Source organism: Nonomuraea recticatena (genome assembly GCF_039533245.1).
Lineage (GTDB): Bacteria > Actinomycetota > Actinomycetes > Streptosporangiales > Streptosporangiaceae > Nonomuraea > Nonomuraea roseola.
In genome coordinates, this window is the sequence record NZ_BAAATE010000023.1 from 1 (window position 1) to 57,671 (window position 57,671).

Annotated in this window: 48 protein-coding genes, 2 tRNA genes and 1 riboswitch (1 of these 51 running past the window's edge); of the genes, 30 read left to right on the plus strand and 20 right to left on the minus strand. The window is 70.0% G+C overall.

The genetic code is table 11. The features are described 5' to 3' along the window. Positions 1-456: 456 nt before the first annotated feature. From ABFX50_RS33845 to ABFX50_RS33870, 6 genes are all read right to left on the minus strand, one after another. A complete protein-coding gene (locus tag ABFX50_RS33845; protein ID WP_346152210.1) occupies positions 457-3,021 on the minus strand; it encodes a valine--tRNA ligase in 2,565 nt (854 codons plus the stop codon). Positions 3,022-3,129: 108 nt separating this feature from the next. After that, positions 3,130-4,413: an ATP-dependent Clp protease ATP-binding subunit ClpX gene (gene clpX / locus ABFX50_RS33850; protein ID WP_183647477.1), complete on the minus strand. Its 1,284-nt coding sequence runs from the start codon at positions 4,411-4,413 to the stop codon at positions 3,130-3,132. A gap of 174 nt (positions 4,414-4,587) precedes the next feature. Beyond that, a complete protein-coding gene (locus ABFX50_RS33855; protein ID WP_183647480.1) occupies positions 4,588-5,211 on the minus strand; it encodes an ATP-dependent Clp protease proteolytic subunit in 624 nt (207 codons plus the stop codon). A gap of 12 nt (positions 5,212-5,223) precedes the next feature. Continuing rightward, complete coding sequence (locus ABFX50_RS33860; protein ID WP_183647483.1) at positions 5,224-5,856, minus strand: ClpP family protease; 633 nt, start codon at positions 5,854-5,856, stop codon at positions 5,224-5,226. A 382-nt stretch (positions 5,857-6,238) separates the two neighbouring features. Next, complete coding sequence (gene tig / locus ABFX50_RS33865) at positions 6,239-7,603, minus strand: trigger factor (RefSeq protein WP_346152212.1); 1,365 nt, start codon at positions 7,601-7,603, stop codon at positions 6,239-6,241. Positions 7,604-7,770: 167 nt separating this feature from the next. After that, positions 7,771-8,637, minus strand: a complete 867-nt coding sequence (locus ABFX50_RS33870) for a Scr1 family TA system antitoxin-like transcriptional regulator (protein ID WP_183647488.1) — start codon at positions 8,635-8,637, stop codon at positions 7,771-7,773. A gap of 202 nt (positions 8,638-8,839) precedes the next feature. On the opposite strand from ABFX50_RS33870, the gene ABFX50_RS33875 reads away from it, so the two are divergent. Both ABFX50_RS33875 and ABFX50_RS33880 read left to right on the plus strand, forming a co-directional pair. Next, positions 8,840-9,331: an ATP-binding protein gene (locus ABFX50_RS33875; RefSeq protein WP_246451866.1), complete on the plus strand. Its 492-nt coding sequence runs from the start codon at positions 8,840-8,842 to the stop codon at positions 9,329-9,331. Between the two features lie 215 nt (positions 9,332-9,546). Next, a complete protein-coding gene (locus ABFX50_RS33880) occupies positions 9,547-10,341 on the plus strand; it encodes a nucleotidyltransferase domain-containing protein (RefSeq protein ID WP_346152215.1) in 795 nt (264 codons plus the stop codon). 120 nt (positions 10,342-10,461) lie between these two features. Here ABFX50_RS33880 and ABFX50_RS33885 read toward each other — a convergent pair. Further along, positions 10,462-10,535, minus strand: a tRNA-Pro gene (locus tag ABFX50_RS33885). An 89-nt stretch (positions 10,536-10,624) separates the two neighbouring features. Between ABFX50_RS33885 and ABFX50_RS33890 the strand changes: the two genes are divergently transcribed. Then, positions 10,625-10,695: transfer RNA gene (locus ABFX50_RS33890), tRNA-Gly, on the plus strand. Positions 10,696-10,997: 302 nt separating this feature from the next. On the opposite strand, the gene ABFX50_RS33895 is transcribed toward ABFX50_RS33890, so the two are convergent. Next, positions 10,998-11,309 (minus strand): hypothetical protein, encoded by a 312-nt coding sequence (locus tag ABFX50_RS33895; protein WP_346152217.1) that lies wholly within the window; start codon positions 11,307-11,309, stop codon positions 10,998-11,000. A 208-nt stretch (positions 11,310-11,517) separates the two neighbouring features. On the opposite strand from ABFX50_RS33895, the gene ABFX50_RS33900 reads away from it, so the two are divergent. From ABFX50_RS33900 to ABFX50_RS33910, 3 genes are all read left to right on the plus strand, one after another. Continuing rightward, positions 11,518-12,150: a nucleoside/nucleotide kinase family protein gene (locus ABFX50_RS33900; protein ID WP_346152219.1), complete on the plus strand. Its 633-nt coding sequence runs from the start codon at positions 11,518-11,520 to the stop codon at positions 12,148-12,150. Positions 12,151-12,317: 167 nt separating this feature from the next. Next, entirely contained in the window at positions 12,318-13,187 is an 870-nt protein-coding gene (locus ABFX50_RS33905) for an LLM class flavin-dependent oxidoreductase (protein WP_346152221.1), read from the plus strand. A gap of 18 nt (positions 13,188-13,205) precedes the next feature. Beyond that, positions 13,206-14,534: a TrpB-like pyridoxal phosphate-dependent enzyme gene (locus ABFX50_RS33910; protein ID WP_346152222.1), complete on the plus strand. Its 1,329-nt coding sequence runs from the start codon at positions 13,206-13,208 to the stop codon at positions 14,532-14,534. On the opposite strand, the gene ABFX50_RS33915 is transcribed toward ABFX50_RS33910, so the two are convergent. Then, the gene (locus ABFX50_RS33915) at positions 14,512-15,732 is read right to left on the minus strand and encodes an FAD-dependent oxidoreductase (RefSeq protein WP_346152224.1); all 1,221 of its coding nucleotides are present in this window, start codon (positions 15,730-15,732) and stop codon (positions 14,512-14,514) included. The genes ABFX50_RS33910 and ABFX50_RS33915 overlap by 23 nt on opposite strands. A gap of 63 nt (positions 15,733-15,795) precedes the next feature. Between ABFX50_RS33915 and ABFX50_RS33920 the strand changes: the two genes are divergently transcribed. Next, entirely contained in the window at positions 15,796-16,386 is a 591-nt protein-coding gene (locus ABFX50_RS33920) for a TetR/AcrR family transcriptional regulator (RefSeq protein WP_346152226.1), read from the plus strand. A gap of 38 nt (positions 16,387-16,424) precedes the next feature. After that, positions 16,425-17,723 (plus strand): dihydrolipoyl dehydrogenase family protein, encoded by a 1,299-nt coding sequence (locus tag ABFX50_RS33925; RefSeq protein ID WP_346152228.1) that lies wholly within the window; start codon positions 16,425-16,427, stop codon positions 17,721-17,723. Here ABFX50_RS33925 and ABFX50_RS33930 read toward each other — a convergent pair. Both ABFX50_RS33930 and ABFX50_RS51485 read right to left on the minus strand, forming a co-directional pair. Then, positions 17,650-18,726, minus strand: coding sequence for an AI-2E family transporter (locus tag ABFX50_RS33930; protein ID WP_346152229.1), 1,077 nt, complete (start codon positions 18,724-18,726; stop codon positions 17,650-17,652). The genes ABFX50_RS33925 and ABFX50_RS33930 overlap by 74 nt on opposite strands. Positions 18,727-18,882: 156 nt before the next feature. Then, positions 18,883-18,960, minus strand: a complete 78-nt coding sequence (locus tag ABFX50_RS51485; protein ID WP_376773285.1) for a 50S ribosomal protein bL37 — start codon at positions 18,958-18,960, stop codon at positions 18,883-18,885. A gap of 135 nt (positions 18,961-19,095) precedes the next feature. On the opposite strand from ABFX50_RS51485, the gene ABFX50_RS33935 reads away from it, so the two are divergent. From ABFX50_RS33935 to ABFX50_RS33945, 3 genes are all read left to right on the plus strand, one after another. Then, complete coding sequence (locus ABFX50_RS33935) at positions 19,096-19,875, plus strand: DeoR/GlpR family DNA-binding transcription regulator (protein ID WP_183647508.1); 780 nt, start codon at positions 19,096-19,098, stop codon at positions 19,873-19,875. Continuing rightward, positions 19,872-20,933 (plus strand): galactose-1-phosphate uridylyltransferase, encoded by a 1,062-nt coding sequence (galT, locus tag ABFX50_RS33940; RefSeq protein ID WP_346152231.1) that lies wholly within the window; start codon positions 19,872-19,874, stop codon positions 20,931-20,933. The genes ABFX50_RS33935 and galT overlap by 4 nt, the downstream gene beginning before the upstream one ends. Positions 20,934-21,000: 67 nt before the next feature. Further along, positions 21,001-21,139: riboswitch (cyclic di-AMP (ydaO/yuaA leader) on the plus strand. A gap of 75 nt (positions 21,140-21,214) precedes the next feature. Then, a complete protein-coding gene (locus ABFX50_RS33945) occupies positions 21,215-22,096 on the plus strand; it encodes a VldE C-terminal domain-containing protein (protein WP_346152233.1) in 882 nt (293 codons plus the stop codon). Positions 22,097-22,251: 155 nt separating this feature from the next. On the opposite strand, the gene ABFX50_RS33950 is transcribed toward ABFX50_RS33945, so the two are convergent. After that, entirely contained in the window at positions 22,252-23,061 is an 810-nt protein-coding gene (locus ABFX50_RS33950; RefSeq protein ID WP_346152235.1) for an alpha/beta fold hydrolase, read from the minus strand. Between the two features lie 355 nt (positions 23,062-23,416). Between ABFX50_RS33950 and ABFX50_RS33955 the strand changes: the two genes are divergently transcribed. Next, on the plus strand, positions 23,417-24,631 hold the full coding sequence (locus ABFX50_RS33955) for a cytochrome P450 family protein (protein WP_346152237.1): 1,215 nt from the start codon (positions 23,417-23,419) through the stop codon (positions 24,629-24,631). Between the two features lie 27 nt (positions 24,632-24,658). Here the strand turns inward: ABFX50_RS33955 and ABFX50_RS33960 are convergent, their stop codons facing one another. Next, positions 24,659-24,994 carry an MmcQ/YjbR family DNA-binding protein gene (locus ABFX50_RS33960; protein ID WP_346152239.1) on the minus strand — a complete coding sequence of 112 codons (336 nt, stop codon included), beginning with the start codon at positions 24,992-24,994 and terminating at the stop codon, positions 24,659-24,661. Positions 24,995-25,005: 11 nt separating this feature from the next. On the opposite strand from ABFX50_RS33960, the gene ABFX50_RS33965 reads away from it, so the two are divergent. After that, positions 25,006-25,512, plus strand: coding sequence for a DinB family protein (locus ABFX50_RS33965; protein ID WP_346152241.1), 507 nt, complete (start codon positions 25,006-25,008; stop codon positions 25,510-25,512). Between the two features lie 3 nt (positions 25,513-25,515). Here ABFX50_RS33965 and ABFX50_RS33970 read toward each other — a convergent pair whose 3' ends face one another. Continuing rightward, positions 25,516-26,823 carry a M50 family metallopeptidase gene (locus ABFX50_RS33970; RefSeq protein ID WP_346152243.1) on the minus strand — a complete coding sequence of 436 codons (1,308 nt, stop codon included), beginning with the start codon at positions 26,821-26,823 and terminating at the stop codon, positions 25,516-25,518. Positions 26,824-26,963: 140 nt separating this feature from the next. Between ABFX50_RS33970 and ABFX50_RS33975 the strand changes: the two genes are divergently transcribed. Then, positions 26,964-27,572 carry a response regulator transcription factor gene (locus ABFX50_RS33975; RefSeq protein WP_312895545.1) on the plus strand — a complete coding sequence of 203 codons (609 nt, stop codon included), beginning with the start codon at positions 26,964-26,966 and terminating at the stop codon, positions 27,570-27,572. A gap of 108 nt (positions 27,573-27,680) precedes the next feature. Here ABFX50_RS33975 and lanKC read toward each other — a convergent pair whose 3' ends face one another. Next, complete coding sequence (gene lanKC / locus ABFX50_RS33980; RefSeq protein ID WP_346152245.1) at positions 27,681-30,209, minus strand: class III lanthionine synthetase LanKC; 2,529 nt, start codon at positions 30,207-30,209, stop codon at positions 27,681-27,683. Positions 30,210-30,278: 69 nt separating this feature from the next. Further along, positions 30,279-31,394: a PP2C family protein-serine/threonine phosphatase gene (locus ABFX50_RS33985; RefSeq protein WP_183647527.1), complete on the minus strand. Its 1,116-nt coding sequence runs from the start codon at positions 31,392-31,394 to the stop codon at positions 30,279-30,281. Positions 31,395-31,512: 118 nt separating this feature from the next. Here ABFX50_RS33985 and ABFX50_RS33990 point away from each other — a divergent pair, with 118 nt between their 5' ends. Continuing rightward, positions 31,513-32,739 (plus strand): GNAT family N-acetyltransferase, encoded by a 1,227-nt coding sequence (locus ABFX50_RS33990; protein WP_346152247.1) that lies wholly within the window; start codon positions 31,513-31,515, stop codon positions 32,737-32,739. Between the two features lie 111 nt (positions 32,740-32,850). Then, positions 32,851-33,063, plus strand: coding sequence for a hypothetical protein (locus ABFX50_RS33995; protein WP_346152249.1), 213 nt, complete (start codon positions 32,851-32,853; stop codon positions 33,061-33,063). A gap of 82 nt (positions 33,064-33,145) precedes the next feature. Here ABFX50_RS33995 and ABFX50_RS34000 read toward each other — a convergent pair whose 3' ends face one another. Beyond that, entirely contained in the window at positions 33,146-33,613 is a 468-nt protein-coding gene (locus ABFX50_RS34000) for a ribose-5-phosphate isomerase (RefSeq protein WP_346152250.1), read from the minus strand. Between the two features lie 100 nt (positions 33,614-33,713). Here ABFX50_RS34000 and def point away from each other — a divergent pair, with 100 nt between their 5' ends. Continuing rightward, positions 33,714-34,202: a peptide deformylase gene (gene def, locus ABFX50_RS34005; RefSeq protein WP_346152252.1), complete on the plus strand. Its 489-nt coding sequence runs from the start codon at positions 33,714-33,716 to the stop codon at positions 34,200-34,202. Positions 34,203-34,262: 60 nt separating this feature from the next. On the opposite strand, the gene ABFX50_RS34010 is transcribed toward def, so the two are convergent. Next, positions 34,263-35,666, minus strand: a complete 1,404-nt coding sequence (locus ABFX50_RS34010; protein ID WP_346152254.1) for an aldehyde dehydrogenase family protein — start codon at positions 35,664-35,666, stop codon at positions 34,263-34,265. Between the two features lie 201 nt (positions 35,667-35,867). Then, a complete protein-coding gene (locus ABFX50_RS34015; RefSeq protein WP_183647543.1) occupies positions 35,868-36,488 on the minus strand; it encodes a mycothiol-dependent nitroreductase Rv2466c family protein in 621 nt (206 codons plus the stop codon). A gap of 140 nt (positions 36,489-36,628) precedes the next feature. Between ABFX50_RS34015 and pepN the strand changes: the two genes are divergently transcribed. The 13 genes from pepN (at position 36,629) to ABFX50_RS34080 (ending at position 56,795) form a co-directional block, all read left to right on the plus strand. After that, a complete protein-coding gene (gene pepN / locus ABFX50_RS34020; protein WP_346152257.1) occupies positions 36,629-39,190 on the plus strand; it encodes an aminopeptidase N in 2,562 nt (853 codons plus the stop codon). A 143-nt stretch (positions 39,191-39,333) separates the two neighbouring features. Continuing rightward, positions 39,334-40,590, plus strand: a complete 1,257-nt coding sequence (locus ABFX50_RS34025) for an ROK family protein (RefSeq protein WP_346152259.1) — start codon at positions 39,334-39,336, stop codon at positions 40,588-40,590. Further along, positions 40,587-41,516, plus strand: coding sequence for a carbohydrate ABC transporter permease (locus ABFX50_RS34030; protein WP_346152261.1), 930 nt, complete (start codon positions 40,587-40,589; stop codon positions 41,514-41,516). The genes ABFX50_RS34025 and ABFX50_RS34030 overlap by 4 nt, the downstream gene beginning before the upstream one ends. Before the next feature lie 85 nt (positions 41,517-41,601). Further along, the gene (locus tag ABFX50_RS34035) at positions 41,602-42,408 is read left to right on the plus strand and encodes a carbohydrate ABC transporter permease (RefSeq protein WP_346152263.1); all 807 of its coding nucleotides are present in this window, start codon (positions 41,602-41,604) and stop codon (positions 42,406-42,408) included. 12 nt (positions 42,409-42,420) lie between these two features. Beyond that, entirely contained in the window at positions 42,421-43,683 is a 1,263-nt protein-coding gene (locus ABFX50_RS34040; RefSeq protein WP_346152265.1) for an ABC transporter substrate-binding protein, read from the plus strand. Positions 43,684-43,737: 54 nt separating this feature from the next. After that, complete coding sequence (locus tag ABFX50_RS34045; protein WP_346152267.1) at positions 43,738-44,850, plus strand: glycoside hydrolase family 15 protein; 1,113 nt, start codon at positions 43,738-43,740, stop codon at positions 44,848-44,850. Continuing rightward, on the plus strand, positions 44,847-47,018 hold the full coding sequence (locus ABFX50_RS34050) for a glycoside hydrolase family 31 protein (RefSeq protein ID WP_346152269.1): 2,172 nt from the start codon (positions 44,847-44,849) through the stop codon (positions 47,016-47,018). Before ABFX50_RS34045 ends, ABFX50_RS34050 begins: the two co-directional genes overlap by 4 nt. Before the next feature lie 13 nt (positions 47,019-47,031). Continuing rightward, positions 47,032-50,280: a TIM-barrel domain-containing protein gene (locus tag ABFX50_RS34055; RefSeq protein WP_346152271.1), complete on the plus strand. Its 3,249-nt coding sequence runs from the start codon at positions 47,032-47,034 to the stop codon at positions 50,278-50,280. Continuing rightward, the gene (locus ABFX50_RS34060) at positions 50,277-53,105 is read left to right on the plus strand and encodes a TIM-barrel domain-containing protein (protein WP_346152273.1); all 2,829 of its coding nucleotides are present in this window, start codon (positions 50,277-50,279) and stop codon (positions 53,103-53,105) included. The genes ABFX50_RS34055 and ABFX50_RS34060 overlap by 4 nt, the downstream gene beginning before the upstream one ends. A gap of 110 nt (positions 53,106-53,215) precedes the next feature. Next, complete coding sequence (locus ABFX50_RS34065) at positions 53,216-54,700, plus strand: serine/threonine-protein kinase (protein WP_346152275.1); 1,485 nt, start codon at positions 53,216-53,218, stop codon at positions 54,698-54,700. Between the two features lie 73 nt (positions 54,701-54,773). Beyond that, complete coding sequence (locus tag ABFX50_RS34070) at positions 54,774-55,721, plus strand: hypothetical protein (protein ID WP_183647573.1); 948 nt, start codon at positions 54,774-54,776, stop codon at positions 55,719-55,721. A 41-nt stretch (positions 55,722-55,762) separates the two neighbouring features. Beyond that, positions 55,763-56,587 (plus strand): GNAT family N-acetyltransferase, encoded by an 825-nt coding sequence (locus ABFX50_RS34075; RefSeq protein WP_346152277.1) that lies wholly within the window; start codon positions 55,763-55,765, stop codon positions 56,585-56,587. A gap of 4 nt (positions 56,588-56,591) precedes the next feature. Beyond that, a complete protein-coding gene (locus ABFX50_RS34080) occupies positions 56,592-56,795 on the plus strand; it encodes an FmdB family zinc ribbon protein (protein ID WP_346152279.1) in 204 nt (67 codons plus the stop codon). Positions 56,796-56,818: 23 nt separating this feature from the next. Here the strand turns inward: ABFX50_RS34080 and ABFX50_RS34085 are convergent, their stop codons facing one another. Further along, positions 56,819-57,671: the 3' portion of a serine hydrolase gene (locus tag ABFX50_RS34085; protein WP_346152281.1), read on the minus strand. The gene runs 242 nt beyond the window's last position; the window shows 853 of its 1,095 coding nt (coding positions 243-1,095); the start codon falls outside the window, past its right edge; it ends in the stop codon at positions 56,819-56,821.

Consider the following 57,671-nt stretch of genomic DNA (forward strand, 5'->3'; position numbering starts at 1 on the left):
TTGTGCATCATGCACTGGCTTTTAACACACTGTTGAGTTCTCAAGAAACGGACGCATTCACCGTCACCCACCCGGTGGCACTCGCTTCGTTATGTCTCAATCTTAGCAGATCACCTGATTTGGTGTCAAATCGGTCAAATCTGTCTAAAATTTCGACGCCCCCGTCTCCGGGGCAACCCTCATAACTTACTCGAGCATTCGGTCCTTGTCCAATCGCGTGGACGCGGCTCGAAGATCGGGAGTGAGTCAGAGGATGTTCAGAGCCTAGCAGCCCCTCCGCGGGCTTCGTCCCGAAGCCGCTGTGGATCGCTGCCCTGCGTTGAAAACTGTAGCAGCAGCCCGCGCCCGCGAGACCCAACTTCGGTAACGAATGGGTCTTCCCCCGGTGCGCGTTCCTCAAACACACCGAAGGCCCGAAGTCGTGAGACGACTCCGGGCCTTCGAGGGTCCTGCAGGTCAGCCCGCCGGCAGCGCCGCCAGCTGCCCCTCCAGCCGGGCGATGTCGGCGGCGGAGGACTCGGCCCTGGCCCTGACCTTCGCCACCACGTCGTCAGGCGCCTTGGCCATGAACTGCTCGTTGCCGAGCTTCGCCGCCACCTGGGCGGCGTCCTTGCGCGCCACGGCCAGGTCCTTCTCCAGCCGCTTGCGCTCGGCGGCCACGTCGATGGTGCCCGCCGTGTCGAGCTGCACGGTCACCCCCGCGACCACCAGCGAAGCCGTCGCCGCGAAAGTCTCCGACGGCTCCTGCAGCCGCAGCAGCGACCTGATCGCCGCCTCGTGCTCCGCCAGAGCCGTACCCGACAAGGAGAGCCTGGCCGCCACCTTCTGACCCGGCTTGAGCCCCTGGTCGGAGCGGAAGCGACGGATCTCGGTCACCAGCTCCTGCACCGCGAGGATCTCCGCCTCCGCTGCGGGGTCGGCATAGCGGGCGTCAGCCACCGGCCAGGTGGACACGACGACGGACTCGCCGCCCGTCACCGCGCGCCAGAGCTCCTCGGTGACGAAGGGCACCAGCGGATGCAGCAGCCGCAGCAGGGCGTCGAACACGTGGCCGAGCACCAAGCGGGTGTCCTCGAGCCCCTGCGAGAGCTGGACCTTGGCCAGCTCCAAGTACCAGTCGCAGACCTCGTCCCACGCGAAGTGGTAGAGCAGGTCGGAGGCCTTGGCGAACTCGAACTCCTCGAACGCCGCGTCGGCCTCGCCGATGACGGTCTGGAGCCGCGAGAGGATCCAGCGGTCGGCCGCCGTCAGCGAGTCGGGCAGGTCTCCGACCGCCGCGCCGTTCATCAGCGCGAAGCGGGTGGCGTTCCAGATCTTGTTGCAGAAGTTGCGCGAGCCGGCCGCCCAGTCCTCGCTGACCGCGACGTCGGAGCCGGGGTTGGCGCCGCGCAGCAGCGTGAAGCGAGTGGCGTCGGCCCCGTAGCGCTCGATCCAGTCGAGCGGGTCGACCACGTTGCCGAACGACTTCGACATCTTCTTGCCGAACTGGTCGCGGACCATGCCGTGCAGAGCGACCGTGCGGAACGGCGGCTGGCCATCCATGGCGTACAGACCGAACATCATCATCCTGGCGACCCAGAAGAAGAGGATGTCGTAACCGGTCACCAGCACGGAGGTCGGGTAGAAGCGCGCCAGCTCCGGCGTCTTCTCCGGCCAGCCCAGGGTCGAGAACGGCCACAGCCCCGAGGAGAACCAGGTGTCGAGCACGTCGGGGTCCTGGACGTAGCCTTCGGGCGCCGACTCGTCGGGGCCGAGGCACACGACCTCGCCCGCCGGGCCGTACCAGACGGGGATCCTGTGTCCCCACCACAGCTGGCGCGAGATGCACCAGTCGTGCATGTCGTCGACCCAGTCGAAGTAGCGCTTGGCCAGCTCCGGCGGGTGGATGCGGGTGCGGCCGTCGCGGACGGCGTCGCCCGCGGCCTTGGCCAGCGGCGAGACGTTGACGAACCACTGCAGCGAGAGCCTCGGCTCGACGACGGTCTTGCAGCGCGAGCAGTGGCCGACGGCGTGCAGGTAGGGACGCTTCTCCGCGACGATCAGCCCCTGCTGGCGCAGCGCTGCGACCACGGCGGGCCTGGCCTCGAACCTGTCGAGCCCCTGGAAGGGGCCGTGCGCGGTGATGACGCCGCGCTCGTCCATGACGGTCAGCGACGGCAGCGAGTGTCGTCGGCCGATCTCGAAGTCGTTGGGGTCGTGCGCGGGGGTGACCTTCACGCACCCGGTGCCGAAGGCGGGGTCGACGTGCTCGTCGGCGACGATCGGGATCCTGCGCCCGGTCAGCGGCAGCTCGACCGTGGTGCCGATCAGGTGGGCGTAGCGCTCGTCGCTCGGGTGGACGGCCACGGCGGTGTCGCCGAGCATCGTCTCGGGGCGCGTGGTGGCGACCACGATCTCGTCGGAGTAGCGGATCGAGACGAGCTCGCCCTCGTCCTCGCTGTGCTCGACCTCGATGTCGGACAGCGCGGTGAGACAGCGGGGGCACCAGTTGATGATGCGCTCGGCCCGGTAGATCAGCCCGTCGTCGAAGAGCCGCTTGAAGATCGTCTGGACGGCGCGCGAGAGCCCCTCGTCCATGGTGAAGCGCTCGCGCGACCAGTCGACGCCGTCGCCCAGCCGCCTCATCTGACCGAGGATCCTGCCGCCCGACTCGTCCTTCCACTGCCAGACGCGTTCGATGAACGCCTCACGGCCGAGGTCGTGGCGGGACAGGCCCTCCTTGCCGAGCTCGCGCTCCACGACGTTCTGCGTGGCGATGCCCGCATGGTCCATGCCCGGCAGCCAGAGCGTCTCCATGCCCCTCATGCGGGCCCTGCGGCTGAGCGCGTCCTGGATGGAGTGGTCGAGCGCGTGGCCGATGTGGAGCACGCCCGTCACGTTGGGCGGGGGCAGCACGATGGAGTACGGCTCACGCCCGCTGCCCGGGTCCGCGCCGAAGTATCCGCCTGATACCCATCGCTCGTAGCTCTGGGTCTCGACGTCGGCGGGTGTGTACTGGGTAGGCAGCTCTGGCGTTGTCACGCGGTCAAGTTTAGGGACCTCGGGCGACTTCCGTGGAATCGTCGCCCGCAAGTCAGACGGCGAGGCCCCCGGAGGGGACTCCGGGGGCCTCGCCGTGTGAAGCGTGGTTCAGGCAGACTTCTCGCGCGGTGTGCGCTGCTGCTTGGCCGCCAGCTGGTCGCGCGGGACCAGCGTGGGGATCGCGTGCTCCAGCACGGAGTCGCGCGTGATGACCACGCGGGCGACATCCTCCCTGGAGGGCACCTCGTACATCACCGACAGGAGCACCTCCTCCAGGATGGCCCGCAGGCCTCTGGCGCCCGTGCCACGCAGGATCGCCTGGTCGGCGATGGCCTCGAGCGCGTCGTCGGTGAACTCCAGCTCCACCCCGTCGAGCTCGAACAGCTTGCGGTACTGCTTGACCAGGGCGTTGCGGGGCTCGGTGAGGATCTGGATGAGCGCCTCGCGGTTGAGGTTGTGCACCGAGGTGATGATCGGCAGACGCCCGACGAACTCGGGGATCATGCCGAACTTGAGCAGGTCTTCGGGCATCACGTCGCCGAAGATGTCGGAGGAGTCGATCTCCTCCTTCGAGCGGATGATGGCGTTGAAGCCGATGCCCTTCTTGCCGATGCGCGACTCGATGATCTTCTCGAGGCCGGCGAACGCGCCACCGCAGATGAACAGCACGTTGGTGGTGTCGATCTGGATGAACTCCTGGTGCGGGTGCTTGCGCCCGCCCTGCGGCGGCACCGAGGCCGTCGTGCCTTCCAGGATCTTCAGCAGCGCCTGCTGGACGCCTTCGCCCGAGACGTCGCGGGTGATCGACGGGTTCTCGCTCTTGCGAGCGATCTTGTCGACCTCGTCGATGTAGATGATGCCGGTCTCGGCCTTCTTGACGTCGTAGTCAGCGGCCTGGATCAGCTTGAGAAGAATGTTCTCGACGTCCTCGCCGACGTAGCCGGCCTCGGTGAGCGCCGTCGCGTCGGCGATGGCGAAAGGAACGTTGAGCATTTTGGCCAGCGTCTGCGCCAGCAGCGTCTTGCCGGATCCCGTGGGACCGAGCAGCAGGATGTTGGACTTGCCCAGTTCGAGGCCGTCATCCCTGCCACGGTCGCCCGACTGCACCCGCTTGTAGTGGTTGTAGACCGCCACCGAGAGTGCCTTCTTGGCCGCGTCCTGGCCGATCACGTAGGCGTCGAGGAACTCGTAGATCTCCCTCGGCTTCGGCAGGTTGTCCCACTTGAGCTCGGAGGACTCCGAGAGCTCCTCTTCGATGATCTCGTTGCAGAGATCGATGCACTCATCGCAGATGTAGACGCCGGGACCGGCGATGAGCTTCTTGACTTGCTTCTGGCTCTTCCCGCAGAAAGAGCACTTCAGCAGGTCTCCCCCGTCGCCGATGCGTGCCACCCCAGATACTCCTTTGCGTGGGACCGCCCTGCTCCCGCGATCCGTATCCTCCGGACCCGGTCCGAACCGCTCAGGTTTCGACGTTACCGTCTTCTGGGCCCTCAGTGAGCCCCCTGGCGGCGAGTCGCACCGGAACGTGCCCAATTGGGCAGCGCTCCGGTGCGTCACGTTCGATCAGGAAGCAACGGCCTGAGCTCGCTTCTTCCTGATCGGGATGATGTCGTCGATCAGACCATACGCCTTGGCCTCATCGGCGTTGAGAATTTTGTCGCGTTCGATGTCCTTGCGAACTTCTGCCGCGGGCTTGCCAGAGTGCTTCGCGATGATCTCCTCAAGGAGGGATCGCATACGAAGGATCTCCCTGGCCTGGATCTCGATGTCACTTCCCTGACCGCCGCCCTCGGTGGAGGGCTGGTGGATCAGGACCCTGGCGTTGGGCAGAGCGAACCGCTTGCCCGGCGTGCCGCCCGACAGCAGCACGGCCGCGGCCGAGGCGGCCTGACCGAGGCAGACCGTCTGGATCTCAGGCCTGACGAACTGCATCGTGTCGTAGATCGCCGTCATGGCCGTGAACGACCCGCCGGGCGAGTTGATGTAGATGCTGATGTCACGGTCGGGGTCGAGCGACTCCAGCGTGAGCAACTGCGCCATGACGTCGTTGGCCGACGCGTCGTCGATCTGCACTCCGAGGAAGATGATGCGGTCCTCGAAGAGCTTGTTGTACGGGTTCATCTCCTTCACGCCGTAGGACGTGCGCTCGACGAAGGAGGGGAGAACGTAGCGGCTCTCGATGTTCACTTCAGCTCCCCCTTAGGAAACGGCGCCCTGGGAGGACACCTGGCGCGCACTGCGCACGACATGGTCGATGAAGCCGTAGTCCTTGGCCTCATCGGCGGTGAACCACCGGTCGCGGTCGGAGTCGGCCTCGATCTGGTCGAGCTCCTGGCCGGTGTGGAAGGCGATCCGCTCGGCAAGCGTCTTCTTCACATAGAGCATCTGCTCCGCCTGGATGGCGATGTCGGCGGCGGTGCCGCCGATGCCACCCGAGGGCTGGTGCATCATGATGCGCGCGTGCGGCAGCGCGTAGCGCTTGCCGGGCGCGCCCGCGCAGAGCAGGAACTGCCCCATGGAGGCCGCCAGACCCATCGCGACCGTGGCCACGTTGTTCGGCACGTATTCCATCATGTCGTAAATCGCCATGCCCGCGGTCACGGAACCACCGGGCGAGTTGATGTACAGGTAGATGTCACGTTCGGAGTCGTCGGCGGCAAGCAGCAGCAACTCGGCGCAGATGCGGTTGGCGATCTCGTCATTGACGTCCGTGCCGAGCACGATGATGCGCTCGCGCAGCAGGCGCTGGTAAAGCTGGTCCTCAAGCCGGAAAGCTGAGCCGTTCTCACGGCCTCGCGACTCGGGCTGATAGAAGGTCGGCGGGCTGGTCACAGCGTCACCTTCCGATGCGTCGTAATCGATGGGCTTTGCTTGTGACCTTAACGCGCACGGCCCACAGGTCATGCCCGGTCCACGGACTGTTCGCTGTCGGCGCAGGTGGCGGTCAACGTCCGCCAGGGACGCTCCCGCGCTCTCGTGAGCCCCGCTCCTGCGGGCGTTCACGCTGATCCTTCTCCTGTGCCGCCAGGGGCCTGCCCTGGCCCCGGGCAGTACGGCCTCGCGGTCCGGGTGGCCTCTGGAAGAGCTGGGGGGACGCCGACGCGACGGCGCCACGGTGTCCCGCCGGCCCCCTGATCACCATGCGCCCCACGGCGGAAGACGGCGAAACCCCCGCCCTGCGCGCAGGACGGGGGTTCGCGACGTGAAGGAGGGGTCACTCCTCGGTGGCGTCGGCCTCTTCGACGACCTCTTCACCGTTGATCTCGGTGTAGATGGCCTTGAGGTCGACCTCGTTGCCGGCCTCGTCGACGACCTTGGCCGCGTCGCCGACGACGGTCTTGGCCTTGTCGCGGACGATCTCGACCATGGCCAGCGTGAGCTGGTCGTTGTCGGCGAGGTGCTGGGCCAGCGTGTTGGGCGCGACGCCCATCTGCATGGCGCGGCGGACCACGAAGTTGGTCAGCTCCTGCTCGCTGACGCCCAGCTCCTCGGCCTTGACGATCTTGTCGAGGACGAAGCCGCTCTTGATGGCCTTGGCGGAGCTGGTCTCGAACTCGGCGAGACGCTCCTCCTCGGTCGTCTGGTAGAGGCGGAAGAAGGCCTCACGGCTCAGGCCGCTCTCGGCGATCTGGTGGTCGAGGTTGTGCTTGCGGGCGTCGAGCTCGGCCTTGAGCGCGCTGTCGGGGATCGGGATGTCGATCTGCTCCAGCAGCGTGTCGAGGGCCTTCTCGCGCGACTGCACGACCTGGTCGACCAGCTTGTTGCGGTGAGCCTGCTCGCGGATGCTGTCCTTGAGCTCCTCGAGGGTGTCGAACTCGCTGGCCAGCTGGGCGAACTCGTCGTCGAGCTCGGGCAGGACCTTCTCCTTGACCGCCTTGACGCTGATGATGACGTCGGCCTCCTCGCCGGCGTTCTCACCACCGACCAGCTCGGTGCGGAAGGTCTTCTCCTCGCCCGCCGACATGCCCTCGAGCGCGTCGTCGAGGCCCTGGAGCACCGAGCCTGCGCCGACCTCGTAGGACACCTCGTTGGCCTGCTGCTCCTCGAGGTTGACACCGTCGATCTCGGCGCGCAGGTCCATGACGACGAAGTCGCCGGTGGTGGCGGCGCGCTCGACGCCGGTCAGCGTGGCGAAGCGCTGGCGCAGCGCGTCGAGCTGGCTGTTGATGTCCTCGTCGGTGACCTCGGCGGTCGGGACGGTGACCTCGATGCCGGCGTAGGCGGGCACCTCGAAGTTGGGCCTGATGTCGACCTCGGCGGTGAACTCGATCTGCTCACCGTCCTCGATCTTCGTGACCTCGATGTCGGGCTGGCTGACAGGGAAGACGTCGACCTCGTCGACGGCCTGGCTGTACAGCTTCGGCACCGCGTCGTTGAGGGTCTCCTCCAGCACCACCGCGCGGCCGAAGCGCTGCTCGATGATGCGGGCCGGGACCTTGCCGGGGCGGAAGCCGGGGACGCGCACCTGCGACGCGACCTTCTTGTACGCCGCCTGCATGCTCGGGCCAAGCTCGTCGAACGGCACTTCGACGGTGAGCTTCACCCGGGTCGGGCTGAGCTCCTCGACAGCGGTCTTCACGGGGTGGTCTCCTTGATCAAGCTTTGAGTGTTCGCGGGCGCGTCCAAATTCTCTGCGGCTCACGCGCCGCGCCCACATGATCGGCTTGGGCATGCTCGCACCGGCGAATGTCCAACGCCGCACGCCAGTCTAGGGCAGATGCGCACCCAAGCACGACGAAGAGGCGTTCAGATCTCGTCCCTGATCTTGTTGAGCAGGCTGACGGTCTCGTCAGGGGTGGTGCTGACCGCGCAGAGGCGCTCCATGACCTCGGTGTAACGGTCGACGTCCTCGCGCTTGTCGAGGTAGAGGGCGCTGGCGAGTTGCTCGACGTAGACGACGTCGGGCAGGTCCTGGTCGGGGAAGCGCAGGATGCTGAAAGCGCCACCCTCCGCGCTGTGTCCGCCGAAGTCGAACGGCATGACCTGGATGGTGATGTTGGCCTGGCGCATGAGGTCGATCAGGTGCTCCAGCTGAGCCTTCATCACCTCGGCTCCGCCGATGGGACGGCGCAGCGCGGCCTCGTCGATCACCGCCCAGAGGACCGGTCCACCCGGACGGTCGAGCACGCGTTGGCGCTCCAGGCGCAGGTCCACCCTGCGGGCGATCTCGTCGGAGCTGACTCCCGCCGATCCTGCAGTGATGACGGCCTTGGCGTACTCCTTGGTCTGCAGCAGGCCAGGGACGAACTGGACCTCATAGGTCCTGATGCGGGTGGCGGCCTCCTCCAGGCCGACGTAGGCCTGGAACCAGGAGGGCAGCAGGTCGTTGAACCGGTGCCACCAGCCCGGCTCGTTGGCGGTGGAGACCAGGTCGAGCACCGCTCTGCGGGCGCTCTCGTCGGCTACGCCGTACAGGGTGAGCAGGTCGGCGACGTCGCGCTCCTTGAAGCCGACCCTGCCGAGCTCCATGCGGCTGATCTTCGACTCGGAGCCCCTGATGAGGTGACCCGCCTCCTCGCGCGTGACGCCGCGCGACTCTCGCAGCCTGCGTAGCTGGGAGCCCAGGAGGATGCGCAGAGCCGTTGGCCCCGACCCCGGCGGGTTCTGCGTCACAATGCCTCCCTCTTCGGTCCGCACACAGTGTCACTAGTTCCGGGCGCTGTGACAAGGTCTCAGCCGTGTGTCCGCTTTGCCAGACCGAACATGCTGTTGCACATTGCACCTGCACGTGCATTTGGGTCTTGCAGCGCCGCTTGTCGTGACCCATGATGGCTTAGTGCATATTGGGGACAAACGCCGAAATATGCACCGATTCATGAGTAGCGGAGGTAACGGCGGGATGGTGGAGGACCCCCTGGGCACTGCCACCTGCCTGAAGATCACTCGCGAGGTGGGCTTCGACCGCCTCCTCCGCGCAGAAGAACCGGACACCACCGCGACTCCGCTGCCTTTCCAGGCCGATTCGGTGCGCACGGCGCGAGACGTCACACGCTCGACGCTGCACGACTGGGGACTGTCCGAGCTGAGTGACGACGCGGCGCTGGTGGTCTCCGAACTGGTGACCAACGCGGTCAGGTACGCCAGGGGGCACCGCGAGATCACCCTCCTGCTGATGCGGGCCGCGCCCCATGTGCTGCTGGCGGTGGCCGACCCCAGCGACGAGGTGCCCACTCCCAAGGAGCCCGACTTCATCTCGGAGAACGGGCGCGGGCTCTACATCGTCGAGACCTACAGCGAGTGCTGGGGCTGGGACTGCCTCGACGGCGGCGGCAAGGCCGTCTGGGCGCTGTTCCACACCGGCGACTGACAGCGCGCCATCGCCGTACACCTGAGCCCTTGATCGGGCGTTCCGCCTACGCGCCGCCGTCGACCTGGTCGCGCCGTCCGGACTCTCGACCCGGCGGCCAGGCTCATCCACGGGATCGGCACGGTTCCATCCGCCATGGGCACTCTTCTCCCATGTCCGGGCCGCCCGGACGGCATGGTACGTTCGAAAACTTTGTTCGTACCGGAAGGAACGCCATGGACGCTCTCTCCCTGCACGACCGGTTCCTCAACGACGCGCTTCCTCGGATTCAGCAAGATCCGAGAGTGGCCGGTGTCGCCGTCGCGGGGTCGATCGCGAGGGGGCACCCCGATGGCTACTCCGATGTCGATCTCATCGTGGTCATCGACGACGAGGCGTTCGACTCGGTCATGAAGGAGCGTCTTGAGCTGATCGGCTCGTGGGCCGCTCTGGTGGCTGGGTTCACCGGAGAGCACGTCGGCGAGCCCCGCCTGATCATCACGCTCGTCGGGCCGCCCCTCCTCCATGTCGACTTCAAGTTCGTGCGCGCCTCCGACTTCGCCGAGCGCGTTGAGGACCCGGACATCCTGTGGGACCGAGACGGCGACCTGGCCGCCTGTCTGGCGGAGCATCCGCCCGCGGACCCGCCGCTCGACCTCCAGTGGATCGAGGACCGATTCTGGGTCTGGGTGCACTACGGCGCGACGAAACTCGGCCGCGGCGAGCTGTTCGAGGTCATCGGCTTCCTCAGCTACCTGCGCGAGGCCGTGCTGGGTCCTCTGGCCGCTCGGCGGGTGGGCGCGTCACCGCGCGGCGTCCGCCACCTCGAATCCGTCGCACCGGATGAGGCGCGCGCCCTTCAGGCGACCCTCTGCGGTTACGACCGGCACGACGCCGGCCAGGCCCTGCTCGCCTGCGTCGCGCTCTACCGGCAGTGGCTCGACGACGCCGAAGCGATGATCGAACCCCGCCGCCACGCCGAGAAGCTCGCCGTGCAGTACCTCCACGACGTCATCGATCAGGCGAGCTGACCAAGCCTCCCCGCAGGAGGCGCCGTGGCGATGAACCGCATCTTCGGCGCATCCAAGGAACCCTAGACACTCAGAAGGCCACTCCCGATCTCTGGAGTGGCCTTCCGGCAGGTACGGCAGTCGGGGCGACAGGATTTGAACCTGCGACTTCCTGCTCCCAAAGCAGGCGCGCTACCAAGCTGCGCCACGCCCCGCGACGTCGGTTACGCATGCGCCCCGTGACTCCGGTACGCTTACGCCCTGACGACCGGATGAAGTCTAGACCAGACTTCGACCGGCTCGCGCGGACGTAGCTCAATGGTAGAGCCCTAGTCTTCCAAACTAGCTACGCGGGTTCGATTCCCGTCGTCCGCTCAGAGGGCAAAAGGCCAGGTCATCCGCATGGAGGACCTGGCCTTTTGCGATCTTCAGGAATTCTTTTCGATCTGCCGCGCCCACTGTGTGCCCGAGGCCTCTGAAGGGTGACCGGAAGAACGTTTTCTCCGGCTCCCGGATGATCGCCGAGGGCGTGCTCGTCCGCCGAGGGCCCGTAGGTGGAGAGGTGGACGGCTGATCATCAGCCCTGGACAGGCCGAGCAGGCCAGGCCCGGGATGATCTGGCTGGGTGGGGTCGGTACGTCCGCGCGGAACTGGCCCGAGTGGGTTGAGGCCGCGGTTCAGCGTGTGGTGCGGAGGTGGTGCCGGGCGTGGCGCCAGGCGGTTTCGAACTCGTCCCGTGTCAGTGGCTGAGGGTCGTATCCCTCCCATTCTTGGATCGGGATCTCGGCGGTGATGCCGTAGGTCGCCTCGTACGCGTTGAGCCCGCCGACGTCTTGGGCGTCCTGCCACTCGGCCAAGGAGGCCGCGGCGATGGGAGTGGCGTCGGGGCCGCGGAGCTCGATCTGCCGGGCCACCCAGCCGTCGGCGTCGATCTCGAAGTAGAACCAGACGTCCTCTTCACCCCAGTGAGCGCGGAACCACTGCGTCATCCCTTCAGGATGCTGCATCCTCGTGCAGGCTGGGGCAGCCGCATGGCGACCTGGCCTTTCAGCGTTCGGTGGGATTATTCGCATCGCGGGCGGCCGACTATGATCAACACGTCGAGGAGGCCATGTTGATCTTCCATGCGATGCTGGGCGGCGTCGCCCCGTTCACCCCGACCAGTGCCGGCCTGTGCGGGCTGTTCCGCGGGCGGCTGTGACGAGGGCCAGGCCTGTTTCGCCCGGTCTGCTCGTCGAGGAGCTGGCCGAGCGGATCGCCGCGGGCCCGCGGCGCTCGTGGCTGCGGGTGCTGGTCGACGGCGCGCCCGCCGCGGAGCCTTCGCGCCTCGCCGACGCGCTGGTGGAGCCGCTGCGGGAGCGTGGCAGGCCCGTCCTGCGGGTGTCGGCGGGCGACTTCCTGCGCCCTGCGTCGCTGCGCCTGGAGTACGGCAGGACCGACCCCGACGCCTTCTACGACGACTGGCTGGACGAGGGCGCGCTGCGCCGCGAGGTGCTCGGCCCACTGGAACCGGGCGGCACCGGCAGGGTCCTGCCCGCCCTGTGGGACAGCACCAGGGACAGGGCGACGCGCGCGCCGTACGAGACCATCCCTCCCGGGGGCGTGCTGCTGCTCGACGGGACGCTGCTGCTCGGGAGGGGGCTGCCCGCCGAGCTGACCGTCCATCTGTGGCTGTCGCGGGCGGCTCTGGAGCGCCGCGGCGAACAGGACCAGCTCTGGCGGCTGCCCGCGTACGAGCGTTACGAGCGCGAGGTGTCCCCCATGACGGCGGCCGACGTCGTGGTCAAGGCCGACGACCCGCGCCATCCGGCGCTGCTGACACGGGCGTGAGCGCCGAGGAGAGGGCGTCCGCCACGGCGGCGTGGTCGGGGTACTCCTCCACGTCCTGAGCGGCGCTCCAGGGGGGTCATGCGCCCACAGGTGCTCCGCGGCAACCTGGCCGCACGAGGAGGGCCGTACTCAGGAATCCGGACGGCGGGGTGCCGGTTGCCAGGGATATGAACGACTACGGACGCTCGCCGCAGTTCGGCTACTTCCTCGTTCCGAACGCGGGCGATCCCGTCATCGAGTACGCCAAACTCGCTGACCGCCTGGGGCTGGACCTCATCGGCGTGCAGGACCATCCCTACCAGCGCCGCCACCTCGACACCTGGACGCTGCTCAGCGTGATCGTCGCCGTGACCGAGCGTGTCACCGTCTTCCCCGACGTGGCCAACCTGCCGCTGCGGCAGCCGTCCGTGCTGGCCAAGTCCGCCGCCAGCCTCGACCTGCTCAGTGGCGGGCGGGTGGAGCTCGGGCTCGGGGCGGGCGGCTTCTGGGAGGCCATCGAGGCGTACGGCGGGCCGCGCCGTACGAGGGGTGAGGCCATGGACGCGCTCACCGAGGCCGTCACGGTGATCAGGAAGGTCTGGAGCGGGGAGCCCAACAGCCGCTTCGAGGGCGAGCACTACCACCTGCGTGGCGCGCGGACCGGGCCCGAGCCCGCGCACCGGGTCGGGATCTGGCTGGGCGTGGGCGGCCCGAGGGGGCTCGCGCTGGCCGGGCGCGCCGCCGACGGCTGGCTGCCGTCCTCGCCGTGGGCTCCGCCCGAGCGGCTGCCCGCGCTGCACGCCAGGATCGACGAGGCCGCGATGGAGGCGGGCAGGAAGCCCTCCGACATCCGCCGCGTCTACAACGTCAACGGAAGCATCGGGCCGGGCAGGACGGCCGCGCAGTGGGCGGCCGAGCTGACCGACCTGGTGGTCGGATTCGGCATGGACTCCTTCGTCTTCTGGGCGGAGGGCGACCAGGAGCGCCAGCTGCACCTGTTCGCCGAGGAGGTCGTCCCCGAGGTTCGCAGGCAGGTGGCTATGGAACGGCAGGGATAACGGAGTCACGATGGATCGATGACACCGAGTCACTGGTACAACATCGTTCCCGACCTGCCCGCCCCTCCCCCGCCACCGCTGCATCCCGGCACGATGCGGCCGGTCGGACCTGACGATCTCGCGCCGCTGTTCCCCGCGGAGCTGATCGCGCAGGAGGTCAGCGGCGACAGGTTCGTCGAGATCCCGCAGGAGGTGCTCGACGTCTACCGGCTCTGGCGGCCGACGCCGCTGATGCGGGCGCGCCGCTTGGAGAAGGCGCTCGGCACCCCCGCCCGCATCTACTACAAGTACGAGGGCGTCTCGCCCGCGGGCTCGCACAAGCCCAACACCGCGGTGCCGCAGGCCTACTACAACGCCAGACAGGGCGTGCGCCGTCTCACCACCGAGACGGGAGCGGGCCAGTGGGGCTCCGCGCTGGCCTTCGCCTGCGCGCAGTACGACCTGGAGTGCGAGGTCTGGATGGTGCGGGCCTCCTACGACCAGAAGCCCTACCGGCGCTCACTGATGAGGCTGTACGGCGCGACGGTGCACGCCAGCCCTTCCTCCGTGACGAGCGCGGGCAGCAAGGTGCTGGCCGAGGAGCCAGGCTCCCCCGGCAGCCTGGGCATCGCGATCAGCGAGGCGGTGGAGGTCGCGGGCGCCTCGGACGACACCCGCTACGCGCTCGGCTCGGTGCTCAACCACGTCCTGATGCACCAGACGGTCATCGGCGAGGAGGCGCTGGAGCAGCTGCCCGAGATGCCTGACGTCGTCATCGGCTGCACGGGCGGCGGCTCGAACTTCGCGGGGCTGGTCTTCCCGTTCCTGAGGGAGAAGCTGGCCGGGCGGATCTCGCCGGTGCTGCGGGCGGTGGAGCCCGAGGCGTGCCCCTCCTTCACCAGGGGCGTCTACGCCTACGACTTCGGTGACACGGCGGGGTTCACGCCGCTGCTGAAGATGCACACCCTCGGCCACGACTTCGTCCCCGACCCGATCCACGCGGGCGGCCTGCGCTACCACGGGATGTCGCCCCTGCTGTCGCACATGTACGAGCTGGGGATGTTCGAGGCGGTCGCCGCGTCACAGAAGGAGTGCTTCCAGGCGGGGGTGAGGTTCGCCCGCGCCGAGGGCATCGTGCCGGCTCCCGAGCCGACGCACGCGCTGGCCGAGACGATCGCCGAGGCGCTGCGCTGCAGGGAGAGCGGGCAGGAGAAGGTCATCCTGACCGCGCTGTGCGGGCACGGCCACTTCGACCTGGCCGCCTACGACCGCTTCCTGGGCGGCGAGATGGAGGACTTCTCGCTGCCCGAGGAGCGGATCTCGGCGGCGCTGTCGACGCTGCCTGTCATCCGAACGCCTTCGCCCTGAGGCTGGGCACCCGCTGGGCGGTGCGCAGGAAGGTCTTGAAGCCGAGCCTGGCCACCGCGTTCTCGCCGACGAACTGCTCGGCGGCCTGGAGGGAGTCGCGGACGGCGGCGAATCCGTACTCACGCATCCTGCGCTCGTAGCCGCCGATGGCCGCCACGGGGTCGCCGCCCGCCGTCAGGGCCTGGCACAGCAGCCTGGCGTCGCGCAGGGCGGTGTTGGCGCCGATCCCGCGCATCGGCGTCATGCTGTGGATGGCGTCGCCCAGCAGGGTGATGGTGGTGGGCTCCCACGGCTCGATCGGGATCGAGGTGCGGATGGGCAGCAGCGACACGGTGTCGGGGTGCGACAGCTCGACGAGCTTCTTCAGGTCGGGGTGCCAGCTGTGGATGAGGCCGACGACGGTTCGCTGGAGTCGCTCACCGCTCAGGTCGGCGAGGCCGGAGGGGAAGCGTCGTCTGGCGGCGCCGAAGGCCCACAGGATGTAGCTGCCGGTGTCGTCCATGAGGGAGGTCGTCTCGCCGGTGTCCCCCAGGTCGTGCGGGGCGGTGAACAGGCCCATTCCCCTGGGCGGCAGGATGGTGTTCGGTCCCTCGCTCAGCCTGGCGTCGATGAGCTTCCTCGTCCGCGCGGTGAGCGGGAACCTGCCCGCGACGGTGGTGATGCCGGTGTCGACCCGCCGGGCGTGCGGGAGGTACTGCCGCCTGACCCGTGAGTTGCCGCCGTCGGCCGCCACCACGATGTCGGCCGTGGCGCTCGTCCCGTCCTCGAAGAACAGCCTGGTGCCCTCGCCGTCGCGCTCGTAGCGCTCGAAGGCGCTGCCGAAGTGGACCACGTCTCCGAGCTCCGACAGCAGGATGTCCCTGAGCGTGATGCGGCTGACCGAGTGGTGGTCGTCGGCCGGGTCGGCCGCCAGGGGCGTCTTGAGCACGAGCAGCCGTCCGAGCTGCTCGGTGAGGAAGCCGAAGTCCTGGCCGCCCCTGCCCGTGGTCTCGAGGAAGGTCCGCCACAGGCGCGGGGGCAGGCAGTCGTGCAGGGCCCGCGCGCCGTCGGGGTCGATGTGCACCCGGTAGCCCTGGAGCCGGTCCTGGGGGGTGCGGTCCCTTTCGAAGACCGTGACGTCCATGCCCGCCTTGCGCAGGCCGTGGGCCAGGCAGAGGCCACCGATCCCGCCGCCGATGATCGCGATGTGAGTTCTCATGCCCCGACTATCAACCATACGGATAATTGTGTCAACCATACGGATGGATGATAGTTTTCCCGCATGCGGAGAGAGCCTGAGGACAAGCAGCGCGACGCCGAGCGCACCAAACAGCGGATCGTCCAGGCGGCGGTGGAGGAGTTCGCCGCCAAGGGCTTCGCAGGCGCCAGGGTGAGCGCCATCGCGGACAGGGCGGGGGTCAACAAGCAACTGATCTCCTACTACTTCGGCGGCAAGGAGGGTCTCTACCGCGAGCTGACGAGCCAGTGGCAGAGCACCGAGAGCGGGTTCGCCGATCCCTCCCTGTCCCTGGGCGAGCTGGTCGCCGGGTACGTGCGCGCCAACGCCGCCAACCCCGCCTTCGGCAAGCTGCTGGTGTGGGAGGGGCTGCGCGAAGGCGAGCCCGCCCAGGAGTTCGTCGCCGACATGCGGCGCAACGTCGAGGCCCTGCGCGAGCGGCAGCGGCTCGGCGAGCTCCCCCCTTCGCTCGAGCCTGAGGCGGTGCTCGTGGCGCTGTTCGCGATGGCCGCGGCGGGGGTGGCCTTCCCGCAGATCGTCAGGGCGGTCTACGGCGAGGACCCCGCCTCCCCCGAGTTCGCCGAGCGCTACGCCGCCCAGGTCGAGGCGCTGCTGGGCGCGCTCGCCGCAGGGTGAGAAGGAGGGCGTCCCACCCCTGCGGTTAGCGTGGGTGGATGGATGTCGATGTGATCGTGCTGGGCATGGGCCCAGGAGGCGAGGACGTCGCGGGCCGGCTGGCCGAGGCGGGGCTGCGGGTGGCGGGCGTCGAGGCGAACCTCGTCGGCGGGGAGTGCCCTTACTGGGGCTGCATCCCCTCCAAGATGATGCTCCACGCGGCCGACCAGGTGGAGAAGGGCGCTCTGCCGCCCGACTGGGGGCCGCTCGCGCGCAGGATCCGCGAGGAGGCGACCGACGACTGGAACGACAAGGTCGCCGCCGACCGCTTCACGGGCAAGGGCGGCCACCTGGTCAGAGGCCATGGGCGCATCACGGGGGCCGGCGAGGTCACCGTGGGCGATCAGGTGATCAGGGCCTCGAGGGGGATCGTGATCGCCTCGGGGTCGCAGCCGGCCGTACCGCCCATCGACGGGCTCGAGGGCACGCCGTACTGGACCAACCACCAGGCGATCGAGACCGAGACGGTCCCCGAGTCGCTGATCGTGCTGGGCGGCGGCGCCGTCGGCGTGGAGCTCGCGCAGGTCTTCTCCAGGTTCGGCGCCAGGGTGACGGTGCTGGAGGGCCTCGACAGGCTGGTCGCGATCGAGGAGCCCGAGGCGGGCGAGCTGATCGCCAAGGCCTTCGCCGACGAGGGCATCGACGTGCGCACCGGGGTGAAGGTCTCGCGGGTGACGTACGGGGAGGACGGCTTCACCCTCGCGGGCGTGACGGCGCGCAGGCTGTTGGTGGCCACGGGCCGCAGGGTCGACCTGAAGGCGCTCGGGGTGGCGGCGATCGGGCTCGACGAGAGCGCGAGGGCGATCCCCGTGGACGGCAGGATGCGGGCCGCCGAGGACGTGTGGGCGCTCGGCGACGCGGTCGGCAAGGGCGCGTTCACGCACATGTCGATGTACCACGCCGACATCATCGTCAAGGAGATCCTCGGCGAGCCCGCTTACGAGGCGGAGTACCACGCGGTGCCGAGGGTGACGTTCACCGATCCCGAGGTCGGCGCGGTGGGCCTGACCGAGGCGCAGGCCAGGGAGAAGGGGCTCGACGTCTGTGTGGGCTTCACCGACCTGGCCGAGTCCACGCGGGGCTGGATCGCCCAGGCGCGCGGCTTCGTCAAGCTGGTGGCCGCCGACGGGGTGCTGGTCGGCGCGACCAGCGCGGGGCCCTCGGGCGGCGAGGTGCTGAGCATGCTGACGCTGGCCGTTCACGAGCGCGTCCCTGTGCGGCGGCTCAACCAGATGATCTACGCGTACCCGACGTTCCACCGCGCGGTGTCGGCGGCTCTTGCCGATCTTGACCGCTGACGAGCGGGATCGCCCAGCGGGTGCCAGGGTCCGCGTCGATGAGCAGGGCCCTGGCCAGCGCGGTGAGCGGCACGGCGAGCACGGCGCCGAGCGCGCCGAGCACGACCGACCAGATCAGCAGCGACAGGATGGTGATCGTGGTCGACAGGCCGGCCGACTGGCCCGCGTACTTCGGCTGGATCACCGACTGGATGACGAAGTTGAGCACGCTGTAGACCGCGATCACCCAGGTCATCGTGACCCAGCCCGAGTCGAGCAGGGCCAGCAGCGCGGGCGGCACCAGGCCCAGGACGAACCCGATGTTGGGGATGTAGTTGGTGATGAAGGCCAGCAGCCCCCACAGCAGCGGCAGCGGCACCCCGAGCAGCAACAGCGCGCCCGCGTCGAGCACGGCCACGATCAGACCGAAGACGGTGGAGACCACCAGGTAGCGGCAGGTGCCTCCGGTGAAGTCCCGCAGCGCCCGCACCAGGTGCGGCCTGGTCGCCTCCAGAGCGTTCACGGCCGACTGGATCGGGCCCGCGTCCAGGCTCATGCCGTACAGCAGCAGCAGGATGAGCACGAACGCCGAGCCGACGCTCAGCAGGCTGGACAGGAAGCCCTGCACGATCGGCAGCAGCTGACTGGGGTCGAGCGAGCCGAGCACCGCGTTGACCTCGGCCGAGGTGATGCCGTGCGCGCGGAGCCACCTGGTCGCGGAGGCGGCGAGCGCGGTGTACTCGTCGGAGTAGGTGGGCAGCAGCACGGCCAGCTGCGCGACGGAGACGACCAGCGCCGCCACGAACGCGATCATTCCCAGCAGCACGACGGTCAGCGGCACGGCCACCAGCGCCCAGCCCGGCGCGCCGCGACGCCTCATCCATGAGCGCAGCGGGCTGACGGCGATCGTCAGCGTGAGTGCCAGGAAGGCGGGACCGGCGACCGAGCTGAAGCGTTCGAGTCCGACCAGGACGATCATCGCGGCCGCCAGGCCGATGAGGACCCGGAGTCCGCGCGACATCATGCGTCACACTATGACCAGCTTCCCCAGGTGAAGGCGGGTCAACGCGCCGGTGCGGCCCCGCCCCTCGCGGGGCGGGGCGACAATTCTCGCCTCGGCCCTTTCGCCGGCCCGCGGGAGGGATGAACATCGGGTACGAGCCGTACCCGATGTCACGCCTCAGCGAGCGTTGGGACGCTTGCCGTGGTTGGCCGCCTTCTTCTTGCGGGCCTTGGTCTTGCGAGCGCGCTTGGCCATGGCTTACCTCCTCCCGTGTAAGGCTCCAACCTCTCGCGGAGGCGGCTCGCCGGACAAGGGGTTTGGACGATTCCACTCCCCATGTTTCAACATATATGTGTCATAATTTGGTGGAATCTGTTTGAAGGAGGGCTCATGCTCGCACCACAGCGGCAGCAGGCGATCCTGGAGCGCGTCCGTCGCAGCGGCGGGGTCCGGGTGGCCGACCTCGTGCGCGAGCTCGGCGTCTCCGACATGACGATCCGCAGGGACCTGGAGGCGCTCGCCGAGCGCGGGCTGCTGGAGAAGGTCCACGGCGGGGCGACCATCAACGGCCCAGGCTCGACGGAGGAGCCCGGCTTCGCCGCCAAGTCGGTGCGCCAGCAGGCGGAGAAGGACGCCATCGCCCGCAGGGCCGCCGCGCTGGTTCGCCCGGGCACCGCCGTGGCGCTGTCGGCGGGCACGACCACCTGGGCCCTGGCCCACCTGCTGGTGGACGTGGACGAGCTGACCGTCATCACCAACTCGATCCCGGTGGCCGACGTCTTCCACCGCAGCCCCCGAGCCGACCGCACGGTGGTGCTGACCGGCGGCGTCCGCACCCCTTCCGACGCGCTCGTGGGGCCCGTCGCGGTGGCGGCGATCAGGCGGCTGCACGTCGACACGCTCTTCCTCGGCGTTCACGGGATGAGCGTGAACGCGGGGTTCACCACGCCGAACCTGCTGGAGTCGGAGACCGACAGGGAGCTGGTCGCCTCGGCGCACCGCCTGGTCGTCCCCGCCGACCACACCAAGTGGGGCACGGTCGGCATCAGCACGATCGCGGAGCTGTCGGAGGCCGACGTCGTCATCAGCGACGCCGGCCTGCCCGAGGCCGCGCGCAGAGAGCTGGCCGAGAGGGCCGGAGAACTGATCATCGCGGAGGACACGAAGTGAAGCGCACCATCGCGCACATGGCCGACGGCCGAGAGCTGATCTACTTCGACCGGCGCGACGACGCCGATCGCAGCGCGATCGACCAGCGCGAGCTGCCGCCCAGGCCCGTGGCCTCCGAGCTGCGTTACGACCCTCTCACCGAGGAGTGGGTGGCGATGGCGGGCCACCGCCAGACCCGCACCTTCCTGCCGCCGGCCGACGAGTGCCCGCTGTGCCCCTCGGCGCCGGGCAGGTCGACGGAGATCCCCGCCTCCTCCTACGACGTGGTGGTCTTCGAGAACCGCTTCCCCAGCTTCTCCACCCACCTCGGCAGCTACGCCGACGCAGGCGGCCTCAGCGAGGTGCGTCCGGGTGTGGGCCGCTGCGAGGTGGTCTGCTTCACCTCCGATCACGCCTCCTCCTTCTCCATGCTCTCCGACGACCAGGTCGAGCTCGTCATGGAGGCGTGGGCCGACCGTACGGCGGAGCTGTCGGAGATCTCCGGCGTCGAGCAGGTCTTCTGCTTCGAGAACAGGGGCGCGGAGATCGGCATCACGCTGGCCCACCCGCACGGCCAGATCTACGCCTACCCCTACGTCACCCCTCGCACCCGCCAGCACCTGGCCGCCGCCGCCAAGCGTCCAGGCCTGTTCGCCGGCGTGCTGGCCGCGGAGCGGGCCGGCGAGCGCGTGGTCGCCGCCAACGAACACTGGACGGCGTTCGTGCCCGCCGCCGCGCGCTACCCCTTCGAGGTGCATCTCTACCCGCACCGCCAGGTGCCCGATCTGGCCGCCCTCTCCCAGGAGGAGCGGGCCGCGTTCGGCCCCGTCTACACCAGGGTGCTCAGGGCGCTCGACGGGCTGTTCGGCGTGGTCATGCCGTATGTCGCCGCCTGGCACCAGGCACCCGTACGGCAGGGCCGCGACCTGGCCTACCTTCACATGGAGCTGTTCAGCATCCGCAGGGCGCCGGGCAAGCTGAAGTACCTGGCGGGCTCGGAGTCGGCGATGGGCGCGTTCGTCAACGACGTGCTGCCCGAGGAGGCCGCGCGGCTACTTCGATCACAGGTAGATCACTAATTGGTTTCCGCTTGGAGTCGCATTACCGGCGTTTTACTACTAATATCCCTCTGACATCGGCTTTCACAGCCGTTGCACGCCTAATCCCGGGCAAGTCGCCCGGGAGCCGGGGACCCATGCACCTGGGGTGAATCCACGTTCCGTGGTAGGGCCACATCTCCCGCCCGAACCCGTCAGCTAACCCGGTCGGCAGACGGAGAGGATCATTCGTGGCGTCCCCCACGTCTCGTTTCGCCTGCGGCGCCATTGCCGCGCTTTCCCTCGTTCTCGGCTCCGCCTCTGTGTCCTCGGCTGCCCCCAAGCCGTCGGAGAAGCAGCTGAGGGCCGAGCTGAAGAAGCTCAACACCAAGGTCGACAAGCTCATCGAGAGCTACAACGCCAAGCGGGTCGCGCTGGCCGAGGCGGAGAAGGCCGCCGCGGCGGCCAAGGAGCGTCTGGCCGCCGCCGAGCAGACACTCGCCAAGGCGGAGAGCGTCGCCTCGCAGATCACCGAGATGCGATATCAGGCCAACACCCCCGATCTGCCCGCTCTGGTGTACTCCCCCGACCTGAACAGCGCCGCGCTGCTGGAGCAGTTGAGCGTCGAGCAGGACGCCGTCGTGAAGAACGTCGCAGCCGCCCGCGACGAAAGGCAGAAGGCCGCCACCGAGGCCACGGCCCTTGCCACCCAGATCGACGAGCAGGCCGACCAGGTCGCCGACGATCGGAAGGAGGCGGAGGGCATGATCGACGACATCGAGAAGAAGCTCCAGAACCTCGTTCCGACCGGCCCTGGCCGCAAGTCCGACGGCAGCTGGGCGCCCGAGCTGCCCTCGGGGGCCGACAACATCACCCCCCGCACGCGGCTCATGCGCGACGAGATCAAGAAGGCCTTCAGCCTGCCGTACGAGGTGGGGTGTTACCGGGTCGACAACAGCGGAGAGCACCCGCTGGGTCGCGCCTGCGACTTCATGATGAGTTCGGGAGGCAGCTCTCCCACCGGCGCCAACCAGGCGCTCGGCGACCAGATCGCGGCCTGGGCGCTGAAGAACCAGAGCCGGCTCGGCGTGAAGTACGTCATCTGGCGGCAGCGCATCAACAGCGGCAGCGGCTGGCGCTCGATGTCCGACAGGGGCAGCACCACCGCCAACCACTACGACCACGTGCACATCTCCATGCAGTGAAAACGGCGAGGGTTGTCAGCTGATGTTCTGACTCCCCTGGGCGACCTCTCGCATCTGGTGTCTCGCACCGGGTGCGAGGAGGTTCGCCGTCTCGTCGCCGACGCCGGGCCGGTCTGGCACAGCTGCGCACCTGGGTCCTGTTTCCGACGGCGCCCTCAGCCGCGCCCGTCGACCTCTCGCCAGAAGGCGTCGACGCGGGCGTTGAACTCGTCAGGGACCTCCTGGAAGGGCTGGTGGGCCTCCCCCTGCAGCACCTCGAACACGGCGCCCGAGATCGCCTCCGCGACCTCGCGCCCCAGACTTGGAGGGGTCGCCCTGTCCACCTCTCCGGCCAGGACGAGTGTCGGCACGGCGATCTCCCGCAGGCGGTCGAGTGTCTCGTGCGTCTCGAACGCCTCGAGCTGGCGTTGGAAGGCCTCGACCGACTGCTGATGCGGGAAGGCCAGCGCCTCCTCGATCATCCGCTCCACGGTGCCGTCGGCATGGGCGCGCGGCGTGTAGACCCACAGGAAGAACGCCTCCAGCATGGCCCGAGGGCTCGGGGCGGCCTCCACCATCCAGCGCCAGAAGCCGGTCATGGCGCGGAAGTAGGCGTCGGAGCGTGCGAAGGTGCTCATGAGGACCAGGCTGCGAACCAGACCCGGATGGCGCAGCGCCAGCTCCTGCGCGATGAGGCTGCCGCCCGAGAAACCCGCCACGTGGGCGGCGGGGACATCGAGCGCGCGCAGCAGCGCGGCGGCGTCGTCGGCCATCAGCGGCACCGACAGCCGCCCCTGGGGCAGCGGCGTGCGTCCCGCCCCGCGGTTGTCGAAGGCGATGAGCCGGTAGCGGTCGGCCAACCCGTCGAGCTGGGCCTGCCACGCCTCGGCTGGATCGCTCAGCCCGGCGATCAGGAGGACGTCGGGGCCCCGGCCGTGGCGCTCGACCCACATCCGGGTGCCGTTGACATCGATCGCCTCGCCCACGGTCTGCCCCCTCCGCGTGGCCCCGAACACCGCTCGCCCACGGCCAGGACCGACGGGCCCCGCCCTCTGTCTTCAGGCTCTCACCTGCACGAACACTAACATTCACGGGTCAGGGCTCTCGGCGGCCCTGGTGAACACCGCCTCGTCGCCGGCCGCCCCCGCCTTCTCCTGTCAAGCCGGTCGGCCGGCTCGGCGTCCAGCGCCCCGGTGCCGCGGCAGAGGCGCTCGCCGGCGCCGCCGCTCCATGCCGCGCCGACGGCCCTCCTTGCCCTGCGGAACCCTCGGGCGTACGTTTGACTCGATGACCAGATCCTCCTTACGGTCACGAGAGGCGACGATGGACACCGTCAACCTGATGGATCCCGCACTGATGGCCGACCCCTTCAGGGGCTTCTCACGAATCAGGGAGGAGGCGCCCATCGCGCGCGCCTGCTTCCCCGGTCAGGACACACCCGTCTGGCTGGTCACCCGGTACGACGACGTCAAGACCGTGCTGGGCGAGCACCGCTTCGTCAACAATCCGGCCTCCATTCCCGGCGGCGACATCCCCGACCTGCGCGAGAAGCTCATGAAGGCGCGCGGGATCCCCGACGACTACGTCGTCTACCTCACCGACGGCATCCTCGACCTCGACGGCGATGACCACCTCAGGCTGCGCAGACTCGTCTCGCGGGCCTTCACCGCCAGGCGCGTCATGGAGATGCGTCCGCGGGTCGAGGAGATCAGTGGCAGGCTGCTGGACGCGCTGCCGGGCGACCGCGTCGTGGACCTGGTCGAGGAGTACGCCTACCCGCTGCCGATCACGGTCATCTGCGAGCTCGTCGGCATCCCCGAGAGCGACCGCCCGCTGTGGCGAGAGTGGGGCGCGAAGATGGTGTCCCTGTCACCTGGCGCCATGGCCGAACCCGTGATCAGCATGGTCGACTACATCCACGACCTGATCCCCCGCCGCCGCGCCGCGCCCGCCGACGACCTGCTCACCGGGCTGATCAAAGCGCACGACGACGACGGCGACCGCTTCACCGACACCGAGCTGATCACGATGGTGCTCACGCTCGTCCTGGCTGGACACGAGACCACCGCCCACCTGATCGGCAACGGCACCGCGGCCCTGCTCACCCACCCCGACCAGCTGGCCATGCTGCGCGCGCGGCCCGAGCTCATGCCGCGCGCCGTCCACGAGCTCATGCGCTGGTGCGGGCCGGTGCAGGGCACCAGGGTCCGCTACGCGGCCGAGGACGTGGAGCTCGGTGGCATGACGGTGAAGCGGGGCGAGGCCGTGATGGCCGTACTGGTCTCGGCCAACCACGACCCTCGCCGCTTCGAGCGCCCCGACCGGCTCGACCTCACCCGCGAGGAGGACGGCAGGCGCGAGGTCCACGTCGGCTTCGGGCACGGCCTGCACTACTGCCTCGGCGCGGCACTCGCCAGGCAGGAGGGCGAGGTGGCCTTCGCCGGGCTGCTCTCACGCTTCCCGAAGCTGCGCCTCGCCGTCGCACCCGAGGAGCTCGAACGGCAGCTCATGCCCGCCTCGTGGCGGCTCGCGAGCCTTCCCGTAGTCCTGCGCTGACGGAGGACGGAGGTCGTGAGAGGCGCGTCAGGGCGCGCCGTACCTGACGAACCTGTAGGCGTCGGCGACCAGCTCGCCGATCTCCGCCCAGTCGACCGGCACGTCGAGATAGACCCCGAGCCACCCTCTGTGCCCCACGTACGGCGGACGGAAGAAGCGCGTGGGATCCTCCGCCACCAGCGCCTCCTGCGTTCCCGGCGCAGCCGCGCACCAGAAGGCGAGCCTGTCGTCGTGGTGGTGGTCGGCGAACATCACGAAGGTCTTCCTGCCCTTGACGAACCAGGTCGGCTCGCCGTGGCTGAGCCGCTCGGTCGCCTCGGGCTGCGCCAGGCACAGTCGGCGCAGCTCTTCCAGAGGGTCCATAATCACACGCTATGACAGACCCGCGGATCGATCCGCCCTTCATCGCCGGTGAGCGAGAGATGCTCGAGGCGTGGCTCGACTGGCACCGCGAGACACTCGCGGTCAAGTGCGCGGGCCTGAGCGACGAGCAACTACGCGAGCGGTCCGCGCCGCCGTCGACGCTGTCGCTGCTCGGCCTGGTGCGGCACCTGGCCGACGTGGAGCGCGCCTGGTTCCGCGGGATCCTGATGGGACAGGAGGCGCCGCCGCGCTACAAGAGCGAGGAAAGGCCCGACGACCAGTTCGAGGCCGTCGCCACGACGACCGCCGAGGAGGCGTTCGCCGCCTGGCGGACCGAGGTCGCCAACGCCCGCGAGGTGTCGGCGGATCTGTCCCTCGACACGATCGGCAAGGGGCTGCGCCACGGCAGCGAGGTGTCGCTGCGCTGGATCATGGTGCACATGATCGAGGAGTACGCCCGCCACAACGGCCATGCCGACCTGCTGCGCGAGCGGATCGACGGGGTCAGGGGTGACTGACCCTCAGCCCGAGAGCCTGATCGGGTTGACCAGGTCGGCGTAGACGAGCAGGCCGGCCATCACGATCATGACCATGGCCAGGGCGTAGGTCAGCGGGAGCACCTTGGCGATGTCGACGTAGCTCGGCTCGGGGCGGCGCATGACGCGAGCGTAGGCGCGCTTGAGCCCTTCCCACAGGCCGCCCGCGATGTGCCCGCCGTCTAGCGGGAGCAGCGGGATCAGGTTGAACATGCCGATCGCCAGGTTGAACCCGGCCAGCAGGTTCAGGAAGATCATGATCTTCTCGCGGTCGGACAGCGCCTCGGAGGCGAGGATCTCCCCGCCCATCCTGCCCGCGCCCACGACGCCGACGGGCCCTTCCCTGTCGCGCTCGTGCCCGGAGAAGGCGGCGTTCCACACGCCGACCATCTTCTGCGGCAGGTTGAGCATCGACTGGGCGACGCGGCCCGTCAGGTCGCCCATGTAGCCCACGACGGCGCCCAGGCTCTGGGTCTCGTAGACCTCGGTGGGGCCGACGCCGAGGAAGCCGACGTTCTTCTCGATGCGCTTGGGATCGTCGATGGCGGGACGGTCCTGGGAGATCAGCGTGACGTCGAGCGTCATCGGCTTGCCGTCGCGGACGATGCCGATCTTGACGGGGCCGGCGCCGTGCGACCTGATCTTCTTGGTCGTGTCGTCCCACGAGGTGATCTTCGCCCCGTTGAAGGTGACGAGCTGGTCGCCGACCTTCATCCCCGCCTTGGCAGCGGGGGTGGGCGGGTCGGTGGGCTTGCAGGGGCGGATCGGCTGGTTGGCCGGGATCACGCAGGTGGCGGTCAGCGGCGAGACGATCGGCTTGGGCGTGGGCAGGCCGAAGCCCATCAGCAGGACGGCGAACAGGATGAACGCCAGCACGAGGTTCATCAGCGGGCCGCCGGACATGATGATGACCTTCTGCCACCACTTCTTACGGTAGAAGACGCGGTCCTCGTCGCCCGGCCGCACCTCCTCCTGCGCCACGTCGCGCGCGGTGTCGATCAGACCCTGGAACGGTCCGGTGGAGGCACGCCGCAGCTTGGCCGGATCATCGCCGGGACGGGGCGGCAGCATGCCGATCATCCGGATGTAGCCACCGAACGGGATCCACTTGATCCCGTACTCCGTCTCGCCCTTCCTCTTGGACCACATGGTGCCGCCGAAGCCGACCATGTACTGCGTCACCCTGACGCCGAACAGCTTGGCGGGCACGAGGTGGCCGATCTCGTGCAGCGCGATGGAGGCCATCAGCCCCAGCACGAAGACGACGATCCCCGCGATGTAGAGCCAACTCATCTGTGCGCGCTCCAGGGCAGTGGTGAAGGTCCGACAAGGCCAGAGTAGTCGAACAATCAGATGCGGAACGGCTTGCGTGTCCTTTGCCCAGTGAGGAGACTGCGTTGACAGTGCGCAGTCACCCGATCACCCTAGGAGATGTGTTGCTTCGGATCCTGGTCGCCGAGCACCTGCCGCTGGTACGGCGGGGCCTGGTCGCCTCGCTCGCCGCTGAGGCCGATCTCGAGGTCGTCGCCGACGTCGGCCACGGCCAGGAGGTCGGCGTCGCGGCCATGGAGCACGAGCCCGACGCCGCCGTCATCGACCTCGACCTGCCCGACCTCGGCGGGCTGAACGCCGCCGCCCGCCTGCGTGAGGCGGCGCCGGGGTGCAGGGTGCTGATCCTGTCCGCGCAGCCCAACCCCGGTCAGGTGCGCAGGGCGTTCGAGGCGCACGCGGTGGGCTTCATGAGCCTCGAGGTGGCGCCGGAAAGCCTGGCCGAGGGCCTGCGGGCGATGGGCGCGGGCGGCAGGGCCGTCGACTCGGAGCTGGCGCTGGCGGCGCTGGAGTCGGCAGCCAATCCGCTGACGCCGCGCGAGCGCGACGTGCTGCGCGTCGCGGCGGGCGGCGCCCGCTCCACGGAGATCGCCGGCGAGCTGTTCCTGTCGGTCGGCACGGTCCGCAACCACCTGTCGCGCATCATGTGCAAGACCGGCGCGCGCAACCGCATCGACGCGGTGCGCATCGCCAGCGACTCGGGCTGGCTGTAGGGGCCGTCCAGCCCGCCTGCCCGCCGATCTCGCGGCGAGCAGGCGGTCTGACTCGGCCGAGCCCCGGTGGAACCGCGCCGCTCCTCCGGGACCCGGGCTCTTGGGGGGTCAGCAGGGGGTCTCGCTCCCCAGTCCCTGCTGGTCGAGCAGTGTCAGGTGGGACTGCGCGCCCGCGGCCGACGAGCGCATGAACGGCAGCGCCACGGGCTCGTCGTGCAGCGCGGCGGCCACCGCGAACAGCACGCCTGCCGTACCTGTGGCCAGGTCCATCGACAGGCGCAGCAGCCGCTCGCCGGGGAAGGCGAGATGGGCCTGGTAGCGCACCGCGTGGCAGCCGAGCCCGCGCAGCTGCGTCTCGATCTCGGGATCGTCGCCGCGCTCCCTGGCCAGGTAGGCGAGCAGTCCCGCCCGTCCGGTGAACAGGCCTGGCTGGAAGGAGAACGGCGCGCGGGCCGCCCTGTCGAGGGCGCCGTGCGCGAGCAGCAGGTCGTCGTCGTGGCGCCATCTGAGGTATTCGGCCAGCACCCAGGCCAGGCCCGCGCCTCCCGTGGCGAGGTGTGGCGAGGGGTCTCCCTGCGCCGCCCTGCGGCCGAGGTCCTGCCGCAGGGCGGCCTCGGCCAGGTCGAGCAGGCCAGGCTCGCCCGTGCGCTCGTGCATGCGCAGCAGGAACAGGGCGGGGCCCGCCGAGCCGTACATCAGGCCGGTGCGAGCGGCCGAGGGAGCGGGCTGCCTGCCGCTCAGCCGCGTGGCGACCAGGTCGGCGACGTCGTAGGCGCGCAGCAGCAGCTGCGACTCGCCGGTGAGGTCGGCCAGGTGGGCGAGGTTGAGCCCGATGCCTGCCAGCCCGCCGTGCAGGTCGAGGCCGAGCGACTCCCACCGCCGTCTGGAGGCGAGTTGCACCAGGTCGAGGGCGTCGGCCTGCCTGCCGAGGCGGGCCAGCGCGTGGGCGATGCCGTGCAGGCCGTCGTAGAAGCCGAGCCTGGCGCCCTCGGGCGGGCGCATGGCCCGCTCGAGCAGCCAGCGCTCGTGCTCGGGGAAGCGGCCCGAGCCCGCGGCCTCGAGGGCGAGCAGCACGCCGGCCGCGCCGTGGGCGAGGTTGAGCCCTCCGGTGGCGAACTGGGCGATGTCGCCGGGGAAGAGCCTGTCGTTGCGCTCGGGTGTGGCCGAGGACAGGATCGCCATCGTCATCGACCTGCGCAGCCGCTGCCAGCGCTCGGGGTCGGGCAGGGTGGCGGAGTACCAGGCGGGGATGTGCGCGCCGGGAACGCGTTTGGCGCGCCGTACGCCGGTGATGGTGCGCACCGCCTCGTCGAGGAAGGCGTGGGGGACGGGGTAGGACTCGCGGATGAGGTCGGCCAGCTCGGCCGCCTTGAACCGGTCGATGCGCAGCAGCTCGGTCACCGGCAGGAAGAGCGCGAGGCGCAGGCGGGCCGCAGCGTGGTGGTCGACGTCGGCCCCCGTGACGCCGTCGGGGACGGCGAAGGCGCCGCCGCCCGCCTCCTCCAGGGGCGCGCACCGCTCGTAGCCGACGAGCGCGACGCCGCCGTCGGGCCTGACGATGACGTTGCCGGGGTGGAGGTCGCCGAAGACCAGTCCGCGCGCGTGGACGGCGGCCACGGCCGCCTCCACCTTCGCGCACAGCTCGAGCGCCCACGCGGTGTGGTCGGCGGCGCCGCGGCCCCGCCTGCCGAGCCTGTCGAGCGGGGTGCCCTGGATGTGCTCCAGCACCAGGAAGCGATGCTCGCCGACGGTGTGCTCGGCCAGCAGGGCGGGGACCGCGTCGAGGCCGGCGAGCCTGGTCAGCGCCTCGCGCTCGCGCTCGAGCCTGGTCACCGCGTCGGCGCCGTCGGCGTCGAGCCCCGCGTGGGGCCTGGCCTCCTTGATGACCACCCGCGTGCCGGTGCGCGCGTCGCGGGCCAGGTGGACGCCGCCCCCGCCGGTCAGGCGCAGAGCGGCCTCGACGGTGTACGGCAGGCGGTCGAGCGCGACGGCCCGCCCCGCCTCCAGGTGGGGGGTGAGGAAGGCGGGCAGCCGTACCCATGCGGGGGTGGCGAACACCGGGCCGTGCCACTCGGGCACCAGCCTGCCGTCGAGGTCGGCGATGGCGGGTTCGAGCCTGCCGTCGGGCCCCGCGCAGTGGCGCTCGGCGAAGGCGCCGTAGCGGACGTGCAGCGGGCCGCCGCCGATGCGCAGGCCGCCGGGGAGGGAGGGACAGGGCCGGCCGTCGAGGAGCGCGCCGAGGTCGGTGAGCGCCCGCTCCAGCCTGGTCTCGTCGGCGGGGTAGAGCGTGGCGAGCTCGCCGCCCGGTCTCCTGCCCGCGTGCTTGGCGTTGCGCAGGTGGAGGACGTGCTCGCCACGCAGGAACGTGAAGGCCAGGCCGGTCCGCACGCAGTAGGACCACACCGTGTCCATCACGAGGGCCGCGTCGCCGGGGCGGGCGGAGACCTGGATCTTCCAGCCCTGCTCGGGCAGCCCCGCCTCGACGGGGCGCAGGGCCACCAGCTCACCCTGTTCGGTCCGTGCCCAGCCGGTGGGCGCGGGCCTGCTGGCGTGGACGAAGTCGGCCGCGCCGTCGATCACCGGTGAGTCGTAGAACAGGGGATCGACGAGGCAGTAGAGCTCATACCTGTTGTCCACGCCTTGAGAATCTCAAGCCTGATCCACCGCCAGACAGTGACTCAGCTCACGATCTGGTCGTGTCATTCGTCATGGTCGCCAGATGAGCACGAGCGCGCAGTCATCGTTGTGACCCGAGGCCATCGAGTTGACCAGGGCTCTGGCCCCGTCGCGGAAGCCTTTGGGAAGCAGCCTGTCGGCCTCGCCCAGCAGCCTGTCGAGCCCCGCGTCGATGTCGCGGCCCGGCTGCTCGATCAGGCCGTCGGTGTAGAGCAGGAGCGCGTCGCCCTTGCGCAGCACCCCGCTGTCGGGCTCGCAGTGCAGGTCGGGCACCACGCCGAGGACCACGCCCTTGGCCGAGGCGATCTCCCAGTTGCCGGTGCCCGCGTCGAGCTTCACCACGGGCGGGTGCCCGGCCGAGGTGATCGTGTACTCGCCCGTGGCCAGGTCGAGGCGGAGGTGGACGGCGGTGACGAAGCCCTCGTCGCCGCGCTGGCGGTGGAGGTAGGCGTTGGAGGCCTGCAGGAAGTCGTCGACCGAGCCGAGCAGCCCGCCGAACGTGCCCGACAGCAGCAGCGCCCTGGTGCCCGCGTCGACGCCCTTGCCGGAGACGTCGACCAGCGCCAGCTCCACCTGGTCGCCGTCGCGCATGGAGACCAGGAAGTCGCCGCCGAAGGAGGAGCCGCCCGCCTGCTTGAGCACGACCTTGGCGCCCCAGTCCTTGGGCAGCGGGGGCAGCTCGCTCTGGCTCTTGAGCCTGTCGCGCAGCTCCAGCAGCATCGCGTCGCCGCGCAGCCCCTGCACGCCCAGCTTGCCGCGGGTGCGCGCCATGAGCGCGGCCAGGACCGCGGTGAAGCCGATGGTGACCATGAGGCCGAGACCGATCCTGTGGACCCCGAGGACCGCTCCAACGTAGGCGAGAGAGGCCAGGACGCACATGAGCAGGACTGCGAGGCTGCGCAGCCGCAGCTGCAGCCCGCCGACGAGGGTGACGAGGATGAGCAGCGAGGGGGAGAACCACTCGGTGGACACCCGCGCCGCCAGCGCGCCGATCAGCAGGGTCAGCACGCCCAGGGTGATCAGCAGGTTGCGGTCTCTGGCCAGCGGCCCTCGCCGCAGGAATCTGACAACGGGCACCAGACCCGGCACCTTGACGAGCAGCGCTCGGAGCCGTGGCGGGATGAGCGGCGCCGGACGTGACTTCATGATGCGCTCGACTGTATCGGTCTCTCCTCGATTTGGGCAGCCCACTTGACCAACGCCTTGATCATTAGGGACGGATATTGGGTGGCCCTCCCCCTTTGCCCGCTCCTACGGTGGACGGATGAGCTATCCGATCCGCCCCATCTCGGAAGACGAGTGGTCCTCCTTCAGCGGCGTGCTCGCCGAGGGCTTCAACTGGACCCCCCACCCGGCCCAGTCCGAGCGGTGGAAGGCCAACACCGAGTTCGACAGGACGCTCGCCGCCTTCGACGGAGACGTCATCGCCGGGGTCACCGGCATCCACAGCTTCACGATGACCGTGCCGGGCGGGCAGCTGCCCGTGGCGGGTGTGACCGCGGTCAGCGTCCTTCCCTCCCACCGCCGCCGCGGCATCCTCTCCCAGCTCATGCGCCGTCAGCTGGCCGACGTGTGCGAGCGCGGCGAGGCCGTGGCCGCGCTCTACGCCTCGGAAGCCGTCATCTACGGCAGGTACGGCTACGGCAGGGCCTCTGACGGGCTGTCCCTGCGCATCCCCAAGCACGGCTCGGCCTTCGTCGCGGGCGCGCCCTCGGACCCGGCGCTGAGGATCACTGTGGCCAAGCCCGCCGAGGTCAGGGCCACGCTGGAGAGCGTCTACGAGTCGATCCTGGCCGAGCGGCCGGGCCAGTACCGGCGCAACGAGCACCTCTGGACGGCCGTCCTGGCCGACGAGGAGTTCGACCAGGACGGCGCGGGCGCCCTGCGGTGCGTGCTGGCCGAGGACTCCGACAGGGTGCGCGGCTACGCGCTGTTCAGGGTCAAGTCCCTGTGGGGCGACAACGGGCAGCCCGACGGCGAGCTGCTGCTGCGCGAGCTCTACGCGACGGACCCCGCGGCCCAGGCGCTGCTGTGGCAGTCGGTGCTCAACCGCGACCTGGTCAGCAGGGTCAGGGCCACGCGCCCCGTGGACGACCCGATCACGCAGTGGCTGACCGACGTCCGCCACCTCAACGCCTCGTGGGGCGACGAGCTGTGGGTACGCCTGGTCTCGGTGGACGCGGCGCTGAGCTCCCGCGCCTACTCCGCGCCTGTGGACGTGGTGCTGGAGGTGGCCGACGACGTGTGCCCGTGGAACGCCGGCCGCTGGCGCCTGACCGCCGACACCACCTCGGCCTCGTGCAAGCCGACCGACGAGGCGCCCGACGTGTCGCTGCCGGTGGCCGCGCTCGGCGGCGCGTACATGGGCGGGGGCTCGCTCGACGCGCAGCACGCCGCGGGGCTGCTGACCGAGCACAGCGCGGGCGCCGTGCGCGCGCTGGCCACCGCTCTGTCGTGGTCGCCCGCCCCTTGGGCGGGCCTCGTCTTCTGATCCCGTACGGCACGCCTGCCCGGCGCCTCCGCGGTCACGTGGTCCCCTCCACCGCGGGCGCGCCGCCCAGCAGGACTTCGCCTCCCGCCGTCACGGCGTACAGTCGAAGGCATGGCACTGCAGAGCTTGCAGATCACGGCGATCACCGCGATGCGGGCGAGAGACGTGTCGAAACCCTCGCAGGAGCAGCAGGACGCCGCCGACCGGCGGCCGCTGCGCGACGAGACCCCGCGCCGCGAGGCGAAGGCGCGGGAGGAGCACCCTCGAGGAGAGGGCCGTTCGGGCGAGGAGCGCCCCCGCAGGGGGTTCCGCCGCAGGTCGTGACCCACGGCGGCCGACATGTCGGCAGGCGGAGCGGACGGGCAGGACGGCCGGGCAGGGCGGGGACAGAGCGGCGGGCAGGGCGCTACGGCAGCGCGGGCAGCTGGCCGATGGTCTCGTAGGACGACAGCTGCGCGATGCGGCGGCTGTGGCGGGAAGCGCCGGAGAAGGCGGTGGTGAGGAAGACCTCGACGAACCTGGTCGCCTCCTCCTGGGTGTGCATGCGCGCGCCCACGCTCACGACGTTGGCGTTGTTGTGCTCGCGCGCCAGCTGCGCCGTCTCCTCGCTCCAGGCCAGGGCGGCGCGGATGCCGCGCACCTTGTTGGCGGCGATCTGCTCGCCGTTGCCCGAGCCGCCGATGACGATGCCGAGGCTGCCCGGGTCTCCCGCGACGCCCTCCGCCGCGCGCAGCACGAAGGCGGGGTAGTCGTCCTCGGCGTCGTAGACGAACGGACCGCAGTCGGTCACCTCGTGCCCGTGGTCCTTCAACCAGGTGGCAAGGTGGTTCTTCAGCTCATAGCCGGCATGGTCGGCACCGATGTAGACACGCACCCGTCCAGTCTCTCAGGTTCCGTGGGCGCGTTCGACGGCGGTCCCACGCTAGAGTAAGAGGCTGTTGACCTTCCCAGTCCTTACAGGAGAAGACGGCCCCATGCGCGAGATCCGGTACATCGGCGACCCAGTGCTGCGCACCCCCGCCGAGCCTGTCGTCGACTTCGACCGCGAGCTGCGCAAGCTGATCGACGAGATGTTCGAGGCGATGTACGCAGCAGAGGGCGTGGGGCTGGCCGGGCCGCAGATCGGCGTGTCACGCAGGCTGTTCGTCTACGACTGCAGCGGGCGCAAGGGCCACCTGATCAACCCGGTGCTCACCGTCGACGATCCCGAGGTGGTGCTGGACGAGGAGGGCTGCCTGTCGGTCCCAGGACGCGACACGGGCAGGCCGCTCTACGCGCCCACCCCCAGGGCGGCGGGCGTGCGCATCGAGGGCGTGGACAGGCTCGGCAGGACGGTGCGGCTGAGGGCCAGGGGCCTGCTGGCACGGTGCTTCCAGCACGAGAGCGACCACCTCGACGGCGCGCTCTACGTCGACCGCCTGCCCAAGAGCGAGGCCAGGAAGATTCTCCAGCGCACCCCGTAGACCGGTCGTGCGGGTCGCCGCCCTCAGCGGCCGGGGAGCCGCGGGACGAGCCTGCGGCGCTCAGAGCTGGAGGGACTTGATCTCGAAGTACTCCTCGAGACCGTGCTCGCCCAGCTCTCTGCCGATGCCCGAGTGCTTGTAGCCGCCGAAGGGCGCCTGCGGGTTGAACTGGCCTCCGTTGATCGAGACCTGCCCGGTGCGCAGCCGTCTCGCCACCGCGACCGCCCGTTCCTGCGTGCCGGCCCACACGGCGCCCGCCAGCCCGTAGCGGGTGCCGTCGGCGATCTGCACCGCCTGTTCCTCGCTGGTGTAGGGGATGATCGACAGGACCGGCCCGAAGATCTCCTCCTGCTCGATCGTCATGCCGGGCTCCACGCCCGCGAAGATCGTGGGCTCGATGAAGTAGCCGCGCTCTGTCGGAGGCTCGGTACCGCCGATGATGAGGCGCGCCCCCTCCTCCTGCCCGGTGTTGATGTAGCGGACCACCCTGTCGCGCTGCGCGGCCGAGACGAGCGGGCCCAGCCTGGTCGCCTCGTCGAAGGGGTCGCCGATGGTGTACTTGCGGGCCGCCTCGACCGCCATGCCGACCGCCTTGTCGTACTGGTCGCGGTGGACGATCATCCGCGACCAGGCCGAGCAGGTCTGGCCCGAGTTGACGAAGGCGTTGGCGACGCCCGCCTTCACCGCGCTCGCGAGGTCGGCGTCGGGCAGGATGAGGTTGGCCGACTTGCCGCCCAGCTCGAGCGCGACGCGCTTGACGCTCTCGGCGGCAAGGGCGGCGACGCGCCTGCCCGCCCTGGTCGAGCCGGTGAAGGAGACCATGTCGACCTCGGGGTGGGCGGCGAGCGCCTCGCCGACCACCGGCCCTGCCCCGCTGATCAGGTTGAACACGCCTCGCGGCAGGCCCACCTCGTGGAAGATCTCGGCCAGTTCGTAGGCGGCCAGCGGCGCGACCTCGCTGGGCTTGAGCACGACCGTGCACCCCGCGGCGAGCGCGGGAGCGACCTTGCAGATGATCTGGTGCAGCGGGTAGTTCCACGGCGTGATCGCGGCGACCACCCCCGCGGGCTCCTTCACCACGACGGAGTTGCCGACCCTGGCCTCGCGCGGGTAGGACTCGGCCAGCTGCGCGTAGGAGGCGAGCACCCCCGCGGGCATGAGCGTCTGCACCTTGAGCGCGAAGCCGTACGGCGCGCCCATGTCGGTCGCGATCGTCCTCGCGACGCTCTCGGCCCGCTCCTTCAGCAGGTCGGCGGCGGCGGCCAGCAGCTTGCTCCGCTCGGCGGGGGCCGTGGCGGCCCACGCGGGGAAGGCGGCGCGGGCGAACAGCACCGCCGCCTCTGCGTCATCGGGGGCTCCGGCAGGAACTCGGTCGATCGTCTCCTCGGTGGCCGGGTTGACGACGTCGATGCCCTCGCCCGAGACCGAGGCGGTCCACGCCCCGTTGATATAGAGATGACGCATGGTCCCCATCCTTGCGCGTCGAAGGTCACAAAGCGAGTGGCCGGCGCGTCACGCGGGGTGTCTGCGCCACGCCCGCCCCTCTGTCGCCTCCCCAAGAGGGTACGGCGAAGCGCCGCGGTTGGGGGGAGATGTCCGAGATCGCGGCCCAGGGGGCCATGGGGCCGACCGCCCCGGGGAGCCCAGGGCGATCGCCATGCGCTGTCAGTCGAAGACGGGGCGGCGGGTGCGCGAGCGCTTGAGCTCGAAGAAGTCGTCGAAGGCCGCCACGGTGCGCACGCCGTCCCAGAGACGGCCCGCGTCCTCTCCCCTGGGGATCCTGGTCAGGACGGGGCCGAAGAAGGCGACGCCCTCGACCTGGATCACCGGGGTGCCGACCTCCTGGCCGACCAGGTCGATGCCGCGCGTGTGCGACTCCCTGACGGCCTCGTCGTAGTCGGTGGAGTCCATGGCGTCGGCCAGCTCCCTGTCGAGGCCGGCGGCCACCAGGGCGTCGCCGATCGTGTCCCTGAGCGTGGGGCCCTCCTTGGGCCTGCCCTCGTTGTGGAAGCGGGTGCCGAGCTCGGTGTAGAGCGGGCCGACGACGTGCTCGCCGTACTTGTCGGCCGCCGCGGCGACGACCCGCACGGGGCCGATCGCGGCGGCCAGCATCTCGCGGTAGGAGTCGGGGATCTCCTTGTCCTCGTTGAGGACGGTCAAGCTCATGATGTGCCAGCGGGGTTCGATCTGGCGCACCTGCTCGACCTCCACCAACCAGCGCGAGGTGATCCAGGCGAAGGGACAGAAGGGGTCGAACCAGAGATCTACGGGGGTTCGTTCGGCCATGGGTGCGGTTCCCTCGTTCGTGATGACCTGCCCTGGCAATAACCTGGGCCCTCGGCCATAACCTGAGTGACAGTCAGGACTATTCCTGGCATGGCAGGATTCAGACAAAACCCCAATGATGTGGTGAAGAGGAGCGGATCTTGGCAGGCAACCTGACCCGTGACGAAGCTCGCGAGCGGGCCCGGCTGTTGAAGGTCGAGTCGTACGACGTCAAGCTCGACCTGACGGAGGGTGAGGAGCGGTTCGAGAGTGTCACGACCGTTCGCTTCTCCGCCGCGGAGCCCGGCGCGACGACGTTCATCGACCTGCACGGCGCGCACGTGCGCTCGGTGGAGCTGAACGGGGTCGCGCTCGACGTGGCCGCCTATGACGAGGACAAGGGCAGGTTCCCCCTGCCGGGGCTGGCGGCGGAGAACGAACTGGTCGTCGACGCCGACTGCGCCTACATGCGCACGGGCGAGGGCCTGCACAGGTTCGTCGACCCCGAGGACCAGAAGGTCTACCTGCACACGCAGTTCGAGACGGCCGACGCCCACCGGATGTACGCCTGTTTCGACCAGCCCGACCTGAAGGCGACCTTCGAGCTGACCGTGATCGCGCCGGCCGACTGGGAGGTCGTCTCCAACGCCGCCGCCGACGGGGTGGAGGAGCTGGCGGGCCACCAGGGCCGCCACGGCGTGGTGCAGGCGGCCAGGCGCCACCACTTCGCGCCCACCGCGCCCATCTCGACCTACATCACCGCGCTGGTGGCCGGCGGCTACCACAAGGTGACCTCCGAGCACGACGGCATCCCGCTGGGCATCTACTGCCGCGCCTCGCTGGCCGAGCACCTCGACGCCGACAACATCTTCGAGCTCACCCGCCAGGGCTTCGACTTCTTCCACAAGGTGTTCGGGGTCCGCTACCCGTTCGGCAAGTACGACCAGCTGTTCGTGCCGGAGTTCAACGCCGGCGCGATGGAGAACGCGGGCTGCGTGACCTTCCTGGAGGACTACGTCTTCCGCTCCAGGGTCACCGACGCCATCGTCGAGCGCCGCGCCGAGACCATCCTGCACGAGATGGCGCACATGTGGTTCGGCGACCTGGTCACCATGCGCTGGTGGGACGACCTGTGGCTGAACGAGTCGTTCGCCACCTACGCCTCCGTGCTGTGCCAGGCCGAGGCCACCCGCTGGGGCAAGGGCGCGTGGACCACGTTCGCGAACGTGGAGAAGGCGTGGGCCTACCGGCAGGACCAGCTGCCCTCCACCCACCCGATCGCCGCCGACATCCCCGACATGCAGGCGGTCGAGGTCAACTTCGACGGCATCACCTACGCCAAGGGCGCCTCGGTGCTCAAGCAGCTGGTGGCCTACGTCGGCCTGGACAACTTCCTGGCGGGCGTGCGCGACTACTTCAACGAGCACGCCTGGGGCAACACCGAGCTCAAGGACCTGCTCACCGCGCTGGAGCGCACCAGCGGCCGCGACCTGTCGTCCTGGTCGAAGGAGTGGCTGGAGACCTCGTGGGTCAACACGCTGCGCCCGTCCTTCACCGTCGACGCCGAGGGCCGCTTCGAAAGCTTCGAGGTGCTGCAGGAGGCTCCCGCCGAGTACCCGACGCTGCGTTCGCACCGCGTCGCCATCGGCCTGTACTCCCTGGCCGACGGCGCGCTGACCAGGACCAAGCGGGTCGAGCTCGACGTGGTGGGCGCCCGTACGGCCGTGGCCGAGCTGGTCAGCGAGACCCAGCCCGACCTCGTGCTGATCAACGACGACGACCTGACCTACGCGAAGGTCCGCCTGGACGAGCGCTCGCTCGCCACGCTGGTGGAAGGCGGCATCTCGCAGTTCACCGAGTCGCTGCCGCGCGCCCTGTCGTGGTCGGCGGCGTGGGACATGACCCGTGACGCCGAGATGGCCACCCGCGACTACGTGCAGCTGGTCATCTCCGGCATCGAGACCGTCAAGGACATCACGGTCGTGCAGACCGTGCTGCGCCAGGCGCGCCAGGCCGTGCAGCAGTACGCGGACCCCGCGTGGCGGGCCGAGGGCCTGGCCCAGCTGGCCGCCGCGCTGAAGTCGTGGATCGGCGCCGCCGAGGCGGGCTCGGACCACCAGCTCGCCTACGTCAACGCCTTCTGCGCGGTGGCCACCTCCCCCGAGGACCTGGCCTTCGTCAAGGGCATCCTCGACGGCGCCTCGGCGCCGGAGGGGCTGGCCGTCGACGCCGACCTGCGCTGGACGCTGACCCACGCGCTGGTCTCCGGCGGGGTGCTCGGCGCCGCCGACATCGACGCCGAGCTCAAGCGCGACGCGACCGCCTCGGGCGAGCGTTCAGCCGCGCTGTGCAGGGCCGCCATCCCCACCGCCGAGGCCAAGGCGGAGGCGTGGGCGGCGATCACCGGCGGCAAGCTGGCCAACGCCATCTTCCGCACGACGATCGCCGGGTTCCAGGACCCTCACCACGTCGATCTGCTCAGGCCGTACAAGGAGAAGTACTTCTCCGAGGTCGGGCGCGTCTACGAGGAGTGGACGTTCGACATGGCGCAGAGCTTCGCGGTGGGCTGCTTCCCCGCGCTGCTCATCGAGGAGGAGACGGTGCGGGCGGCCGAGGAGTATCTCGCGGCCTCCGGCGCCCCGCAGGCGCTGCGCAGGATGGTCCTGGAGGGCGCCGACGGCGTGAGCCGCGCGCTGCGCGCCCGCGCCAAGGACGCTTCCTGAGCTAGTTCGCGGCAAGGCCCCCACCCGGTTCCGGGTGGGGGCCTTGTTTGGTTTCAGGACGGTTTCGAACTCTTGACACCGAGACGGACGGGGTCCCATATTTTCACCACTAACTTTATTTCTGAAGAAAGTCCGGTCCCTGTATGGCAGGCAGTGATCGCGGCGACCTGACCAGGACGGCGATACTCGCTCTCCTCGGGACGGTCGGTCCGCTCAGCCGTACCGAAATCGCCAGAGAGCTCGACCTCAGCCCCGCCTCCGTCACGCAGGTGACCCGCGAGCTGATGGGCCACGGCATGCTGGAGGAGCTCGATTTGAAGCCCTCGCGCGGCGGCCGTCCCGCTCAGCGGCTCGGCCTGGTGGGCAGCGCGGGGCGCGCCCTCGGGGTGAAGGTGACGGCCGACCACCTGGTGATCGTGGACGTGCGCCTGGACGGCGAGGTGCTCGGCTCGTGGGAGCGGCCCTTCGACCCTTCCTCGCCGCACGCGCTCGACGACCTCGTCAGGGCGGTGGCCGAGGTGGTCGCCCAGGTCGAGGCGGCTCCCCCGCTCCTCGGCGTCGGCGTGGGCGTGCCTGGCAGCGTGGACGACCAGGCCGTGGGCACGGTCAACGCGCCCACGCTCGGCTGGCAGGCCATGCCGGTCGGCGAGCGGCTGCGCCGCAGCCTCAGCCTGCCCGTGCTGGTGGAGAACGACGTCAACGCCCTGGCCGCGGCCGAGCGCCTGTACGGCAGGGGCCGCACGCACCGCGACTTCCTGGTCCTGACGATCGGGCGGGGCGTCGGCGCCGCCATCGTGATGGACGGGCGTGTGTACAGGGGGGCGAGGGGCGGCGCCGGCGAGTTCGGCCACGTGCCCGTCGACCCCTCGGGCCCGCTGTGCGGCTGCGGGACGGCCGGCTGCCTGGAGGCGTTCGTGGGGTCGGCAGGCCTGGTGACGGCCGCCAGGTCCAAGGGCCTGCTCGGCGAGGCTCCCGCCTCGGCGGAGGATCCCCACTCCGGGGCCGCGACCGGCGACCCGGGAGCCCGCGCGGCCGTGGACGAGCTCGGCAGGGCGGCGGCCGCGGGCGACAGGGCCGCCCAGGACCTCTTCGACGAGGCGGGCAGGATCCTCGGGCGCTCCACCGCGGGGCTGATCAACGTGGTCGACCCTGAGGTGGTGGTGATCCTCGGCGAGGGCGTCGCGAACTGGCCGTTCTGGCAGGTCGGCTTCGACAGGGCGGTGCGCGCCCAGCTCATGCCGGGCCGGCGTGACATCTCCATCGAGGTGGAGAGCTGGGACGAGACGAGCTGGGCGCAGGGCGCCGCCGCGCTGGTGCTGGCCACGCCGTTCGACGCGGCGGGCGCGGCGGGCGAGCAGGGCAGGCTCGTGCGCGCCAGGCTGATCGGGGCGACGCCATGACGCTCACCGCCGCCCCGCCCAGGACCACGCCCACCTCCGCGCCCAGGCCGCCGCGCCGCAGGCTGCGCTACGCGGGCACGGTCGCGGTCTTCCTGCTGCCGAGCCTGATCCCGCTGGTGCTCTTCACGCTGGTCCCGATGGCCGGCTCGCTGTGGGTGAGCCTGCACGAGTGGAACCTCATCGAGCCGATGCGCTGGGTCGGGCTCGACAACTACGGCGAGGTGCTCGCCGACCCCAAGACGCGGGCCGCCTTCCTGCACACGCTTACCTTCATCGCCGGCTACCTGCCGCTGGTCTACGCCGGAGGGCTCGGCCTGGCGATGCTGCTGAACAGGGCGATGGGAGGGCGCAACATCTTCCGCGCGATCTACTTCCTGCCGGTGATCACCAGCTGGGTCGTGGTGGCGCTGATGTGGAAGTGGCTGCTCAACCCGGCCAGCGGCATCGTGAACTGGGCGCTAGGACTGCTCGGCGTCGAGGGCCCCGGCTGGTGGACCGACCCGACGTGGGCGATGCCGTCGATCATCCTCGCCTCGGCGTGGAAGGACCTCGGCTTCGTCATGATCATCCTGCTGGCGGGGCTGCAGGCGATCCCGAACGAGTACCACGAGGCGGCGCGGGTCGACGGCGCCTCGGCGTGGCAGCGCTTCCGCCGCATCACCCTTCCCCTGCTGTCGCCCTCGACGTTCTTCGTGGTCGTCATCTCGCTGATCAACGGCTTCCAGGTCTTCGACCAGGTGCACGTCATGACCGGCGGCGGTCCTGGCGGGGCCACCGAGGTCGTGGTCGAGCAGGTCTACAGGCTCACCTTCCAGTACGGCAGGGCGGGCGCCGCCTCGGCGCTGTCGTGGCTGCTGTTCGCCGTCGTCCTCCTGGTGACGCTGATCCAGGTCCGTGTCCAGCGCCGGTGGGTGAACTATGGGTAGTCATGGGAAACGTGCAAGCCGGCCTGCCGCTACGGCCCCGGCCACGCACTCACGGTGGGGCGGCAGGCCGGCGAGCACGTTTCCTGTGAGGAAGGCTCTCTCATACCTGCTGGTCGTCGGCGGCGCGCTGGTGATGCTGTTCCCGTTCGCGTGGGCGGTGATCACCTCGATCACACCCGGCGGCAGCGTGCTGGCCAGCCCTCCCGACTTCACCCCCGAGGGCGCCAACCTCGGCGCGTACGGCAAGCTGCTCGAGGTCACACCGTTCTGGCGGATCCTGCTCAACAGCGCGTGGATCGGCGCGGCCTCGACCATCCTGCAGCTCGTCACGAGCGCGATGGCCGCCTACGCCTTCGCCAGGCTGCCCTTCCCCGGCAGGGGCGCGCTGTTCGCCGTCTACCTGGCGACGCTGATGGTGCCGCTGCAGGTGCTGATCGTGCCGCTGTTCATCGAGATGCGGACCTTCAACCTCATCGACACCTACTTCGCGGTTCTCGCCCCCACCATCGCCTCGGCGTTCGGGGTCTTCCTGCTGCGGCAGGCCATCGCGCAGGTGCCGAAGGAGTTCGACGAGGCGGCGGTGCTGGACGGAGCCGGACATTTCAGAATTTTTGCGCTCATTGTGGTGCCCCTCATCAGGCCCGCTCTGGCGACCTTCGCCATCTTCGGCTTCATGGCCAGCTGGAACAGCTACCTGTGGCCGCTGGTGATCATCAAGTCGCCCGAGTTCATGACGCTCCCGCTCGGCCTGGCCGAACTGCACGGCCGCTTCACCACCGAGTGGAACGTCGTCATGGCCGGCTCGGTGGTCAGCGTGGTGCCCATCCTCATCCTCTATCTCTTCGCGCAGAAGCACGTCATCGCCTCAGTCGCCCAGTCCGGGCTCAAGTAAAGGATCACCCCCATGACCAAGAGCACAAGGCTCGCCGCCGCGGCCCTGGCCACCGCCGTCCTCGCCACCGCCTGCTCCCAGGGCTCGGCGACCAGGGACACCTCCGCCGACGGCGGCAAGGTGACGCTGCGCTACTTCACCTTCTCCGCCGCTCCCGACCACGTGAAGGACCTCGACACCATCGTGGCCGCCTTCGAGAAGGAGAACCCGAAGGTGGACGTGGTCGTCGAGACCGCGCCGTACGACCAGTACTTCACCAAGCTGCAGACCAGCATCGCCGGCGGCACCGCGCCCGACACCTTCGAGCTCAACTACGAGAACTTCGTGACCTACGCCAGCGCGGGCTCCCTGCTCGACCTGGGGTCGGTGGCGGGAGACTCGGCGCCCGCCGGCTACGCCAAGGAGTCGCTCGAGGCCTTCAAGCACGAGGGCAAGCAGTACGCGCTGCCCGCCTCCTTCTCCACCGTCGTGCTCTTCTACAACAAGGAGCTGTTCAAGAAGGCGGGGGTCGCCGAGCCGACCGCGTCGTGGACGTGGAAGGACGAGCAGGCCGCGGCCGAGAAGCTGACCGACAAGAAGGCAGGGGTGTTCGGCGACTTCCAGCCGGTGCAGTTCTTCGAGTTCTACAAGACGCTCAAGCAGGCCGGCGGCGAGTTCCTCTCGGCGGACGGCAAGAAGGCCACCTTCAACAGCCCCGAGGGCATCAAGGCGGCCACCTGGCTGGTCTCCAAGGTCGGCAAGACCATGCCCACGGAGGCGGAGATCGGCGGCACGGCCGACTACGACACCAACCTGTTCAAGTCGGGCAAGCTCGCGATGTGGCACAACGGCATCTGGCAGTTCTCCGGCCTCAAGGACGTGCCCTTCGAGTGGGACGTGGTCGTCGAGCCAGGTGACACGGCCAAGGCCAGCGCGGTCTTCCACAACTCCGTCGCCGCCTCCAAGACGACCAGGCACGGCAAGGAGGCCTACGCCTGGGCCAAGTTCCTGAGCTCGTCGAACGTCGCGGCCACCACGCGCATCCAGTCGTCATGGGAGCTGCCGCCCGTCTCCGACCAGGCGGTGCTCGACGGATACCTGAAGGACCCCAAGCCCGCCAACAGGCAGGCCGTCTTCGACTCGCTGCAGTCGATCGCACTGCCCCCGGTGATCAAGAGGCAGCAGGAGATGCAGGACGCCGTGACCCAGGAGCTCTCCAACGCGGCCGCCGGCCGCGTCTCCGTCGAGGAGGCGCTCAAGGCGGCCGCGGCCAAGGTCGACGAACTCCTCGGCTGACCCTGGCTGCCGCCGTACCGACGAACCACCCACTTCACCAGGAGATCTGACCCAGTGATCGTAGGAAGCGACCTGGCGCGGGCGCGGCTCGTGTCGCGCAGCGTCGATGTGATCAGCACGCATCAGTCGCCCTCGGGGGCCTACCCGGCGTGTCCCACCTTCTCCGCCTACCGCGGCTACGCGTGGCTGCGCGACGGCGCGTTCATCGCCGAGGGGATGAGCCGCGCGGGCGAGGTCGAAGGGGTGACCGCCTTCCACGAGTGGTGCGCCGAGGTGATCGGCGCGCGGGAGGGCCAGGTGGAGTCCCTGGTCAGGAGGGCCGCGGAGGGCGAGAGCGTCTCCCCCGCCGAGATGCTGCCCACCAGGTTCACCCTGGAGGGCGGCGACGGCACGGACGAGTGGTGGGACCACCAGCTCGACGGCTACGGCACGTGGCTGTGGGCGCTGGCCGAGCACACGACACGGCACGGCGCCGCGGTGCGGGGCGCCGAGCGCGCGGTGAAGGTGGCCACGACGTACCTGTCGTGGTTCTGGGACCAGCCCTGCTACGACTGGTGGGAGGAGCACGTCGACCAGCGCCACGTCTCGACGCTCGGCGCCATCCACGCGGGCCTGCGGGCCGCGATCGGCACCGGCCTGCTCGACGAGGCGGAGGCCAAGGCCGCCGCCGAGGCGGTCGAGGGCATCACCGCGCTGGTCGAGGCCGAGGGCGTGGCGCAGGGCGGTCACCTGCGCAAGTGGCTGGGCAGCGACGAGGTGGACGCGAGCCTGCTGTCGTGCGTGTACCCGTTCGGTCTCTACCCCGCCGACCACCCGGTCGCCGTGGCCACGGTGGCGGAGGTCGAGCGGCAGCTCGCGCACGAGGGCGGCGTCCACCGCTACCTCGCCGACACCTTCTACGGCGGCGGCCGCTGGGTGCTGCTGGCGGGCTTCCTGGGGCTCAACCACGCGGCGGCGGGCCGGCGCGAGCAGGCGCTGCGCTACCTCGACTGGATGGGCGCGCAGGCCACCGACTCGGGCGAGCTGCCCGAGCAGGTGTCGGACGTGCTGCTCGCGCCCGGACGCTTCGAGGAGTGGCTGCAGCGGTGGGGGTCGGTGGCGACGCCGCTGCTGTGGTCGCACGGGATGTACCTGATGCTCGCCGACGCGCTGGAGGTGCGCTCGTGATCCGCCATCGTCCCCACGGCTCCGGCCATCCCTACGCCGAGTCCGAGGACCAGCGGGTGCCCGTGCTGCCCATGGACGGCCAGAGCGTCGAGCTGCGGGTGCGGGCCTCGTCGAACGTCACGTCGGTGGTGTGCGACTGGCTCATGGTCGGCGCTCCGGTGATGGAGCTGCCGCTCAGCCGTCCCGCGGCCGAGGAGGAGGCCGCGAGGGTCGACGGCGGCCATCTGGCCGCGGCGCAGGCGAAGGCGGCCAGGGCCGCCTCGGGTTCGTGGTCGGTCGTGACCCCTCCGCTCGAGGCGGGGCGCCGCTACTCCTACCGCTTCCGCGGAGGCGGCCGTACCACCAGGTGGTTCGAGGTGACGGCGGCGCGGTGGAGCCCGGAAGGCGGACGGCTGGTGGTCGAGGGCGGCGACCGGGTGGTGCCGGGCAGCGTCCGCTGGCTGGCCGACGGCGACGGCATCCGCAGGGTGCGGTTCGAGCTGGAGCTGTCGCCCGGCGCGCACGTGGTCGGCTTCGGCGAGCGCTTCGACGCCGTCGACCAGCGCGGCAGGGCGCTCGACGCGGTGGTGTTCGAGCAGTACAAGTCGCAGGGCGCGCACGGCCGCACCTACCTGCCGATGCCGTTCGCCCTGGTCGTCGACGGGCCGCGGAGCTGGGGCCTCCACGTGGACACCTCCCGCAGGACCTGGTACGACCTCAGCGGCGCGCGCCTGGTCGTGGAGGCCGAGGTCGAGGACGAGCTGACGCTCCGGGTGCACGAGGGCCCGCCCGCCGAGGTGCTCGACGCCTTCCTCGGCACCGTGGGCCGCCCGACCGAGCTGCCCGAGTGGGTGTTCAGGCTGTGGGCCAGCGGCAACGAGTGGAACACGCAGGAACGCGTGATGGCCGAGATGGACAGGCACCGCGAGAGCGACATCCCGGTCGGCGCCCTGGTCATCGAGGCGTGGAGCGACGAGACGACGTTCACCGCCTTCCGCGGCGCCGAGTACGAGCCGTCGGAGCAGCCGCACCGCCTGGCCGACTACCGCTTCCCGGAGGACGGCCCGTGGCCCGACCCCAAGGGCATGGTCGACGAGCTGCACGAGCGCGACATCAAGGTGCTGCTGTGGCAGATCCCGCTGCAGAAGATGCGGCCCCACCCCAAGCACCAGGCGGCGGTGGACGCCCGGCAGATCCTCGACAGATGCGTCAGGGAGGCCGACGGCAGGCCGTACCGCAACCGCGGCTGGTGGTTCCCGCTGGCGCTCATGCCCGATCTGTCACGGCAGGACGTGCGCGACTGGTGGACGGCCAAGCGCCGCTACCTGGTCGACGAGGTCGGCGTCGACGGGTTCAAGACCGACGGCGGCGAGCACGCGTGGGGCCACGACCTGCGCTACGGCGACGGCCGCAGAGGCGACGACGGCAACGGGCTGTTCCCCGTGCACTACGCCCGCGCCTTCGGCGACCTGCTGAGAAGCGCGGGCAAGGCGCCCGTCACCTTCAGCAGGGCGGGGTTCGCGGGCTCGCAGCCGCACGGCGCGTTCTGGGCCGGTGACGAGGACTCCACGTGGGAGGCGTTCCGCTCCTCGATCAGGGCCGGGATCACCGCCTCGGCCTGCGGGATCGTCTACTGGGGATGGGACCTGGCCGGGTTCTCTGGCGACCTGCCCAGCGCGGAGCTGTACCTGCGGGCGGCGGGGACGTCGGCGTTCATGCCGATCATGCAGTACCACTCGGAGTTCAACCACCACCGCAGGCCGCTGCGCGACCGCACCCCGTGGAACATCGCCGAGCAGACCGGCGACCCCCGGGTGATCCCGGTCTTCAGGCGCTTCGCCCACCTGCGCGAGAGGCTCGTGCCGTACCTGGCGAGGGAGGCACGGCGGGCGATCGAGGGCGGCGCGCCGCTGATGCGCGGCCTGTTCTTCGACCACCCTGGCGACGAGGCCATCTGGTCCTATCCGTTGCAGTACAAGCTTGGCGACGCCCTGCTTGTCATCCCCGTGACCGAGCCGGACGCCGACAAGGTGGAGGCCTACCTGCCCGAGGGCGAGTGGGTCGACGTCTGGACCGGTCTGGCTCTGGACGGCGGGCAGGTGCTCACGCTGCCCGCCCCCATCGACAGGCCTCCGGTGCTCTGCACGGCGCAGCACTGGCAGGAACTCTCCGCCGTCTTCGCCCCCTGAAGGGAGTAACCCTGTGACCCGGTTACGGTCGGGCGTCATCGTCTCGGTGATCGTCCTGCTGGCCTCGCTCATCGCCGCCCCCGCGTACGCGCTGGACGGCGTCCACCACCATCCGACCGGCATCGACGACCTCTACTCGACCGAGCCGACCGAACGCTCCCCCCGCGACCCCATGGCCGGGGAGAACGTCCAGATCAACGCCACGACCTGGCCGATCGAGCCGGGTCAGACCGTCTGGGTCACCTGGACGAAGAACGGGGTGAACCAGACCCCCGTCGGCGCCGCATGGGACCACAACAGCGGCAACAACAGCTACTGGCGGATCGGCCTGGGCCCCTTCGCCAGGGGCGACAAGATCACCTACACCGTCAACGCGGACGTGAACGGGGGCGGGCAGAAGAGCACGGGCCCGTTCTCGTTCACGGTCACCTCGTGGAGCACGGTCACGAACGTGACGTCCTTCACCGACAACGGCACGTCGGTGGAGGTCACGACCGGGGACAGCGCCGGCTCCTTCACGCCGAAGATCCGCTTCGCCTTCCCCGCGCTCGACCGCTTCAGGACCCAGATCGCCCCCAACGGCCAGGGACTGAACATCTCCGGCGTCTCCGGCTACACGGTGACGGACTCGGCGAGCACGCTGACGATCTCCACCAGCTCGCTCGTACTGAAGATCCAGAAGTCGCCGTACCGGCTGTCGGTCTACAAGGGCGACGGCACGACGCTGATCACCAGGCAGGACGCCTCCAACAACATCCGCTGGGCCAGCGACGGCTCCACCACGGTCACCAGGATCGAGGACAACTACCTGTCACCGGCGGGCGAGCGGTTCGAGGGGTACGGCGAGCGCTACGACCGGCTCGACCAGCGCGGCACCCAGGTGCACAACTACGTCTACAACCAGTACCGCGACCAGGGCGCGACCCGCCGTACCTACCTGTCGGTGCCGTTCTTCACCAACTCGGCCGGCTACGGCATCTACCTGCCGAGCACCCGCTACGCCCTGTTCACCCCCGGCGACAGGGCGGGGTTCGCCGTCGACACGGGCGGTGCGCTGAACTCCACGCTCGACTACCACTTCTTCGCCGGCACCCCCGCGAAGATCGTCAACGACTACACCGCCGTCACGGGCAGGCCGCAGCTGCCGCCCAAGTGGGCCTTCGGGGTGTGGATGTCGGCCAACGAGTGGAACACCCAGGCGGAGGTCAGCGCCGAGCTGGCCAACGCCACCACGCACAAGATCCCGCACACGGCGATGGTGCTGGAGCAGTGGAGCGACGAGGCGACCTTCTACGTCTGGCACGGCGCCACCTACACCCCCACCCCCGGCAGCGGGAAGCTGGCGTACTCGAACCTCACCTTCCCCGCGGGCACGGCATGGCAGAACCCCAAGGCCATGGTCACCGACGCCCACAACAAGGGGATCAAGATGATCCTCTGGCAGATCCCGGTGCTGAAGGAGAACTTCGACTCCAACCCGCCGACCGCGCCCCAGCAGCACCTCAACGACAAGGCCTACGCCGAGGCGCAGGGCTACGTCGCCAAGAACGCCGTCAACGGGCCCTACCGCATCCCGACGGGCCAGTGGTTCGGCGACAGCATGGTCCCCGACTTCACCAGCGCGGCGGCCACCAACTGGTGGATGAGCAAGCGCGACTACCTCATGGACGAGGTCGGCATCGACGGCTTCAAGACCGACGGCAGCGAGGCGATCTTCGGCAGGAGCGTGCAGTTCGCCGACGGCCGCAAGGGCGACGAGATGCACAACGCCTACCCCAACAGCTACACCAAGGCCTACAACACCTACGTCAAGGGCAAGAACGCGCAGAACACGATCTTCAGCAGGGCGGGCACGTCCGGCGCCCAGACGACCTCCATCTTCTGGGCGGGCGACCAGAACTCCAGCTTCTCCGCCTTCCAGGAGGCGGTGCGGGCGCAGCTGTCGGCGGGCCAGTCGGGGGTGCCGTTCACGGCGTGGGACATGGCCGGCTTCACCGGCGACTTCCCCAGCGCCGAGCTGTACCTGCGCTCGGCCGCGCAGGCGACGTTCTCGCCGATCATGCAGTATCACTCGGAGAAGGCCAGCCCCTCAACCTCCGAGGCGCGTACGCCGTGGAACGTGCAGGCACGCACCGGCAACACCTCGGTGCTCCCCGCCTTCAGGAAGTTCGCCAACGTCAGGATGAACCTGATCCCCTACCTCTACACCGAGGCGAAGGCGAGCTCGACGACGGGCCTGCCGATGATGAGGGCGATGAGTTTCGCCTTCCCCGGTGACGCGACGGCGGCCGCGCTCGACCAGCAGTACCTGTTCGGCTCGCAGCTGCTGGTGGCGCCGATCACCGCCCAGGGCGCCACGTCCAAGAACGTCTACCTGCCCGCGGGCGAGTGGTACGACCTGTGGAACGGCGGGCGCTTCACCGGGCCCGGCACGAAGACCTACAACGCGGGGCTCGACACGATCCCCGTCTACGCCAAGCCCGGCGCGATCATCCCGCTCAACCTCAACGCCGACTACCAGCTCGGCGGCGAGATCGGCAACAGCGTCACGGCCTACACCAACCTCGCCTTCAGGATCTATCCGGCGGGCAACAGCTCCTACGCCTACTTCGAGGACTCGGCGGGCGCCAGCCGTACCGTGAGCTCGGCGGAGAACTGGGGCGCGCACCAGGTGACGGTGACCGTGCCCGCCCTGACCACGACGGCGACGCTGCAGGTGGCCTCCACCAAGCCCTCCTCGGTGACAGGGGCCACGGCGCGGGCCACGCTCGCCGACCTGAAGGCCGCCGCCGAGGGCTGGTGGTGGGATGCCGCGCAGCAGCTCACCCACGTGAAGCTGGCGAGCGCGGCGGCCGGCAGGACCGTCACGCTCAACGGCGTGGACAAGGCCGCCTACGAGGCCGAGTTCGCGGCGGGGACCGGCACCTCGACCAACACCGACCACCCCGGCTACACCGGCACCGGCTTCGTCGACGGCTTCTCCGCCGCGGGCGACGCCGTGACGTTCCAGGTCAAGGCGGACGCGGCGGGCAGCCACCAGCTGAAGTTCCGCTACGCCAACGGCGTGGCCACCGCCGCCTCGGCCACGATCCAGGTGGACGGCGTCACCGTGGGCACCCTGGCGATGCCCTCGACGTCGAACTGGGACACCTGGGGCAGCGCCTCCCTCACCACGTCGCTGACGGCGGGGGCGCACGCCATCAAGATCATCTACGGCAGCGGCGGCGTCAACCTCGACAACCTGGTGGTGGCACGGCCATGAGACGTGCGTTCGTGATGCTCATCGCGCTGGTCGTCCCCCTGCTGGTCGCGCTGCCCGCGCAGGCCGCCGTGCAGCGGGTGCAGTTCACCAGCGGCTCGACCTACCTCATCGCGGAGTTCCTCGACGACGACCTGGTCCACTTCGAACTGGCCCAGGGCACCAGCCCTGGCACGGGCGCGGCGCTGTTCACCACGCCGCAGGTGGCCAAGAAGGACTACACGGGCCCGACCAGCTTCAACCAGTCTGGCAACACGCTGACCACGGCCTCGATGAAGGTCGAGGTCACGGCCGGCACGCTGTGCGTGAAGGTCTCCGACCCCACGCGGCTGCTGTACGAGGCCTGCCCCCGCAACCTCTCGCAGGCGTGGAAGGGCCTGACGATCACCAAGGGCTCGATCCAGAACGCCTACGGCCTCGGCGAGCAGTTCTTCATGGGCGGCAGCGCCGACGGCGACTGGGTGGGCCGCAGCCGTACCCCCGGAGGCCAGTACGGCAACGCCATGGCCTACGACACCGACAACGGCCCCGTCGGCAACGCGCAGATCCCGGTCCTGTTCGCCGTCGGGGCCGCCAACCTCAACTACGGCTTCTTCCTCGACCAGGTCTACAAGCAGGAGTGGAACCTCACGGGCGACCCGTGGACCGTCGACACCTGGGGCGACCAGGTCCGCTGGTACACGATGACCGGCGCCGACCTGCCCGACCTGCGCAAGGACTACATGGAGCTGACCGGCAGGCCGCCGGTGCCGCCGAAGAAGGCGTTCGGGATGTGGGTGTCGGAGTTCGGCTACGACAACTGGGCCGAGATCGACAACCGGCTGTCGGGGCTGCGCACCGCGAAGTTCCCCGTCGACGGCTTCGTGCTCGACCTGCCGTGGTTCGGCGGGGTGACGGCGGGCTCGGACAACACCCGCATGGGGTCGCTGGCGTGGGACACCGCCGCCTTCCCCAGCCCCTCGACGAAGATCGCCTCCCTCTCCTCCGACGAGGGGGTGGGGCTGATGACGATCGAGGAGTCCTACATCGGCAAGAACCGGCCCGAACACGCCGACATGGCCTCACGCGGCTATCTCAACAGGGCCGGCTGCTCGACGTGCGCGCCCGTCTACCTGACCACCAACGACTGGTGGGGCCGCGGCGGCATGATCGACTGGACGCAGGACGCCGCCGCCGACCACTGGCACGCCACCAAGCGCAAGCCGCTGTCCGACCAGGGCGTCATGGGCCACTGGCTCGACCTGGGCGAGCCCGAGATGTACGACGCCGGCGACTGGACCGCGGGCGTGCTGCCCGGCAAGCACGCCCACGCCGACTACCACAACGTCTACAACCTCAAGTGGGCCGAGAGCATCGCCCGCGGCTACGCCTCCGGCACCAAGCGCCCGTTCATGCTGGCCCGCTCGGGCGCGGGCGGCATCCAGCGGCACGGCGTGGCGATGTGGTCGGCCGACATCGGCTCCAAGCTGACGGCGCTGGCCCAGCAGCAGAACGTCCAGATGCACATGTCGATGTCCGGCATCGACTATTTCGGCTCCGACATCGGCGGCTTCAGGCGCGAGATGCTCAACTCCGACCTGGACGAGCTCTACACGCAGTGGTTCGCCGACGGCGCCTGGTTCGAGGTGCCGATCAGGCCGCACACCGAGAACCTGTGCAACTGCGCGCAGACCTCGCCCGACAAGATCGGCCACACCGCCAGCAACCTGGCCAACCTGCGGCAGCGTTACGAGCTGACGCCGTACTACTACTCGCTGGCGCACAGGGCGCACCGGTTCGGCGAGCCCGTGGTGCCGCCGCTGGCCTACCACTACCAGAACGACCTGAACGTGCGCGAGATGGGCCATCAGAAGCTCGTCGGCAGGGATCTGCTGGTGGGCGTGGTGGCGGGTGCGGGCGAGCGCAAGCGGAACATGTACCTGCCCGCGGGCACCTGGTTCGACTACGCCACCAACGAGAAGCTCACCAGCACGGGACAGTGGTTCAACGACAGACCGCTGTGGGTGAACGGCTCCTACCGGCTGCCCGCCTTCGCCAGGGCGGGAGCGATCATCCCCAAGATGTTCGTGGACGACAGGACCATGAACGTCCTGGGCAAGCGGACCGACGCGACCACCAGGAACGAGCTGGTGGCCAGGGTCTACACCGCCCCCGCCGCCTCCAGCTTCACCCTCTACGAGGACGACGGCGCCTCCACCGGGTACCAGGGCGGCGCCGTCCGCACCACTCTGCTCAGCCAGCAGCTCAGCGGGTCCACGGCCACGGTCACCGTCGCGGCCTCCAGCGGCACCTACACCGGCGCGCCCGCCGGCCGCGCCAACGTGGTCGAGCTGGTGGCGGAGACGCAGGCCTCCGCCGTGACGCTGAACGGCTCCCCGCTCACCCAGCACGCGACCAAGGCGGCCTTCGACGCGGCGGCCAGCGGCTGGTACAACGCGGGCGGCAACCTGATCGTGGCCAAGTCGGCCTCCCTCGGGGTCGGCACGGCCAAGACGTTCGCCTTCACGCTCGGGCAGGCGCCGGTGTCGGTGACCTTCTCGTGCGCGAACGGGACGACCACCGCGGGTCAGTCCGTCTACGCCGTGGGCAGCGTGCCCCAGCTGGGCGGCTGGTCGGTGGCCAGCGCGGTGAAGCTGTCGCCGACCGCCTACCCGACCTGGACGGGGACGGTCGGCAAGCTGCCGCCGAACACCACGGTCGAGTGGAAGTGCGTCAAGCGGAAGGAGGCGAACTTCCCCGACACGGCCGACGCGTGGCAGCCGGGATCCAACAGCACGCTCACCACGCCGGCTTCCGGCAACGGCGGCACCACCACCGGATCCTTCTGAGTAATTCGCCCCTCCCGCCCGGATATGTCCAGGTGGGAGGGGCTCCTCCGGGACTTACCCGCTCCTCCGTTTACCCGGCCCGCCGAGAGCTGCGGTGTTAGCCTCGACAGGTGCTCGGCTCGGGGACCACGCTCAATAATCGCTACCGCCTCACCACCAGACTGGGTGGTGGCGGCATGGGCGAGGTCTGGCGCGCCGACGACGCCGTGCTCGGTCGCGCCGTCGCGGTGAAGGTCCTGCTTCCCGCGCTCATGGAGGATCCGCGCTTCGCCCAGCGCTTCCAGAACGAGGCCAGGGCGATGGCCACCCTCGCCCACCCGGGCGTGGTCGACGTCTACGACTGCGGCACCTGCGAGCTGGGCGACGGGCGCAGGGTCAGCTTCCTGGTGATGGAGTTCATCGACGGCGAGTCGCTCGACCGGCTGCTGCGCCGCTCGGCGCTGACGCCCGAGGAGACGATGCGCCTGGTCGCCGAGGTCGCCGACGCGCTGGCCGCCGCCCACGAGCAGGGCATCGTGCACCGCGACGTCAAGCCGGCCAACCTCATGATCAGGCCCGACGGCAGCGTCACGCTCACCGACTTCGGCATCGCCCACTCCGCCTCGGGCGGGCAGCTCACCGCCACGGGCACCGTGCTGTGCTCGGCCGGATACTGCGCGCCCGAGCAGGCCTCGGCCGGCACGATCACGCCCGCCGTCGACGTCTACGCGCTCGGCGTGGTGGCCTACCAGTGCCTGACAGGCGAGCTGCCCTTCGACGGCGAGACGCCCGTCCAGATCATCTTCAAGCACCTCAGGGCCCCGGTGCCGCCGCTGCCCGACGACGTGCCCGCGGGCCCTCGCGTGCTGGTCGGCAGGGCGCTGGAGAAGGACCCCGAGCGGCGCTGGCCCTCGGCCGCCGACATGGCCGCCGCCGCCAGGCACGCCGCGGCCCATCCCGACGCGAGCATCTGGTCGTCGGCCGCGCCGTCCGCCGCCGAACCCGGCCACTCCCCCCTCACCCAGCGGCCCGCCGCCGATGCTCCAGGGGCCGAGCTGCCCCTGGAGCCGGGAGCCGGTCGGGAACAGGGCTCCGCCCCCGTGACCGCGGGGCCGGCCACGAGGCCCGCGGCCCCCGAGCGGGGCGGGCGCAGGAGAGCGCTCGTCATGGCCGCGGCGACCGCGGCCGCTGTCGTCGCGACGGTGGCCGCCGTGGGGTGGACATGGTTCAGGGAGCCAGAGCCCCTCCAGAGCGTACGGCGCGACCAGTCCGTGCCCCTGCCCGTCGGGGGACGCACGATCGAGGTGCGGCTGCCCGTCAAGCAGGGCCAGACCAGACCGCCGACCTCGACGATCAAGGACGGCAAGGTCGTGCCCAGCGCCCCCGTCCCTTCCGTGGGCCGCCCGACCACCACTCCCAAGCCGAGCGCGCCGGTCACGCCGCCCGCCTCGCCGCCGCAGGAGCCGACCAAGGAGCCCACGCCCGAGCCCTCCGTCGAGCCGAGCACCCAGCCCAGCCCGCAGGAGCCGACGGCCGAGCCGACGACCGACCCGCCGACCCCCGACCCGCAGACCGGCCCAGGAGACGTCCAGTGCGTCAAGGCTCCCTGTCCGTGACGCGGCCGCTCCCCGCGGCGGTGGGAGCGGGGACGAATCCGCGACCACGGGCAGGTCATGAGAGAGTGCTCGCGTGGAAACGACTCGTGATCTGCTCATCGCGCTGGCTCGCCGCTACGCGTTCGCCGATCTCGGTGCGCTGGCCCCTACCAAGGAGATCGCCGAGGTCTGCGAGTTCGGACAGCGGCTGCTGTCGCTGGACGCCGAGGACTTCGCGGTGGGGGCGCCTGCCGTACCCAGCGATCTCAGGCGCAGGGCGCGCGACTGCCACATGCCGCAGACGCCGCGCGAGCAACCCCGCGGCGCCCTCGAGTCCCTGCGGCCCGCCTACGCCCTCCTGCTGGAGGTCATCGCGATCAGGTGGTTCCGCCGCGAGCTGAGCCCGATGATCGCCGCGGTGCACATCGCGAGCGAATACCTCCCGCTGCTGGCCTTCGAGCCGCACCTGGGGCACGCGGGCGACCCCGCCCGCTGGCCGGCGGGGCTGAGCGCGCCGGGCAGCAGGTTCGGCGTGATCGGCGACAGGGAGTGCGACCACACCAAGTCCGAGCAGTCGGCCACCAACCGCACCCTCCGCGTCGCCTCCGAGCCCCCCGAGGGATGGCGCGCCTATTTCGACAGGCAGCACAGCCAGGTCGCGGGCGCCATGGCGGTGTGCGTGGCGACCTGCCGCAACCCCTGCACGGCGATGGACTGGATCGCTGCCGGGGAGCGCGAAGACCTGCACGTGCGGGCGCGCACCGCGCTGGCCTTCGCCGAGACGCCTCTGGTGAAGCTGCGTCACGCCGCCCCCGTGGGCCACGGCTTCGGCGTGCCCTCCCCGGAGGAGGTGCTCGACGCGTGGCAGCGCAGCAGGCTGGCGCTGGACAAGAACGACGTCGGCGCCAAGGCCATGGTCGACGACGGCTTCCCGATCCCGGGGCTGGCCTCGCTGGTCTCGGCCGTCGCGGGCGTGCGGGTCGAGCCTTCCACGCTGCTGCACGACGTGAGCGCGCACGTCGCGCGCCTGCTGGCCGAATAGGAGGGGCGCCTCGAACGGGCGGTCTGGCATCATCTCCGACCATGTGGACCTTCTCCTCGGACGTCGCGGAGTACGCCAAGCAAGCCGAGGCCTTCCTGCGCCGTGAGCCCGTCGCCAACACCGTCGCCCTGACGCTTCTGGCGGGACTGCGCTCCGGCATGCCGGTGGCCGAGGGCTCCTTCTTCGGCTGGTGGAGCGAGAAGGGCGAGGTCTGCGGCGCGGTCTTCCGCACCCCTCCCCGCCCGCTCTACCTCGCGGGGATGCCGCCGTCCTCGCTCGTCCCGCTGGCCGGGGCGCTGCGCGAGCGCGGCCTCGACGTGCCGGAGATCTCGGGACCGGTCGAGCTCGGTGACGCCTTCGTCGCCGCGTGGGGCTCGACCTCCTCCAGGCGCAGGCCGGAACGCCTCTACCGGCTCGGCACGCTGGTCATGCCCGAGGTGCCTGGCGCGGGACGCCGCGCGAACATGGGCGACTTCCCGCTGGTCATGAATTGGTTCCAGGCCTTCACCGACGAGGTGAGCCTGATCGACGGCGCCGACCTGGCCGAGCTGACCCGGCGGCGCATCGCCCACGGCGACGTCCATCTGTGGGTGGACGGCGACGCGCCGGTCTCCCTTGCGGGCGTCTCCCCCGAGGCGGCGGGGATGTGCAGGGTCGGCCCCGTCTACACGCCGCCGTCGTGCCGGCGCCGCGGCTACGGCGCGGCCGTCACCGCCTACGCCAGCCGGATGGCGCTGGCCGAGCGCTGTCAGGAGGTGGTGCTGTTCACCGACCTGAACAACCCCACCAGCAACGCCGTCTACCAGTCGATCGGCTACGAACCGGTGTCCGACTACGCCCACATCGCGCTCGACCCCGTACCCTAGGGCCATGCCGCGCTACGACTTCCGCTGCCGCGCCTGCGGATCCACCTTCGAGGTCACCCGTCCGATGGCGGCCTCCGGCGACCCCGCCGCCTGCCCCGAGGGTCACGACGACACGGTCAGGCTCCTGTCGACCGTGGCCGTGACCGGCAACGCCGGAGCTCCTGCGGGTGGTGGCGGCGGGTGCTGTGGCGGCGGCTGCTGCGCCTGAACACGCCTGCGCCGTTCAGCGCGCTAGCGATCCGCTCGGCTGCCGGGCGGCGCCGGCTGGTTCGTGTCGACGGGCCAGGCCTGACATCCGGCCGCCGGGCAGAGGTCACGCTCCGCCAGGCGGACGCCGACGGTCGGAGGGCCGGGCGAGCGTTCTGACTGCGGCCGTGGTGAGGTCAGGGGCGTTCTGACGCCGGTGAAGGCGCGCACGGCCGTCCTGGCCACGCGCTCGACCAGCGAGACGCCCGCGCTCATGTCCTGGCTGCGCTCCGACAGCACCGCGATGAGCAGTTCGTGTCCCGGCAGCGCGAGGCGTCCCACGGTGTTGATCGTCCACAGCCCGCCGTGCGCCCGGGCGGGCAGCCAGCCGTTCTTCAGCGCGACGCGCCCGCCCGAGGCCGCCGCGCTGACACCCCACGCCTGCGTCCTGTCGACCGACGACATCAGCGAGAGCGCGTAGCGCCGGTTGCGAGCCGAGACGGGGCCCGCGGGATCGGTCAGCTTCTCGAGGACCTTCACCTGATCGGACGGGCTGCTCCTGGTCAGGCCCCAGGACGAGCCAGGCCCCGGCCTGGTGTGCGCGATGCCCAGCCGCCGAAGGGTGTCGCTGAGACCCTGGTTCCCTCCGATGGCGGTGTAGAGCCTGTGCGCGCTTTCGTTGTCGCTCTGCCTGATCATCTGTCCGGCGAGCCGGCGTTCGCCGTCCGTCAGGGGGCGCTCCTCGCGCTGGGCGAGCAGCAACAGGGCCAGCAGGATGTCCACCTTCGCCACGCTGGCCAGCATGAACGGCGTGCTCTCGCGAAAGGCGTAGCGCACCGAGGTGGTCCTGTCGTAGACGGCCACGGAGAAGCGTCCAGGATGCCGGTCGAGGTGGGCG

What these genes read in the sequence shown, in the direction of transcription:
- ABFX50_RS33875 (WP_246451866.1), top strand. Translation starts at nt 8,840, where the DNA reads ATGAGTAGCGGAGGTAACGGCGGGATGGTGGAGGACCCCCTGGGCACT.
- ABFX50_RS33880 (WP_346152215.1), top strand. Translation starts at nt 9,547, where the DNA reads ATGGACGCTCTCTCCCTGCACGACCGGTTCCTCAACGACGCGCTTCCT.
- ABFX50_RS33895 (WP_346152217.1), bottom strand. Translation starts at nt 11,309, where the DNA reads ATGACGCAGTGGTTCCGCGCTCACTGGGGTGAAGAGGACGTCTGGTTC.
- ABFX50_RS33905 (WP_346152221.1), top strand. Translation starts at nt 12,318, where the DNA reads ATGAACGACTACGGACGCTCGCCGCAGTTCGGCTACTTCCTCGTTCCG.
- ABFX50_RS33910 (WP_346152222.1), top strand. Translation starts at nt 13,206, where the DNA reads ATGACACCGAGTCACTGGTACAACATCGTTCCCGACCTGCCCGCCCCT.
- ABFX50_RS33915 (WP_346152224.1), bottom strand. Translation starts at nt 15,732, where the DNA reads ATGAGAACTCACATCGCGATCATCGGCGGCGGGATCGGTGGCCTCTGC.
- ABFX50_RS33920 (WP_346152226.1), top strand. Translation starts at nt 15,796, where the DNA reads ATGCGGAGAGAGCCTGAGGACAAGCAGCGCGACGCCGAGCGCACCAAA.
- ABFX50_RS33925 (WP_346152228.1), top strand. Translation starts at nt 16,425, where the DNA reads ATGGATGTCGATGTGATCGTGCTGGGCATGGGCCCAGGAGGCGAGGAC.
- ABFX50_RS33930 (WP_346152229.1), bottom strand. Translation starts at nt 18,726, where the DNA reads ATGATGTCGCGCGGACTCCGGGTCCTCATCGGCCTGGCGGCCGCGATG.
- ABFX50_RS51485 (WP_376773285.1), bottom strand. Translation starts at nt 18,960, where the DNA reads ATGGCCAAGCGCGCTCGCAAGACCAAGGCCCGCAAGAAGAAGGCGGCC.
- ABFX50_RS33935 (WP_183647508.1), top strand. Translation starts at nt 19,096, where the DNA reads ATGCTCGCACCACAGCGGCAGCAGGCGATCCTGGAGCGCGTCCGTCGC.
- ABFX50_RS33955 (WP_346152237.1), top strand. Translation starts at nt 23,417, where the DNA reads ATGGATCCCGCACTGATGGCCGACCCCTTCAGGGGCTTCTCACGAATC.
- ABFX50_RS33960 (WP_346152239.1), bottom strand. Translation starts at nt 24,994, where the DNA reads ATGGACCCTCTGGAAGAGCTGCGCCGACTGTGCCTGGCGCAGCCCGAG.
- ABFX50_RS33965 (WP_346152241.1), top strand. Translation starts at nt 25,006, where the DNA reads ATGACAGACCCGCGGATCGATCCGCCCTTCATCGCCGGTGAGCGAGAG.
- ABFX50_RS33970 (WP_346152243.1), bottom strand. Translation starts at nt 26,823, where the DNA reads ATGAGTTGGCTCTACATCGCGGGGATCGTCGTCTTCGTGCTGGGGCTG.
- ABFX50_RS33985 (WP_183647527.1), bottom strand. Translation starts at nt 31,394, where the DNA reads ATGAAGTCACGTCCGGCGCCGCTCATCCCGCCACGGCTCCGAGCGCTG.
- ABFX50_RS33990 (WP_346152247.1), top strand. Translation starts at nt 31,513, where the DNA reads ATGAGCTATCCGATCCGCCCCATCTCGGAAGACGAGTGGTCCTCCTTC.
- ABFX50_RS33995 (WP_346152249.1), top strand. Translation starts at nt 32,851, where the DNA reads ATGGCACTGCAGAGCTTGCAGATCACGGCGATCACCGCGATGCGGGCG.
- def (WP_346152252.1), top strand. Translation starts at nt 33,714, where the DNA reads ATGCGCGAGATCCGGTACATCGGCGACCCAGTGCTGCGCACCCCCGCC.
- ABFX50_RS34010 (WP_346152254.1), bottom strand. Translation starts at nt 35,666, where the DNA reads ATGCGTCATCTCTATATCAACGGGGCGTGGACCGCCTCGGTCTCGGGC.
- ABFX50_RS34015 (WP_183647543.1), bottom strand. Translation starts at nt 36,488, where the DNA reads ATGGCCGAACGAACCCCCGTAGATCTCTGGTTCGACCCCTTCTGTCCC.
- ABFX50_RS34025 (WP_346152259.1), top strand. Translation starts at nt 39,334, where the DNA reads ATGGCAGGCAGTGATCGCGGCGACCTGACCAGGACGGCGATACTCGCT.
- ABFX50_RS34030 (WP_346152261.1), top strand. Translation starts at nt 40,587, where the DNA reads ATGACGCTCACCGCCGCCCCGCCCAGGACCACGCCCACCTCCGCGCCC.
- ABFX50_RS34040 (WP_346152265.1), top strand. Translation starts at nt 42,421, where the DNA reads ATGACCAAGAGCACAAGGCTCGCCGCCGCGGCCCTGGCCACCGCCGTC.
- ABFX50_RS34060 (WP_346152273.1), top strand. Translation starts at nt 50,277, where the DNA reads ATGAGACGTGCGTTCGTGATGCTCATCGCGCTGGTCGTCCCCCTGCTG.
- ABFX50_RS34075 (WP_346152277.1), top strand. Translation starts at nt 55,763, where the DNA reads ATGTGGACCTTCTCCTCGGACGTCGCGGAGTACGCCAAGCAAGCCGAG.
- ABFX50_RS34080 (WP_346152279.1), top strand. Translation starts at nt 56,592, where the DNA reads ATGCCGCGCTACGACTTCCGCTGCCGCGCCTGCGGATCCACCTTCGAG.